This is a genomic window from Paraburkholderia sp. BL18I3N2 (assembly GCF_003001875.1).
GTDB lineage: Bacteria > Pseudomonadota > Gammaproteobacteria > Burkholderiales > Burkholderiaceae > Paraburkholderia > Paraburkholderia phytofirmans.
Genome location: NZ_PVNC01000030.1, coordinates 1 through 54,169, shown reverse-complemented (window position 1 = coordinate 54,169; position 54,169 = coordinate 1). Strand labels below are relative to the sequence as shown.

Here is a 54,169-nt window from a genome sequence, read left to right as displayed (position 1 = left end):
CAGCTTCACGTTACGGGTGTTGATGCCCATCGCCTTGGCGGCGATTTCGTCTTCGCGGATCGCGGCCCATGCACGGCCGATACGCGAGTGCTGCAAACGCGTACAGACCCAGATCACCAGCAGCGCGGCAAGCACGAACAGGTAGTAGTACGAGTACACCGACGGGAACTGGAAGCCGAACAGCGAGTGCGTCTGCGCGAGACTGAAGTCGCCCAGGTGCACCGAATCGATCCCGGTAATGCCCTTCGGGCCGTTGGTGATGTTCACCGGACGGTCGAGGTTGTTAAGGAAGATCCGGACGATTTCCCCGAAGCCCAACGTCACGATGGCGAGGTAATCGCCTCGCAGACGCAGCGTCGGCGCCCCGAGTATCACGCCGAAAAACGCCGCCACCGCCATCGCGCACGGCACGATGATGAGGAACGGCACGTGCAGCCCGTTCGGTGCGAGATGCGCGATCCACTCGAACTGCGAGGTCAGATGCGGCGAGGACAGCAGCGCCGCGGTATAGGCGCCCACAGCGTAGAACGCGATATAACCCAGGTCGAGCAGGCCGGCAAAGCCGACCACGACATTGAGACCGAGTGCCAGCATCACGTACAGCATCGCGAAGTCGAGCACGCGAACCCAGTAGTTGCCGCCGGCGGTGCCGATGATCATCGGCGCAGCGATCACGAAGAACGCAGTGATGATGCCGACGGTCAGCGTCTTCGCCAGGTTCTTCTCGGGAATGAGCGTCGTGGACGGCTCGATCGATTGAATTGAGGTCATTTGATTTACTCCTTGGCCTGGATCAAGCGCGATCCGCAACGCGTTCGCCGAGCAGACCCGACGGACGGAACACCAGCACGATGATCAGCACGATGAACGCAAACACGTCCTGATAGTTACTGCCGAACACGCCACCGGTCAGGTTGCCGATATAGCCGGCGCCCAACTGTTCGATCAGCCCCAGAATCACGCCGCCGACCATCGCGCCGCCGAGATTGCCGATACCGCCGAGCACCGCCGCGGTAAAGGCCTTCAGGCCGGGGATGAAGCCCATGTAGAAGTGAGCGTTGCCGTATTCGGACGCGATCATCACGCCAGCGAGCGCAGCAAGCGCGGAGCCGATCATGAAGGTGGCCGAGATCACGAAGTTCGGGTTCACGCCCATCAGCGAGGCATTGGCCGGGTTTTCAGCGATGGCTCGCATGGCGCGGCCGAGTTTGGTCTTGTGGACCAGCAGCAGCAGGCCGCCCATCACGAGGAACGCCACCACGATGATCACGACTTCAGTCATCGAGATCACGGCGCCAGGCGTCGTGTCGGTGGCCTTGATCACGTTCAGCGGATCGGTGGGCAGAAGCTGCGGGAAGGGCAGCGGGTTGCGCGACCAGATCATCATCGCGAGCGTTTGCAGCAGGATCGACACGCCGATCGCGGTGATCAGCGGAGCAAGACGCGGCGCCTTGCGCAGCGGCCGGTAAGCCACGCGCTCGATCGTATAGCCGACCGCCGCGCACACGATGGCCGCGATAATCAACGCGATGATGAGCGTCGGCACATTGCCAAGACCGGGGAAGTGGTTCTGAAGCACGCCTATGGCCGAAAGCGCAACCATCGCGCCCACCATCAACACATCGCCGTGAGCGAAGTTGATGATGCCCAGAATGCCGTAAACCATCGTATAGCCCAGTGCGATGATGGCATAAACGCTGCCAAGCACCAATCCGTTGAGGATCTGCTGGATGAGGATATCCATTGCGATTAAGATTGCGAAAATTTGCGGCAGTACCGCGATAAAAGAAACACAGCCGCTGATTTGCGAACAGGAGCTGCACACACCAACGCGAATCCCGAGGAAAAACATTCCTTCGCTTAACGTACAGGAACTTGACGTTTCCGAACCATTCGCTTCGTGGCTTTTAGCGTGCGCCTTCAAACTGCTTATTAACGCGCTAATAGCACCCATCGAGTTATATCGAAATAGGTAATCCTTTAAGTCCATTAACTTATTGCTAATTTCAATAGATAATGAACTTCAGGCTATCGTCAGATACCCCTCTGATTCGCTCTCCTTCACTTTTCAGGGGCAGGGAAACTTCGTAGAGCGCACGCCTGTGGATGGTTACGCAACGGCACAAACCGCTGCGTCGAATTGTCGAGAGCATCAATGTCTCCTGTTGGTATGTCATATACCCATCCGTGAAGGTTCAAACGGCACTGTGCGATTGCCAGTGCTACAGATGGGTGGGTTCGGATATTCGCGAGCTGCGCTACGACGTTATCTTGTACCAATGCGTGAAGTTGCGTGGCCGGTGACTCGTAGGTCCGCGATGCATTGACTAAACGCGCGGCGTCCGCGTATCGCAACCAGCTCCCGACAGCAGGAATATGGTCCAGACATTTGCAGGACGCGATTGCATTCATGGCGCCGCAGTCTGAATGTCCGCAAATTACAATATCGCTTACATTCAGCACCTGGACGGCATATTCAACTGTCGCTGACACCCCACCTGGTTCAGGCCCGTAAGACGGTACGATGTTTCCGGCATTGCGTATAACGAACATATCACCTGGCTCGCGCTGTGTTAGCAGTTCAGGAACAACGCGGCTGTCCGAGCAGGTAATGAAAAGCACGTTCGGACTTTGTTTTTTGGCTAGCTCTTTAAAAAGCGCCGAGCGCTTTGGAAAAATGTTCTTCTGAAACTCAGCAATTCCATCGATGATGTCTTGCACCGTACTACTCCTATCTTCGATAAGGGGATAGAGCGATGCGCCTCGCGGGGATTCGCGAGGTCAGCAAGTCCTAGGTCCTGACGACTCTCGCTTATGAAGCGATCTGCTTGCACATGACCGGCACGGCGCGATCCGCTGAAGAACTTCTGGACGAGATGTTCAAGCGCGACTACATAAATCTACCGCAGGTCTTTGGAACAACGGTCGGCTCGTCAATGCGATACTGCGCCGGTCAACTCAGGTACGATGTCAAACAGATCGCCGACAACACCGTAATCGGCGACGCTGAAAATCGGCGCTTCCGGGTCCTTGTTGATGGCGACGATGACCTTCGAGTCCTTCATGCCGGCCAGATGCTGGATCGCGCCCGAGATGCCGACGGCCACATACAGTTGCGGCGCGACGATCTTGCCGGTCTGGCCGACCTGATAGTCGTTCGGCACGAAGCCGGCATCCACCGCCGCACGCGATGCGCCCAGCGCTGCATTCAGCTTGTCGGCCAGTGGCTCCAGAACCTTCGTGTAGTTCTCACCGCTGCCCAGCCCGCGGCCACCCGAGACGATGATCTTCGCCGAGGTCAGTTCCGGACGATCCAGCTTCGTCACTTCACGGCTCACGAATTGCGACAGACCGGTATCGGCTGCGGCTTCGATCTTCTCGACCGTTGCGCTGCCGCCTTCTGCTGCAACCGGGTCGAAACCGGTCGAGCGGACCGTGATGACCTTGATCGGGTCCTGAGATTGAACCATTGCGATCGCGTTGCCCGCGTAGATCGGACGCTCGAACGTGTCGGCGCTATCCACTGCGGTGATGTCGCTGATCTGCGCGACGTCGAGCTTCGCAGCGATACGCGGCGCGATGTTCTTGCCGTATGCGGTCGCCGGCGCGAGGATGTGCGAGTAGTTCTTCGCAATGTCCAGCACGGTCGCTTCGACGTTTTCAGCGAGGCCTGCTTCGAGTTGCGGCGCGTCGGCCAGCAGCACTTTCGAAACGTCTGCGATCTTCGCGGCCGCATCTGCTGCGGCTTGCGCGTTGTGACCGGCCACCAGCACGTGAATGTCACCACCGATCTTCTGCGCCGCTGCAATCGTGTTCAGCGTCGCGGCCCTGATCGACGCGTTGTCGTGTTCTGCAATTACCAGATTCGTCATTTGCTCTGTCTCCGCGTTCTACTTAAAGCACCTTGGCTTCGGTCTTCAGCTTCTCGACCAGCGTCTTCACATCCGGCACCTTCACACCGGCGGAGCGCCTGGGCGGCTCGACGACTTTTAGCGTCTTCAGGCGCGGCGTGACATCGACGCCGAGGTCTTCCGGCTTGATCGTTTCCAGCGGCTTCTTCTTTGCCTTCATGATGTTCGGCAGCGTCACGTAGCGCGGCTCGTTCAGGCGCAAATCGGTCGTGACCACGGCGGGCAGCGTCAGCGACAGCGTTTCCGCGCCGCCGTCGACTTCGCGTGACACCGTCGCCTTGCCGTCTGCCACGACAACCTTCGAGGCGAACGTGGCCTGCGGCAGGTTCGCCAGCGCGGCCAGCATCTGGCCGGTCTGGTTCGAATCGTCGTCGATCGCCTGCTTGCCGAGGATCACCAGCGACGGCTGCTCCCTGTCGACCAGCGCCTTGAGCAGCTTGGCGACAGCCAGCGGCTGCAGCTCTTCATTCGACTCGATCAGGATCGCGCGGTCCGCGCCGATCGCCAGCGCGGTACGCAGCGTTTCCTGCGCTTGCGCCACACCCGCCGACACGGCGATCACTTCCGTGGCTACGCCTGCTTCGCGCAGACGCACTGCTTCTTCAACCGCGATTTCGTCGAACGGATTCATCGACATCTTCACGTTCGCGAGGTCAAGGCCACTGCCGTCCGACCTGACCCGGACCTTCACGTTGTAATCGACCACTCGCTTAACCGGCACAACAATCTTCATCTCAACTTCCTCTTCCATTAGCCGTAGCTACCCTCAAGCATGACAACGCGATGGACAACCCCAACGTATCTTTGGCAACCAACGTCCAGTCATTCCAAGCACCGCAACGCCTTGACGATCGTCATATCTCTCTGGCCACGTCGCTCGTCGCCTCATCCGTGATCAATTGTCGACATCGAAATCATTCGATCCCACTGTATATTGACGCGGCTCCGTCGAGCTTCGCTTCATGCAAGGCAACGAGTCCCGTTGGAAAGATCCCCTCATCCAAGATGATGGTTCCAGATCTTTCGAATCACGGCCCCACTTTCTGACGGTCAAAAACAAAAGAAAAGCGACTTTTTTCCATCGTAAAACATGCGTAAAAGTGATCGTCCCAAGATCATCGTCCAACCAGCACGGGGAAGTAGCATCTACTCAATGGGATAGAGAGGGAATGAACATCTTCCCGTGCCCAAGCCCACCTCGTCATGCGTCGCGAAGTTGCGAAGTGGAAGTAAAATGGAAAGAATTTCGAGCACCGCCAAATCATGAAAGAAAGTCGGTCTACGGAACCACTATGAGGCGTCGCAAACGCGGTATGAGAATCAGTTCGCCCTTTGAACACACGACTCGTAATGACGTAGCGAATCGAGCAGCCCCCCAATGGCTGAGTCGTGCGACTGCAAGATTCGACAGTAGGTGCGATGAACGCTAGCCGCCTACAGACATGTGCGCTTTTGAATTCGATTGAATTTTCACCCGACGTGAGCGTTGCTTTTTCAGCTCCGTCACCACGGATACCTGAGACTTAGCCGCGCGAATCGCCGAATCGAAATCGGGTTCAGTCGCAACGTGTTTATGGTCAACACTTACCAACCAGCCGCTACTCGAGCGACACCACCGCAAACGTCCTTCGTCAATTAAGGCCGAAAACCATCGCCAAAGAACAGCGTCCTCTTCATTCGCCGCCTTTGCCGCTTCGATCCGTGGCGAGTGGTGAAATTCGTCTTTGATATTTATCGACCCCATAGCGTCGTTACGGCATCCGGGTTATGACCGTGCGTGACGGAGAAATAGCATTCAGGTTGCCGGAGCGCAGAGCGTCAATCTCAGCGACGCATTGCGCTCCTGCTGTCGTTCAGGCCAGTTGACTCTTCGCCGCAAACTTGTCGATATTGTCGATGAGTTGAGCAGCCAGTCCCTGTTGTCCTTCGATCGATGCCCTTCCGCAAAACGACGTCCGATTAATAGACGCCTTTTTCCACGATCTCCTCACCCCGTTCGAATCGATAAGGATCGAGCGCAGACAAATCGAGAGAGCGATATTCACCGTACGTGATGAGTTCCGCCAATCCTCTACCCACACCAGGGCTGTGCATAAGGCCATGCCCGCTGAAACCCGTTGCGAGATAGAGGTTTTGATAACCCATCTGACCAACCAGACCGTTATGGTCGATGGTGTTGAATTCGTAATACCCGGCCCACGCGCGCTCGATGCGCAACGCCTCAAATGCGGGGATACGCTCAGCAAGGGTCGGCCAGATGAATTCCTCGAACGCGCCGAAATCCGGATCCAACGGCAGATCGTCGAAGTCCAACTCAGGCTTCGGCGAAAGATTCAGGATGAAGTGATTTTGCTCGGGCCGCACGTAGATGCCGGTTGTATCCATCAGAATAGGAAAATCAGTGAATCTCGTCGGGCACGACACCATGTACACGGTGCGCCGACGCGGTCTAACCGAAATTTCCAGGCCCATCGTGGCGGCCAACTCGCCCGACCACGGGCCCGCTGCATTAACGAAGATTTCGCCCTCGACGCGGGTGCCATCGGCGAAACGGGCTGCCAGCACCCGGTCCCCCTCGATATCGAAGCCCGTCACATCATTGGTGACGAATTTGACGCCGGCCTCCCGCGCGCGGGACTTAAAGAGCTGCATCAGACTGTAGCCGTCGAACCAGCCTTCACCCGACAAGCCGCGCACCGCATACGACAGGTCGTCAACCTGCAGCCACGGGCATTCTTTCTTCAGTTCTTCTGGCTCATACTCTTTGACCTGCGCACCATAAGAGCGGGCAATTTCGCTTCGTTCGCGAAGCCCTGCTTCCTGATTGGCTTTCGCCAGAAATAGATAGCCTCTGGGGGTCAGGGAAACCTGTTGTGCCACATCCGCTTCACCAGCCATGAACTGGTATCCGAATTGCGAAAGCTGGATGTTAATGGGAGTCGAAAACTGCTGACGCAGAGAACTCGTAGACAAAGCCGACGAAGCGCGTTCATATGTCTGATCGCGCTCGATCACGATGATCGGGCGTTTCGAGTCGTGACTGGAAAGAAAATAGGCAAGCGAACAACCCATCACGCCACCGCCAACAATGATAATCGGCTTCACGGGTACGACTCCAATCTGGATTCAGTTAAAAAATCCTGCTGCGGCAATACGCGCTCTGTCGCGTCAGGGAGCGCTGGCATGCAGTTTCGACTCGAGATAATGGATGGTGACACCCCCTTTCTCGAATTCCGCATCATTCATCAAATCGCGGTGCAAAGGAATATTGGTTTTGATTCCCTCTACCGAGAATTCACGCAGCGCGACGCGCATCCGCTGCATTGCATGCGCGCGGGTCTGCCCATATGCAATCAGCTTTCCGATCATCGAGTCATAGTACGGCGGGACCTCATATCCTGCGTACGCATGCGAATCGACGCGGATACCTGGTCCCCCCGGGATATGCCATTGCTCGATCTTTCCCGGCGTAGGCATGAAGGACACAGGATCCTCTGCGTTTATCCGACACTCGATGGCATGGCCGCGAATGCCGATGTCGCCTTGGCTAAACGAAAGCCGCTCGCCCGCCGCAACAAGGATCTGCTCGCGTACAATATCGATGCCCGTCACCATCTCGGTGACCGGATGCTCTACCTGCACTCGCGTATTCATTTCGATAAAGTAGAAAGCGCCATCTTCATAGAGGAACTCGAATGTTCCCGCGCCGATATATCCCATCTGTCGACAGGCTTCGGCACACTGCTCGCCCACCTTCGAAATCTGGTTACGGTCAATATGCGGCGCCGGGGACTCCTCGATCACCTTCTGATGCCGGCGCTGCAGCGAACAATCACGCTCGCCGAGCCACACTGCCTGCCCGTGCGAATCGGCAAGCACCTGGATCTCGACGTGGCGCGGCTTCTCCAGAAACTTCTCCATGTACACTTCCGGATTGCCAAACGCCCTGCCAGCCTCTTCGCGCGTCATCGTGACGGCGGGCAAAAGTTCGTCCCGCTCGCGGACGATTCTCATCCCCCGTCCGCCGCCACCGCCAGCGGCCTTGATGATGACCGGATAGCCGATACGATCCGCCTCCGCCAACGTCTCGTCCGAATTTTGCGTCAGCGCGCCGCGCGAGCCGGGTACACAAGGCACGCCTGCTTTCAGCATCTCTGCTTTCGCCGATACCTTGTCGCCCATCAGCCGGATCGTTTCGGCGCGGGGCCCGATGAAACCCAGGCCCGACTCGGTGACCCGCTGCGCGAAGAGAGCGTTTTCCGACAGGAATCCGTACCCCGGGTGGACCGCGTCGCTCTTCGTGGCCTCGGCGGCACCGATCACCGCCGCCATATCCAGATAGCTCCTCGACGACTGCGCCGGGCCAATGCAGATCGCCTGATCCGCCAGCTCTACGGATCGCGCATTGCGATCGCCCTCGGAGAACACGCTGACAGAACGGATCCCCAATTCGCGGCACGCACGCTGAATCCGGAGCGCGATCTCACCGCGATTTGCAATCAGGATCTTTTGAAACATTCTTTGGGCTCCGAATCTCAGTTCAATGCAAACAGCGGTTGCCCGGCCGTCACGACGTCGCCGTTCTTGACGAGTATGGCGGCGATCGTGCCTTCGACATCGGCTTCGATCTCGTTCAGCATCTTCATGGCTTCAATGATGCAAAGCGGCTTGCCCGGACGGATGGGGGTGCCTACTTCGACGAATGGCGGATCCTCTGGCGATGCACACGCGTAGAACACGCCTGTCACCGGCGAACAGAACACGCGAGCGGCCTCGTCGGCAGCAGCCGCTACCGACGTCGAGGCTTTCTCGACACTCTCCGGATTGATCCGGAGCAGGATCGCGGGGTCTGATTTGCGTCCGTCCGATTTCAACGTAATCGTCGAATCTCCCTCTCTCAACTTCAGATAGGAAATGTCGGTTTCCGACATCAGTTGAATTAACTGCAGTACTTTTTCAGAGTCCACACTGACGCTCGCTTAGATATTTCTTCGTTTCGTCTCGCGTCGCAAGACGAAGCTTCCGCAACGGCTCACCGCGCAAAGGTTCTGGACACCGGCTGCACGACGATGCCGTTCTCGACCAGTCGCGAGCGCACGATCTTCGCCATCGTCACCGCGCCCTCGGTGTCACCATGTACGGTCACGGTGTCGAGCTTGACGGCAACCTTCTTTCCCGAAATCGACGCAACGCATTTGTGGTCGATCATGTCGATTACCCGCTGGGCGGCCAGCTCCGCGTCGTGGATCACTGCACCCGGGAGCCTGCGTGATACGAGATGCCCCTCGTCGGTGTACGCACGATCTGCGAATACTTCCCGAACCAGATTCAGACCGCCACGCTCCGCTGCGGATTCGCCTTCCGTGTTAGGTGGCACCACAAACAGGAGTTCTCGATCGACTGCCTTGACCGCTCGAACAACAGCGTCGGATATCTCACGGTCCGTGAACATCAGGTTACCGAGCGCACCATGCACTTTGAAGTGGCTCACATTTGCGCCCGCAGCGCGTGCGATGGCCTGCAATGCGCCGATCTGATACGCAATCAGATTCTCAATCGTCCGCATCGAATCGCCAACGATGGTGCGGCGCCCGAAACCCCAGATGTCGTTGAAACCCGGATGTGCTCCAATATCGACGCCGCGCTTCATTGCCGCGACGACCGTCTTGTGCATCACGTCGGGATCGCCGGCGTGGAAGCCACATGCGATGTTCGCCGACGAAACGATATCGAGCATTGCCTCGTCGTCGCCCAGCTTATAGACGCCGAAACCCTCGCCGAGATCGGAATTCAGATCGATTTGGTTCACGCCCCCTCTCCTTGCAATTCATATACGTCGGTGCCGTAACCAACGAGCGAGCCATCCGGCCAGATCTGCTCGCCGATGACCCCATCCCGCGGCGATGAGACCGGCAGAAGGACGACGCCGTTTGCAACGAAGCCCACAATATCGCTGGCCCTGACGCTCGAACGCTCAACGTTCACTTCGCGAAAGGCCGGGTGTTGACCGTAAAAAATGCCCGCGTGAGGTGACTGCACGAAGTCGCCTTTGCTACGGCCGGACCCAGCACGATCGTGAGTCAACACGCTGAGGGGTTCGGGCGACCTGCCGGCCTGATCCGATCCACGCCGCACCTCCAGCGAGAAGCCGGGTTTCCTGAGCCGCAACTCGCGCACGCCGGATTGAGACAAGCTGCCGATAATCTTCTCGAGATCTGGAATATTCATCTCACTCTCCAGAGTGAATTCTCGATCTGCGACACGTATCGATTAACACTCGTTGAGGCAAGCACGGCGTCCTGCACCGAGACCTCTTCAAAACGAACCTGTGAACCAATCGGAGTCTGCGCAAGCCGCCATAGATCCGCCTCGATCACGGTTCCGATCTTCGGGTATCCGCCCGACGTCTGACCATCACTCATGATGACAATAGGTCGTCCGGAAGGCGGCACCTGGATGACCCCGGGAAGGATGCCGTGCGACAGCATCTCCACCGGTTGCTTGAACTCCACTTCGGGGCCTTCGAGTCGATAACCGATCCGGTTGCTGTCCGGCGTCACATTCCAGCCGGTATTCCAGAAGGTCTCGAGTCCGGCTTCACTAAACCGGTCGAATTCAGCGCCGGGCATCACGCGCACGCTCCTGTTACTCGTGGGTACGAGGTCAGTCAATGCGACGTCGGGAGGCATCACGCCGAAGCCGCTCTCGCTTGCCGCCAGCGGTGAGTTCGTCGGCTCGCCCACGCGCAACACGTCGCCGCGTTTCAGACAACGACCTTCGTGTCCACCGAGGCCACTTTTGATATCGGTGCTGCGGGAACCCAGCACGTCCGGGACTGCGAGTCCACCGTGTACGGACAAATAAGCACGCGCTCCCGATAACGGCGCACTCACCGTGAGCGTTTGTCCCGCCTCGACAACAAACGACCACCATGGCGGGATCTTTTTCTCATCGACAGTGATCGGGCAAGCAGCGCCAGTCAGCGCAACACGTACGCGCTTGCCAAAACGTAGCTTCACCGGGAAAACGGTCATTTCGAGCGATGCGACGCCAGCATCGTTTCCGCACAGAACATTGCCGACCCGGTACGCAAGTTGATCCATGGCGCCCGCAAGGCCGAGCCCGAGGTTGCGATACCCTCGCCTGCCTTCGTCCTGTATCGAGCATAGAGGGCCGACTGTCAGTATTTCTATCACGTTTCAACTCTCTCGATCTGGAACCGGACGGTATCTCCCGGGGCGAGTAGTGCCGGCGGCTGCCGATCGGCCTGGAAGAAGTTCAGGTCTGTCTTGCCGATCAAACGCCAGCCGCTCGGGGACGTTTGCGCTATGACGCCAGTTTGCATTCCTCCGATAGCGACCGTTCCAGATGGTGCGCTCAGACGAGGCTTCGCCAATCGAGGTGAGTGCAGTTGCTGGTCGAGCCCCCCGAGATACCCGAAACCTGCGTGCGCACCCAGGAAGAACACCTTGTACTCACCCGACGCATGGAGCGCTGCCGTATCCGTCAAACTCTTCCCGGCCCGCCCGGCCACATATTTGAGGTCAGGTCCATACTCGCCGCCGTACGCGACCGGAACGTCGACGACCTTGCCGGTCACGGACAAAGGCATAGTGCGGGGCCATTCGGCACGAATCTGCTCCGCCACTTCCCACGGTTCGTCGACACGGCGTTCCAAGATCACGAGGAGATTATTCATTCCTGGAATGACCTCTTCCACGGAGGGCCATTTGCTCACCGACATTGCCAACGCCCAGAACAGCGTTTGCTGGCTCAGACTGAGCGGCTCAGTGCTTTCGCAAAGGATCGCCGAGCTTCCCATGTAGCTCAGCTTCAGCGATCCTGGAGTACAACTTCCCGCCACGACATTGTCCTTTTTAGATTTGATCCTGCTGCGCGAAGGCGCTATCGGAGATCAGCGCACGCGCGAACGATGCGATTGCAGCCTTCGACAATTGCGTCGTTCGACGTCGCGAATGACAGACGCAGATACGGAGACAAGCCGTAAGCGGTACCATCCAACGTCGCCACGCCAGCGTGTTCGACAAGAAATTGGACCACATCGAGATCTGTCCGGATCGCTTTTCCGTCAGGCGTTTTCTTACCGATCAAGTCACGAACAGAAGGAAACAGATAGAACGCACCTTGTGGCACGCTAACGGTGAGCCCTTTCGCGTCCCGAAGAAGAAAGGCCACTAGTTCGGCACGCTCCGCGAAGATTCGCGAAATTTCGTCGGGCCGCGGGCCTGCAAACGCCGCGACCGCTGCAGCCTGACTGATCGAACTGGGACATGTCGTGCTCTGCGTGATCAGCTTTCCGATCGCATCGATCAGCGGACGCGGACCTGCGCCATAGCCGATTCGCCAGCCGGTCATCGCGTACCCCTTCGATACACCGCTCACGAGAAGATGTCGCTCAGCAACGCAGGGAATCGCAGCGATCGGCGAAACGTGCGTTCTGCCGCCGAACACAAAGTGCTCGTAAATCTCGTCAGACAATAGCCACACATGTGGATGACGCTCTAGCACCGCACCGATCCGCTCGAGTTCTTCCCGCGTATAAACCACGCCGGTCGGGTTATTCGGCGTGTTGAGGAAGAGCCATTTCGTTTTCGGTGTGATCGCGGCTTCGAGCGCTTCAGGTTGCAGCTTGAAACCGTCGGCCTCTTCGCACGTAACGATCACGGGCACACCATCGTTCAACGCGACCATGTCGGGGTAAGAAACCCAGAACGGAGCGGGAATGATGACTTCGTCGCCCGGGTTCAGCGTCACCGTCAGCGCATTGAACAATACATGCTTGCCGCCGCCGCCAACGACGACGTTTTCGGGGCGGTATTCAAGCGAGCTGTCTCGCCGCAGACTGTCAGCGATCGCCTGACGCAAAGGTGCGATCCCGCTTGATGCCGTGTACTTGGTTTCACCACGGTCAAGCGCTTTGATCGCCGCATCCACGATATACGCAGGCGTCGGAAGGTCCGGTTCCCCGATCGTGAAATCGATAATATCTCGACCTTCCGCACGAAGCCGGTCGACGAGCGCCTTGGCGGCAATACTCGGGGACGGTTTGACACGATTGATACGATTCGAAAGCATTGCTTGATTCATTGGGCTTTGTTCCCACCGTTAAACCATTGTGCCGGATCGCGTTTCAATTGGGGTCGCATGCGGCCCCGTGGAAACGATCGATGTGGATGCAAAACACGCGGCAGGCGACCAGATCGCATGCGGTGCCACAGCCTTTAGGCTCGGCTTAGTTGCCTTCCATCGAGCGTCAACGAAACGATAAGGCTCCGTAAAAAATGAAAAAAGCGATTTTTTTTGATCGTATAATATTTCTTTTTTTCATACTGGACGCCGTCATGCTTACCTTCAAACAGCTGGAGGCTCTTTACTGGATAGTGCAGCTTGGCTCATTCGAGGCAGCGGCTGCCAAGTTGAACGCGGGCCAGTCGGCCATCTCCAAACGTATTCAGGAACTCGAGAGCACCTTCGACATCGAGTTGTTCGATCGCACACGCCGCAGCGCCAAACTCACCGAACGAGGCGAAGAACTTTTCTACCACGCCAAAGATCTCCTCGATCGGCGAGACGCAGCAATCGAGCGCGTGAGCACGAAAGATCTGCTGGTGCGCAAGCTCAGTATTGGCGTCACCGAACTTACCGCTCTGACTTGGCTTCCCCAGCTGGTCGAAGCCATTCGCCGCGCGTACCCTCGCGTCACCGTCGAGGCAGAAGTGGATCTAGGCTCTCCTTTGCGCGACCGGCTCGCCGCCGGCACGATCGATCTCATCGTTGTCCCTGATGCGCCGATCTCCGATCGCTTCGTTTCGATTCCTCTTGCTGCCGTTGAGAATGCCTGGATGTGTGTCCCCACGCTGGTCCCTGAGAGCAGAGTGGTGCCTCTCGCCGAGATATCGCAATTCCCCCTGCTGACTCAAGGCATGTCATCGGGTACCGGAGCAACTTACACGCGCTTTCTTCAAGATAATGGTGTGAGGGTCACGAAAGCGCTCTCGAGCAACAATCTCGTTGCGCAAATTGGCCTGACGCTTTCAGGCCTCGGCGTCAGCTACCTTCCCAAAGAATGTCTCAGCTACCTCATCGAAAATGGCTTGCTCGGGACCATTGAGACGGAGCCGCCGTTACCTCCGGTCAGGTACGTTGCGATGTACCGAAGCGATCATCCGAACTCGCTTAATCACGAGGTTGCACAGCTGGCGTCCGAATGCTGCGATTTCGGCAGAATCCTGCTCAAGGCATAACGAGGGGGCTTTTTTCCAAATCAATCACGCCTCCTGTCCCGGCAGAAAAAAAGCAATACATGACATTAGAAAAGTTCGCTTTTTTTTGCTTGATCAGTGACATATCGTGCGTTGGTCAAACAGCCCGAGCCGATTTTCTCGGCATGCGACATCCATCCATGTCTCATGGATTAGCGATCTCGTCCGGGCGTTTTCTCGACTAACGACAAACCGGTTCTTGGGAGTTCGAATGATTGGCTTTAAGATTCACGCACGAGCGCGTAAGGCAGACAGTCGCATTGTGGAGCAGTTTCGCAATCTGCCGGTGGCTAATGTCAGCGACGTCATGTCGCGTATGACGGCCGGCGGCGCGGCACTGCGCCCAATGCATGACGGCACTCCAATGGTAGGTCCTGCATTGACCGTCAAGTGCCGCCCGGGCGACAACCTGATGGTGCACAAAGCGCTCGATCTGGCTGAACCGGGTGACGTGGTGGTGGTAGACGCCGGCGGAGATTTGACGAATGCCCTGATTGGCGAACTGATGACTTGGTATGCTGCCAGCAGGAAGCTGGGCGGGATCGTGATCAATGGTGCGATCCGCGACGCGGCTACTATTAAAAAGAACCCGTTTCCCGTCTACGCTGCGGGTGTCACGCATCGCGGCCCCTACAAGGACGGTCCGGGTGAAATTAACGTGACGGTTGCTCTTGACGGCATGTGCATCGAGCCCGGCGATCTGGTTATCGCCGACGCGGACGGCATTCTGTGCGTCCCGTTCGACTATATGGAACAGGTCTACCAGGAAGCGTCGGAAAAACATCACGCCGAAGAAAAGACCATCGTGGAAATTGAGGAAGGCCGACTCGACACGAGCTGGGTTGATGCACGGCTTCGCAATCTCGGATGCGAAGGTCTATAGGTTCTTTTCGTCTCCGGTCTGCGGTTGGAGAGCTAGCAGTAGGACTGCCGACCGGACAAAGCGATAGAAAGCACCAATCCATCTGACCAGACCGGTCAATTCAATCTTATTCAATCGATGCCTGGCACCCCTCCGACGGGCGATCGCACTACTTCGCGCCCTTCAATCCTCCAAACTAATCCGCTCTACAAAGCGCATTTAGTCAGATCACTTGTCGATACACCTCTGGATTGCCGCTGCTTCCCCACTGAACGGGTATCGAGCGACCAATAGCAATGAGCGAACCGGGCATAGCCCGTTCGCTCATGCGATAAATGCGAGATCCATTTGCAATGCACATTTCCCCAGGGCCACGGATCGATCACGACCGGTGGCCCCGCGCCACAGATCACTACGAATGTTGCATCAGTTGGCGACTTGCAGTTTGCTGCCGGCAAACTTGTAGATCGTCACGGTAGGACTTTTCAGCTCACCTGAAGACGTGAACGAGTACTGGCCGACGATGCCGGTGTAGTCGGTGTCGCGCAGTTGTTTCACTACCACATCGCTCTTGGTGCTACCCGCCTTCTGCATCGCAGCGGCCACCATGTTCATCGCGTCGTAAAACACTGCGCTATAGATTTGGGGCTGCGCTTTGAACTTGGCTACGTAGGCGTCGTGAAACTTGCCTGTCAAGCTGGTGCCCGCCAAGGGGGATCCGCCGATGGGGCAGCGGACGCTCGCGCTTTGCTCCCCGCCGATCGAGCCGGTGTCCGGATTGCAGATAGCATCGCCTCCCAGCAGCAACGCCTTGATCCCCAAACCGTGCATCTGCTTGACCAGCAGGCCGGCCTGCTGCGAGTAGCCGCCGAAGAAGACTACATCCGGCATGGTGGCGCGGATTTTGGTCAAGATCGCCTTGAAGTCGGTGGCCTTGTCGTTGGTGTATTCCCGATCGACGATGTCGACCCCCGACTGGCGTACCACTTTCTCGAACTCGTCGGCCACGCCACCGCCATAGGCCGTCCGGTCATCGATGATCGCTGCTTTTTTCGCTTTAAGCGAAGCCACCGCATAGCGCGCCATCTCGCCACCGAGCCTCGAATCACTCGGTAAGACCTGAAAGAGGTTGGTCATGCCTTGGCGCGTCACAGCGGGGTTCGTCGCACTGGTGATAACCGGGATTTTCGATGGGCCATACACTGTCGCGGCCGCAAGCGTCACGCCGGAATAGAATGGTCCCATGACCGCATCCACGTGATCGTCAACGAGCTTTTGCGCAACCTGTACGCCAACACGGGGATCGCCCTGATCGTCCTGTGAGTCGAGAATGAAGTTAGCCTTCTTCCCTCCAATCGTCACTCCTTTGGCATTCAACTCGTCGATCGCGAGACGCAAACCATTTTCGGCATCCTTACCAGCGACCGCACCGTTCCCGGTTAGTGGCCCGGAATTCCCGATCTTGACATCGATCGTATCTGCGTGCGCGAGGCCCACGTTCGAGATAGCCAATGCGGCGGCGATAACAGCAAACTTTTTCATTAGTTGCTCTCCAGATTCGCAAGCGTCGGCTTGCCAGCGGACAATGTTTGACATCGACAGTGTTCGCACATGGTGATTACGTGTGCGACCTATCGCCACTCTTAGGTAAACGAAATAGTAGGAAAAGCGATTTTTTTGGATATATTAACATTCCACTTTGGAATGGAAAGCAAGGCCGCTCTGAGACGACGACTCATGAAATAAACGAATGAATCAGTACCGAAAAAAATCGCCACTTCGACAAATTCAACGCTGCATAATGATCCGGTAGTCGCGGCGAATGGCTGCGGTTGAACGATCACCACTACGACGGAGCTTTATCGATGGAGATTCAACGTGTAGATGCGGGAGCCCGACTCAGTCAGGCAGTTAAAGCCGGCGGTCTGGTATTTACCGTTGGTCAGGTTGCCACGAGGACGCCCGGCGCGGATGTTGTGACGCAGGTCAAGGACATCCTGGACCAGATCGACGGCTTGTTGGGGAAAACCGGTAGCAGCAAGGAACTGCTCGTATCCGCGACCGTGTATCTCGCGGATCTGGCGCACTTCAACGATCTCAACTCGGTGTGGGACAAGTGGGTCGTCCCCGGTTCAACGCCAGCCCGCACGACGATTCACGCACAGCTTCTGTCGCCCGACTACGCGGTCGAAATTGCGGTCGTCGCCGCGGCGCTATAAGCGCCTCCTACAGATCTGGACGATGCCTCGACACGGTATAGGACGATCGCATCTTGGCAAACCGATCGCATCTTGGCAAACCTAGACTCATGGAAATTGCGATTGCAAGAGCCTGTGGTCAGAGAACGTCCACGATGGTACGTTTTCCATCAGTGGGTCATCACAGGCACCCGCAAGACCGCTCTGTGTTGACCCAGCGCTATAAACAGGAGTTCAGGATGAAAGTATTGCTTTTAGGATCCGCCGGCAACATTGGTAAGGAGCTTCGTGCGGGCCTCTATGGCCAGTACAACCTGCTGCGAGTTGCAGATATCGCGCCTCAAGAAGCAGCGCGCGAAGGCGAAGAAGTTGTCACTCTGGATATTCGCGATTTCTCGCAAGTTCAGGCGGCGATGGAAGGCATCGACTGCGTCGTGCATTTCGCAGGTGCGCCTGACGAGGATACTTGGGAGCGCATCCTCACATTGAATATTTCGGGATGCTTTAATGTCTTCGAGGCCGCCCGCCTCGCGGGTGTCAAGCGCGTGGTGTTTGCAAGCTCGCATCATGCCGTGGGTTTCTCCGATCGCTCGAAGCGAATCGATGCAAATGCTTTACCGCGTCCTGATAGCCGCTACGGAGTTTCCAAGGTGTTCGGAGAAGGCCTGGGTCGACTGTATGCGGACAAGCACGGAATGTCCGTCGCGTCGCTGCGTATCGGGTCCTATCGTCCCGACGACGTACCATCGCACCCGCGCCAGCTGATGACGTTCATCAGCAAGCGTGACATGGTGCAACTGGTCAAACGATGCATTGACCATCCAGACTTTCACTACGTCGATGTCTACGGGATTTCCGCGAACACCGATGCCCGTTGGGATAACTCCCATGCCAATTTCCTGGGCTATAAACCGCAGGACAACGCAAACGATCATGCTGAGGCAGTGCGAGCACTGAACATAATCGAAAGTGACGTGGAAAAGAGATTCCACGGAGGCTTCCTGACCGCGATCGAGTTCGATGGCGATCTCGACAGGATAGACTAAGCATCCTTTCTCCGAGCACCATGACCAGCGAACTCTGCATGCTCAGGCGTGGCCAATTTGTCGGTTCAGGTCTCGGTTTGGCTTTGCTGATTGTCTTTCGTTCTTCCTGCAGGTCATTTTGGGCTGCATCGTCAAAATTAATTAGCGTAAAGCGGCCAGGCAACGCAGGGGCCGCTGATCGCCGGAGCTCTTATCGGCGAACTATCGCAATCGATCGGTCTCGCATGGCACACGTCAAACTCGAGGCAATTCTGAGACGTCCATCGTCAATCGTCTCGTGTCTGGCGGAAACACGCACCACGAGCCGTCTTCGTGTCGAAAAAAGATAAGTTCAAGCGTGCCGACAGAACGCGTTGCCTCGACACGGACGCATCTCCACTGTTTGCATCGGATGTGCCTGGATCGCGTGACTCGTGCGCGTGCATCTGACCCAGCACCAAACCATTTCTCCACCACTGATCTCAAGGATCCTTCACGTAAACTCATCGCCCACCTCCATGCGTCATGATTGACTAACTCTGACCCGGAATCAGTAACCGCTGCGGAGTCAGGAGCGTCTTGCGTCTACAACGGTACGTGTGCGAAAAAAGCCCGGGAATACCGGGCAAAGGCTTGCGCTCTCACACGCGAACCTCGGAGATGCATGCGCGCTCTCAAAACTTTCGCGGCTCTATGCCCCGCTTCGTCGTGGTAACTCGCGATTTGCCTTTTCGTCCCATCGTCTACTGATCAGCCGGGCGGCTCGTATCGCGTGATCAAAATTTTCGTCCGTCGCAACGTGCCTGTGATCGACACTCACCAACCAGTTGCCGTCAGCAAGACACCAACGGATACGACGCTCCTCGACCAGGCCTGCAAACCATCGCCAAATGTCTGCGTCCTCTGCATTGACCGCGTTCGCGGCGTTTTGCCGGATCTGAGTCGAGATATACACAGGCACCTCCTTCAGTAAAAGGACTCAAATCTCAAGGAGCCCAGATGCCGGCTACCAGTTCTGGCACGACCGCGAACAGATCGCCGACAACACCGTAATCGGCGACGCTGAAAATCGGCGCTTCCGGGTCCTTGTTGATGGCGACGATGACCTTCGAGTCCTTCATGCCGGCCAGATGCTGGATCGCGCCCGAGATGCCGACGGCCACATACAGTTGCGGCGCGACGATCTTGCCGGTCTGGCCGACCTGATAGTCGTTCGGCACGAAGCCGGCATCCACCGCCGCACGCGATGCGCCCAGCGCTGCATTCAGCTTGTCGGCCAGTGGCTCCAGAACCTTCGTGTAGTTCTCACCGCTGCCCAGCCCGCGGCCACCCGAGACGATGATCTTCGCCGAGGTCAGTTCCGGACGATCCAGCTTCGTCACTTCACGGCTCACGAATTGCGACAGACCGGTATCGGCTGCGGCTTCGATCTTCTCGACCGTTGCGCTGCCGCCTTCTGCTGCAACCGGGTCGAAACCGGTCGAGCGGACCGTGATGACCTTGATCGGGTCCTGAGATTGAACCATTGCGATCGCGTTGCCCGCGTAGATCGGACGCTCGAACGTGTCGGCGCTATCCACTGCGGTGATGTCGCTGATCTGCGCGACGTCGAGCTTCGCAGCGATACGCGGCGCGATGTTCTTGCCGTATGCGGTCGCCGGCGCGAGGATGTGCGAGTAGTTCTTCGCAATGTCCAGCACGGTCGCTTCGACGTTTTCAGCGAGGCCTGCTTCGAGTTGCGGCGCGTCGGCCAGCAGCACTTTCGAAACGTCTGCGATCTTCGCGGCCGCATCTGCTGCGGCTTGCGCGTTGTGACCGGCCACCAGCACGTGAATGTCACCACCGATCTTCTGCGCCGCTGCAATCGTGTTCAGCGTCGCGGCCCTGATCGACGCGTTGTCGTGTTCTGCAATTACCAGATTCGTCATTTGCTCTGTCTCCGCGTTCTACTTAAAGCACCTTGGCTTCGGTCTTCAGCTTCTCGACCAGCGTCTTCACATCCGGCACCTTCACACCGGCGGAGCGCCTGGGCGGCTCGACGACTTTTAGCGTCTTCAGGCGCGGCGTGACATCGACGCCGAGGTCTTCCGGCTTGATCGTTTCCAGCGGCTTCTTCTTTGCCTTCATGATGTTCGGCAGCGTCACGTAGCGCGGCTCGTTCAGGCGCAAATCGGTCGTGACCACGGCGGGCAGCGTCAGCGACAGCGTTTCCGCGCCGCCGTCGACTTCGCGTGACACCGTCGCCTTGCCGTCTGCCACGACAACCTTCGAGGCGAACGTGGCCTGCGGCAGGTTCGCCAGCGCGGCCAGCATCTGGCCGGTCTGGTTCGAATCGTCGTCGATCGCCTGCTTGCCGAGGATCACCAGCGACGGCTGCTCCCTGTCGACCAGCGCCTTGAGCAGCTTGGCGACAGCCAGCGGCTGCAGCTCTTCATTCGACTCGATCAGGATCGCGCGGTCCGCGCCGATCGCCAGCGCGGTACGCAGCGTTTCCTGCGCTTGCGCCACACCCGCCGACACGGCGATCACTTCCGTGGCTACGCCTGCTTCGCGCAGACGCACTGCTTCTTCAACCGCGATTTCGTCGAACGGATTCATCGACATCTTCACGTTCGCGAGGTCAAGGCCACTGCCGTCCGACCTGACCCGGACCTTCACGTTGTAATCGACCACTCGCTTAACCGGCACAACAATCTTCATGGTTCCTTCTCCAATCATTTGAACACTAGTGTGCTTACACAAACCAAGGGTTGGAATTCGGCATTCTGGAAGGCCGCATTCCAGACGCTCGAACGCACACGCAAGCCAACACGGAAAAGCCGTTAACCCCAGCCTAAATGTGTCTTCCGAAATCAGTAATTGAGCGACGACTTTTGCTGATGCACGCTGTCACTCATCAAAGCAAGGTAACTGATCCGCCCTGCTTGCCGCGACGGCTATCCGTTTTCATCAACCTACCAAAACTCGTCACCATGTCAGTCAACTGGCCGGAAACAATCTTCGAGCACTTCAAAGCCGCTGACGTGCGGCAAGTGGCATACGTGCCTGATGCGGGGCACAAACGTCTTATCGAACTCTGTGAAGCTGACGCTGAAATCCATGCCGTCTCGCTGACCACCGAAGAAGAAGGGGTGGCCATGATGGGCGGCGCATGGGCTGGCGGCCAGCGCGGCGTACTGCTGCTGCAGTCGAGCGGCGTGGGCAACTGTATTAACATGCTCTCGCTGCAACACGAATGCCGCATGCCCATCGTGATGCTGGTCACCATGCGCGGAGAGTGGGGCGAATTCAATCCCTGGCAAGTCGCGATGGGCAAATCGACCCAGGAGGCGCTCGAATCGGGCGGCGTTTATGTCTACCGCGCGGATGATCCCGCCGACGTCCCTGAGACCGTACGCGCCGCGCTGAATTTTGCCTACAACACCTCCCGGATGGTCGCCGTCCTGATCGGACAGCGCGTCATCGGCACCAAGAACTTTAATAAGTGAGCACGAATATGACTCAGCAGACGACGCCCCTGAACCGTCGACTGGCGGTAAACCGGATTCTCCGCGATCGGCAGCAGGACGTTCTGGCAGTGACCAGCCTTGGCAATCCGACCTTCGATGTGGCCGCCGCCGGGGACACGTCACAGAACTTCTATCTTTGGGGTGCGATGGGCGGAGCTGTTTCCTTTGGGCTCGGCATTGCGCTTGCACAACCCGAGAAGCGCGTGATCGTGTTCGTTGGCGACGGTGAAATGATGATGGGCCTTGGGTCGCTCGCAACCGTTGGCGTCGATCGGCCGGCCAATCTCTCTGTCGTCGTTATCGACAACGAACACTACGCGGAAACGGGCATGCAATTGGCCCACGCAGGCCGAGGTGTCGACATTACGGCAATCGCCAGGGCAGCCGGATTCGAGAAAGCGACAACTATTTACGCCGAGGGCGAGCTCGAAGAGTATGTCGACGTCATTCTCAAGGCCAAGGGTCCTGTGCTCGCCACGGTGAAGGTCGGAACCGATCCCGAACCGACCGCCCTCCCCCCACGTGACGGTCCGTACCTGCGAAGCCGTTTCCGTGAAGCATTGCTTGGCGCGAAGGCCCACGCGAGTCAATAAGCACCAGTGCGCGGAAGCGGTGGAGCGGCCAGTTGCCGCCTCACCGCTTTCTTCGCTCCCGCCCCGGATTACACCCCCTGTACAATCGGGATTACTGTGACTTCACACTGATCCCCTTATGCCCGCCAAGGCCTATTCCGATATGTTGGTGGAGGTCTTTCGACAGCTGGACCGGCAACCCGAGATGCTCGAGCGCGTCTTCGATTGCTTTCCGGACGTGCTGTACTACATCAAGGATGCCCAGGCGCGCTATCTTTCCGTTAATCAAACGCTCATCAACCGAAGCGGGATGGCGCGCGACGACGTGATTGGCCAGACGGCCGACCAGCTATTTCCGGTGACCGGTGCAAGCACCAACGCGCAAGATCTGAACGTTATCGAAAGCCAGTCTCCGATTGTCGATCGCCTGCGCCTCTACTCGTCCGGATCGGGGCATCGATACTGGTGCCTCAGCTCCAAGTTTCCAGTTCTCAACGAAGACGGGCAAGCGATCGGACTGATCGGCATCTCGCGCGATCTGCCTCGCCCCGACGAACGGCACCACGGCTACCGCCGCTTACTGGACTATCTGGACTATCTGGAACAGAACCTCGGACAGAACATCCTGGTCACTGAGGCGGCGGAACGCGCCTCCATCTCTGTAGACACACTGGAACGTCTGACCCGTGAAGTGTTTCATCTGACGCCCAAGCAACTGCTCATGAAATTGCGGATCGACCACGCGTGCAAGTTGCTCGAAACGACTGACAACAGCATTACCGATATCGCGACGGACTGCGGTTACGCGGACCACAGCGCCTTTGCGCGGCAATTCAAATCCGCCACGCACCTCACGCCCCGACAGTATCGAAACGCGCGAGGGCGTGGCCTGCATCCACATTGATCAACCGATTGCCGGGCGCTAGTAAACGCCCTCTTCGATCACCAGTTGGCCCGAAGTGAGCCGCGCCGGCGATAGCGGCGAGAGGTCCAACGTTCTGAACTCACCGAAGGTCAGCAATTCAGCCATTGCACGGCCGACACCGGGACTGTGCATCATGCCGTGACCGCTGAAACCGGCCGCCACGAACGAGTTTTCCGGGCCCGACTGACCGACGATACCGTTCTGGTCGAGGATGTTGTATTCGTAGTAGCCAGCCCAGGCGTGCTCCACGCGTAGCGCCTCAAACGCGGGGATCCGCTCTGCCAGCGTCGGCCAGATGATCTCGTCAAATTCGGAAAACTGCACGTCGAGCGGCAGGTTATCCAGATCCATCTCCACTGAAGGCGAGATGATGCACAGGAAATGGTTCTGCTCCCTGCGCAGGTATATGCCGGACGAATCGATCAATATCGGCATATCCGGTATCGCCGTCGGGCATGACACGACGAAGGCGGAACGTCGTCTGGGCCGAACCGGCAGATCGACACCCACGCTTTTTGCAACAGACGCGCACCACGCTCCGCTTGCATTCACGAACGTATCCCCGGAAATTTCCCGCCCATCGGTCAGTTCAACGTGGGTAATCCGGTCTGCGCGTGTACGGTAGCCCGCCGCTTCGCCCGTAGTGAAATGAACGCCCGCCTCCCTCGCACGGTTTCTGAACCATTGCATCACGCTGTAGCCATCGAACCAGCCTTCGCCTGCAAGGCCTTCAACGGCATAAGTCAGATCGCCGACGTTCATCCACGGGTAGCGCTGCTGCAACGCTGCAGCGGAATACTCCCGCAGTTCGACGCCTAACGATCTGGCCAGTGCGCTCCGCCGACGTAGCACGCTCTCCTGCTGCGCATTGCCCACGAACAGATAGCCGCAATCCACCAGATCGACACCGGCGCCATACTGTGCCTTATGCCGCTCGCACGCCGAGAAGAAGTCGTAACCGAACTGCGATAGCTGAATGCAAATGGGCGTTGAGAACTGCTGCCGGATCGAACTGGCCGAAAGCGACGATGACGCGATTCTGTAGGTTGGATCTTTTTCGATCACCCAGATCTCACGTCTGGGCGTCTTCTGGACGCTCAGGAAATACGCGATTGAACAACCAATTGCACCACCACCTGTGATGACAATCCTTTCGCTCATGATTTACCTTCGAGGGCTCGTTGGGCTCCTGAGAGCCGAGCGGTATGTGGATAACGGACGATCAGACCGATACAGTTTCGAGGTTTTGACATGCAGTGCGAATCCGGCTCAGCGCTTCGTTCAGGTCGTCGAGCGATGCGGCATAAGAGAGTCTGAAGTACGGCGAGAGCAGAAAACCGGAACCTGAAACGACTGCCACGTTCGCCTCTTCCAACAGGTACATGACGAAGTCCTGGTCGTTCTTCAGAAGCCTTCCCCTCGGCGCACGGCTCCCAATAACGCCATGGCAGCCGACAAATGCATAAAACGCGCCTTCGGGCTCGTTACTGTGGAGTCCCGGAATGTCGCTCAGCGTTTTGACTACAAGCTTCCGGCGTTCGTCGAAAGCCGATCGCGATCTCTCTACGAATGACTGATCGCCATTGAGTGCTTCGATCGCAGCGTATTGCGACACCGACGATGCACTGGTGACAATCTGGCCTTGCACGAGATTCATAGCGCGGATGAGCGCAGCCGGTCCGGCGGAATAGCCGATCCGCCAGCCGGTCATCGAGTACACTTTCGACACGCCGTTGATGATGAGCGTGCGCTCCTGCAACTCCGGCGCCACGTTCAGGATATTGACGAACGGGCTTCCGGTATAGATGAGCTTTTCATAGATGTCGTCCGACAGGACCCAGACATGAGGATGTCGACGCAGTACTTCCGCGATGATGCGGAGTTCCTCCGCCGAGTAAACCGCTCCGGTCGGATTCGATGGTGAATTCAGCATCAGCCACTTGGTGCGCGGCGTGATCGATGCCTCCAGCTGCGCAGCCGTCAGTTTGAACCCTGCCGCTTCGTCGCACGCCACGACGATGGGCATGCCGGTCGCCATTTTGACGATTTCCGGATAGGAGACCCAGCACGGCGCGGGCACGATCACTTCGTCTCCCGGATTGAGAGTCGCGAAAAACGCCGCGAAGATCGCCTGTTTCGCACCAACCGACACGCTGACGCCATCCATTGGGTAGTCGACACCGTTGTCGCGCTTCAGTTTGGCGACGATCGCCTCGCGCAACTCCCGAATACCCGCGGCCTCCGTGTAGCGCGTCTTGCCTTCGCGCATCGCACGAATCGCTGCTGCCTGGATGTTCTCGGGTGTGTGAAAGTCTGGTTCGCCTTGCGACAGGGAGATCACATTCTTTCCGGCACGACGCAGTTCTGCCGCTTTTGCTGACATTGCCATCGTTTGCGCAGGGGCGATCTGGCCAATGCGGTCTGCAATGAAGCCCATTATGTTCGTTCCGTTTGTATGGAGAGCCTGGTACGTGAACCGGGGCCGCCCTTCTGTGGCGCCCCCGAACATACGCTTACAGACGTTCAGCCACTGCCTTCATTTGCAGGAACTGCAGAAGGTAGTCGGGACCACCTGTCTTGGTATCAGTGCCCGTCAGGTTAAAACCGCCAAACGGCTGAACACCGACCAACGCGCCCGTACACTTGCGGTTGAAATACAGATTGCCGACGTGGAAATCGCGGCGTGCTCGTTCGATGCGGCTGCGGTCGTTCGAGAAGAGCGCGCCGGTCAGCCCGTAGACCGTGTCATTAACCACAGCCAGACCTTCGTCGAAGTCCTTGACACGGATCGCGGCGACGAACGGCCCGAATACTTCCTCTTGTGCAATGCGCGCGCGAGGCGACACGTCGCCGAAGATGGTCGGCTCAATCAGATAGCCCGCTGCATTTTCCACGGCCTTGCCGCCTGTCAGAAGCTTGCCCTCGGTGTGACCGATATCGATGTACGACAGCACCTTCTTGTACTGCAGTTCATTGCACACCGGACCGAAACTAGGATTGTCCTTCGCCTCACTGACAACGAGTTCCTTCGTCTTCGCAACGACCTTCTCGAGCAATGCGTCGTAGACCGAATCCACCACGATCAGACGCGAGCAGGCCGAACACTTCTGGCCGGAATAGCCGAAGGCCGCCTGAATAACTGCAGTCGCTGCGTCATCGAGATTGGCCGTTTCATCGACCAGAATCGCGTCCTTGCCGCCGAGTTCAAGAAACACCCGCTTGAACCATTTCTGGCCTTCAGCCAGCTTCGCAGCGGACTCGTTGATCTGGGCACCGGTTGCGAGTGAGCCCGTGAAGTTGATGAAGCGCGTCTTCGGATGAGCGACGAGGTACGACCCGATCTCGCGTCCGGTACCCGGCAGATAATTCACCACGCCGGGCGGCAGACCTGCTTCGGCGAAGATGTCGAAAATCTTGGCCAGTGACACCACCGTATCTTCCGCTGGCTTGCAAACGACCGTATTACCCACCACGATCGCGCCGACCGTCATGCCGGTCATCAATGCCATCGGAAAATTCCACGGCGAAATCGTCACGCCCACGCCCAGCGGAACGTAGAAGCTCTCGTTCTCCTCACCCGAATAGTCAATCAGCGAACCGACGCCGCCGACGTGTTTAATCGCCTGACGTGCGTAGTACTCGGTGAAGTCGATCATTTCCGCGACTTCGGCGCTCGCTTCGACATAGTTTTTGCCGATTTCATAGACCAGCCATGCCTCGAGTTCGCGCTTGCGCCGACGCATGATAGCCGCGGCCTTCAACATGACGCGCGACCGGTCTTCCTGGCTCCAACGCTTCCATGATTCGAAGGCCGCCCAGGCTGCTTCCAGCGCGGCGTCCGCGTGCCGCGTCGTCGCCTTGGCGGTATAGCCGACAATCTCGTCCGGCTTCGACGGATTCGTCGAAACGAGTGTCGCTTCGGTCTGCACGCGCTCGCCATTGATCACCAGCGGATAAGTCTTGCCAAACTCGGCACGCACCTTTTTCAGTGCCTGCTGCATGTCCGCTTTGGCACTTTCGGTGTCGAACAAATCGAACGGCTCGTTCCTGAACGGCGCAATCAACATCGCTTTCTCCAGATTGAATGGTTTGGGCTGCTCTGCCGCTCTGACGAACGCGGCACGCTACCGTGAACCGATTGTCCGGCGCGAAATTATTCCGGTCTTGATCTAGTCACCCTGAATTTTGCGGAGTTTTGCATAATTATTAAAATGCGAATCATGCAAACCGTCTCCAGTAGCGCACTGTTATAGGCAGTCCGGAAAATATGATGGAAAACATCGTAAATACCGATTTGCGGATTTCTGCTATTTGCTACACTGGATCAACGGGGCATCTCTTCATTCGGAGCACGTATCATGGCCATGCATTTCGATCTGGTTGATCTTCGTCTCATCACATGTATTGCTGAGACGGATAGCTTGACGCGTGGTGCCGAGCGGTTTCATATGTCGGTACCCGCGGCAAGCACCAGGATCAAAAATCTGGAAGAAAGCATGGGGGCAAAACTGCTGTATCGGACTAGCCAGGGCGTCACGCTTACGCCACCGGGCCAGGCGTTCCTTCACCATGCCCGGCTCGTCCTGTCGCAACTCGAGCAGTTGCGTGGCGACATGCAGGAGTACGCACGCGGCATCAAAGGTCATGTGCGGATCTTTGCGAACACTACCGCTACGACCGAATTCCTACCGAACGACCTGCGTGACTTTCTCGCCAATCATCCCGACGTGAATGTCGAGCTTCGCGAACGGCTGAGCCATGACGTGGTGCGTGCGGTGAGTGAAGGCACCGCGGACGTCGGCATAGTCGCTGGTAATGTCAGGCCCGAATCCCTGCAAGTCCTGCCATACCGCTCAGACCGGCTCATATTGGCGGTCTCGAATTCGCACCCCCTCGCCGGAAAGACATCCATTCCATTTGAAGAGGCAAGCGGGTTTGACTTCGTCGGCATGCCCGAAGCTAGCGCGATTCATACCTTTTTGAACCGCGTAGCAAGTGACATGCACAAGAAACTTCAGGTGCGAATTGAAGTAGGTAACTTCGAAGCGCTGTGCCGAATGATCGAGGCTAACGTCGGGATCGGCGTGTTGCCTTGCTCGTCAGCGGTACGCTACGTCAAAACCATGAACATCCGGCTCGTTGAAATCGAGAACGACTGGGCGACGCGCAATCTGCTGATCTGCGTGCGCAACCTCGACCTGCTGCCGTCTTTCGCGCGGGAACTGGTCGACCTCCTCACGCAGAAGTGCAAAACCGATCATGAGCCCCAGCTAGCGTGAACGTCAGCAGTTAGTCTGCGTTTAAAGCCCTCTTCTCCAGACACAAATTGTAGTCAGCAGGCCGGTGCGTCAATCTAGCGTGAACGACGCTACCCGACGCCCCATGACTGCTGAACTCAACTACCTGCGCACCTGGATCGGCCGCACACAGGCCGAACGCGAATTCGTCTCGCCACGTCTCGCGCAACAACTCGCTGCGACGCTGAACTATGAGGACGTCCCGCGGGCCGGCTCTCCGTTGCCTGCGCTGTGGCACTGGGCGTTGTTTCCTCACATTGTTTCGCAGTCACAGGTCGGCGCGGACGGACATCCGACACGCGGGGGTTTCCTGCCGCCGGTGCCACTGCCCAGACGCATGTGGGCGGGCAGCCGCGTCCAGTTCGAGCGTCCACTCGTGGTTGGCAGCGAAGTCACAAGGACGTCGCAAATTCTTGACGTAGCCGCCAAAGAAGGACGCACCGGAAAGCTCGTTTTTGTACGTCTGCGTCACGAACTGGAAGACCTCGAAGGTCCACTGATTTCCGAAGAACAGGACGTTGTGTACCGCGAGTCCGCGACGACGGCGTACACCGCGGCAACCGGCCCGAGCGCGCCGACGGATTTCACCTGGAAACGGGAGATCGTGCCGGATCCGGTGCTGCTCTTTCGCTACTCCGCCGACACGTTCAACGGACACCGCATTCACTATGACCGCACCTATGCTCAGGAGCAGGAAGGCTATCCGGCGCTAGTCGTCCACGGGCCGCTGACTGCGACATTGTTGATCGATCTCGTCCGGCGCAGCCTTCCCGGTGAATCGATAGCTTCGTTCTCGTTCAAAGCGGTCAACCCGCTGTTTGACCAGGTCCCGTTTCATCTCTACGCGGCTCGCGCCCGCGGATCGGCCGAAGTGAAGCTCTGGGCAGCCAATTCCGATGGCGTGCTATGCGTCGATGCCGAGGCGACGCTCACGGCACCCGCGTATGTTTTTCAAAAATGAACTCTGAGGAGTAGAGACAAGTGCTGGCTAACGTTGACCCCTATCAGGACATTCGCGAAGCCGTTCGCGATTTGTGCTCCAACTTCCCCGCCGAGTATTTCCGCAAGATCGACGAGGAGCGAGCCTATCCGGAGACCTTTGTGCAAGCCCTGACCGACGCCGGTTGGCTGGCTGCCCTTATTCCACAGGAATTTGGCGGTTCAGGGCTCGGACTGACCGAAGCTTCGGTGATCATGGAAGAGATCAACCGCAGCGGTGGCAATTCCGGCGTGTGTCACGGCCAGATGTACAACATGGGGACACTGCTGAGGCACGGCTCGGCGGAACAGAAGGCCAGGTACCTTCCGGAAATCGCCAGCGGAAAGTTGCGGCTTCAGTCGATGGGTGTGACCGAGCCGACGACCGGTACCGACACGACCAAGCTCAAGACGACCGCGGTTCGCAAGGGCGACCGGTATGTTGTCAACGGACAGAAGGTCTGGATCTCGCGGGTTCAACACTCCGACCTGATGATTCTGCTCGCGCGAACCACATCAATCGATCAGGTCGCAAAGAAATCCGAGGGCATGTCGATCTTTCTGGTCGACTTGCATGAGGCAATCCGCAAGGGTATGACGGTTCGCCCTATCCCGAACATGGTGAACCACGAGACGAACGAACTTTTCTTCGACAACCTCGAAATTCCAGCCGAAAACCTGATCGGTGAGGAAGGCAAAGGCTTCAAATACATCCTTGATGGTCTGAATGCCGAGCGGACACTGATTGCCGCTGAATGTATCGGCGACGGGTACTGGTTTCTCGACAAGGTCTGCAAGTACGTCAAGGAACGCGTTGTCTTCGGTCGCCCGATTGGACAGAACCAGGGCGTGCAGTTTCCGATCGCTCGCGCACACGTCAACGTCGAAGCGGCAAGCTTGATGCGCTATAAGGCTTGCGAGCTCTTCGACGCCAAACTACAGGCCGGCGCGCAAGCCAACATGGCCAAGCTGCTTGCCGCGGACGCTTCGTGGGAAGCGGCGAACGCTTGCCTGCAGTTCCACGGTGGCTTCGGGTTTGCGAACGAATACGACGTCGAACGCAAATTCCGCGAGACACGGCTCTATCAGGTCGCGCCGATCTCGACCAATCTCATTCTTTCGTATGTAGCCGAGCATTTGCTCGGACTGCCGCGCTCTTTCTGAGGAGACGGACATGAAACCGCTGGACGGCGTGAAGGTCATCACCCTCGAACACGCGATTGCAGCACCGTTTTGCACCCGTCAACTTGCGGATCTTGGCGCCCGCGTGATCAAGATCGAGCGCCCAGGTGTCGGCGACTTCGCGCGTGCCTATGATGAACGCGTGCACGGCATGGCCTCGCACTTTGTATGGTGCAACCGCTCCAAGGAAAGTCTCACGCTGGACGTCAAGGCCCGCCAAGCGCAGGATATTTTTGAGCGCCTCCTTGAGGACACCGACGTGCTGGTGCAGAACCTTGCTCCCGGTGCCGCGGCGCGATTGGGGCTCTCGTATGAAGCGTTGCATGACAAGTATCCCCGCCTGATCGTCTGCAACATCTCCGGTTACGGATCCGATGGTCCCTATCGGGACAAGAAGGCCTACGACCTGCTGATCCAGAGTGAGTCCGGATTCCTGTCGATTACCGGCGGCCCAGACTCACCGGCCAAGGCCGGCTGTTCTATCGCTGATATCGCTGCCGGGATGTACGCCTATACGAACATCCTCTCCGCGCTTCTGCAACGATCAAAGACCGGCTTGGGACGGGAGATCGATGTGTCGATGCTCGAGAGCATGGTGGAGTGGATGACCTATCCCCTTTACTACGCGTTCGATGGCGCATCGCCGCCGCCTCGCGCAGGAGCCGCTCACGCGACCATCTACCCCTACGGCCCCTTCCTCGCCGGCGATGCAAAGACAGTCATGCTGGGATTGCAGAACGAGCGTGAATGGGGTGTCTTCTGCGCGCAGGTTCTGCTGGAACCTGAACTCGCCATCGATCCTCGCTTCAGTTCCAACTCGAAGCGGGTGGCAGCACGCGAGGAACTACGCGAAATCATTGTCGCCGCATTCAGCAAACTGACGTCGGAAGAAGTCATCGGCCGGCTGGATAGCGCGCAGATCGCCAACGCGCGAATGAATGATATGCCCGACGTGTGGTCGCATCCGCAGCTTAAGGAACGCAATCGCTGGGTGAGCATCGACTCACCTGCCGGCTCCATTCCCACCCTGCTGCCGCCAGGCGTCAGTACGGCATCCGATGTTCGACTGGACGCTGTACCCGCGTTAGGCCAACACACCGAAGCCCTTTTGAATGAACTGGGCTTTTCGACCCATGCCATCCGCGAGCTTCGTGAAGCGGCCGTAATCTGACTCCCGAGTTAAGGTAAGCCTGTTATGAGCAACACCCAGATTCTCGCTTCGTTTGCGGCCAATCTCAAGTTTGAACAGATCCCAAAGAACGTGGTGGCACGCACGGAAGACCTCTTCCTTGACTGGTTCGGATCAGCACTGGCTGGCCGCGAAGCACGCCCCGTCGAGACGATCCAGAAGCACGCATTCGCTTTCGGGCCGCAGTCCGGTCCGTGCGAAGTACTGATTTCCCGCCGAACAACCAGCCCGCTCTTCGCGGCAATGATCAACGCCGCCGCATCGCACTTCGCCGAACAGGACGACCTCCACAACAGTTCGGTCCTGCATCCGGCAACTGTCGTCTTCCCCGCGGCGTGGGCCGCCGCGCAAGCGCTTGGCAGAACTGGCAAAGAATTCATCGCTGCATCTGTTGCAGGCTATGAAGTGGGCATCCGTGTCGGTGAATTCCTCGGCCGCTCGCACTACAAGATCTTTCATACCACCGGTACAGTCGGGACGATCGCAGCCGCAGCCGCCGTCGGTAATCTCTTGCGATTAAGCGACGAGCAGATGGTAAATGCGTTTGGCTCCGCCGGCACCCAGGCAGCCGGACTCTGGGAATTCCTGAAAGACGCTGCTGACTCCAAGCAACTGCATACGGCCAAGGCCGCGGCGAACGGTCTTCTCGCAGCCTACCTGGCGGCCGACGGCTTCACCGGTGCGAAAGACATCTTCGAGGGAGCGAAAGGCATGGCCGCGGGCATGTCCACGCAAACGCATCCCGACAAACTCGCCGAAGCGCTCGGCGAGCGATGGGCGCTGATCGAAACGTCCTTCAAGTATCACGCTTCGTGCCGGCACACTCATCCGGCCGCCGACGCCCTGTTGCAGGTTATTCAGCGCGAGAAGCTCGTGCCGAATGACATCGAGACGGTCGTGACTCATGTTCACCAGGCAGCAATTGATGTCCTCGGCCCGGTAACCGATCCGAGGACCGTCCATCAGGCGAAGTTCTCCATGGGCACCGTGCTCGCTCTGGTTGCGGAATTCGGCCACGCAGGCGTACGTGAGTTCGACGGTCATTACAAGGAAAGCCGGATCGCGCATTTCTGCAAGAGAGTCTCGATGGTGCTCGACCCTGAAGTCGATACCGCCTATCCGTCACGCTGGATCGGGAAGGTCGTCGTTCAGACGAAGGATGGCCGAACCTTCGAGGGCCGCGTGGATGATCCCAAGGGTGATCCGGGCAACACGCTCACGCGCGCCGAACTCGAACACAAGACGATCACGCTGGGTTTGTATGGCAATGCGGCCACTGAAGACGAACTCAAGCACTCCATCGCATCGGTGTGGACGATTACCGATGCAAGCGTCGTACCCAAACTGCTCCCTGAATCGAAACCGGAGGCCCAACATGGCTGACCTTGCACCCCGCTCCTATCTCTTCGTTCCCGGCAACCGGCCGGACAGGTTTGCCAAGGCGGCTGCATCGGGTGTCGATGTGGTCGTTATCGATCTGGAAGATGCAGTGCCTCCCCCCGAGAAGAAGATCGCGCGGGCGGCCCTCGCCGAGTGGCTGTCGACAAACAGCACGCCGGTGGCAGTCCGTGTGAATGATGTGAACAGCGAATGGTTTCGCGACGACATCGCCGTATGTCGTGCGCCATCCGTCTCTGCCGTCATGCTACCCAAGACGGAACGCATCGACGATATCTTCCTCTGCGAGTTCGCCGGCAAGCCGACCGACATCCTGCCGATGATCGAGACCGCTCAGGGTTTTCGGAATGTAGTCGCTATCGCCCAGCACCGACTGACCACCCGACTCGTATTCGGTAACGTGGATTTCCAGCTCGACCTCGGCATTGACGGCGACGATGAGCAGCTTCTGTACTTCCGCTCACAGATCGTCTTCGCCTCTCGCATCGGCAACCTGCTGCCGCCGGTGGACGGGGTCAGCACCACACTCGACGATCCCGAGCAGATCACGCGCGACACGATCCGTGCAAAGCGGCTCGGCTTTGGCGCCAAGCTCTGTATTCATCCAAGGCAAGTCGCTGCGGTCAATGCTGCATTCGTCCCTAGCGAGAAAGATGTCGAATGGGCGCACCGGGTTGTCGAAGGCGCAGCTGCATCCCACGGCGCGGCCGTTGCTGTGGACGGCCGCATGGTAGACCGGCCGGTCATTCTGAAGGCGCAGGAAATCCTGGCTGAGTCCCAGCGACGTCTGCCCGTTGGCGCCTGATTCAATATCAATTGGAGACGCGAGTCATGCAACGATTTGAGATGTATATCAACGGTGAATCTTGCCAGTCCACTTCAGGCGAATGGTTCGATACGGAAAATCCGTTCACGGGCGAAACCTGGGCGCAGATTGCAAAAGGCAACGGCACCGACGTCGATCGGGCGGTGCTTGCGGCGCATACCGCATTCAGTACAGGACCATGGTCACAGATGTCCCCGAGCCAGCGAGGCCTGCTGCTTCATCGGGTCGGCGACCTGATCGCGCGAGACGCAAAGCGGCTTGCCGAACTCGAAGTACGGGACAATGGCAAGCTCATGGCGGAGATGCTCGGCCAATGCCAGTACTTGCCCCAGTGGTATTACTACTTTGGCGGCCTGGCGGACAAGATTCAGGGTGCCGTCATTCCACTCGACAAGAAGGGATACTTCAACTTCACACGTAATGAACCGTTGGGCGTCGTCGCCGCGATCACGCCGTGGAATTCGCCCCTGCTACTGGCCACATGGAAGATTGCGCCCGCCTTGGCCGCAGGTTGTACGGTTGTGATCAAACCGTCCGAGTTCACGTCGGCGTCCACGATCGAGTTTGCGAAACTCTTTACCGAAGCAGGATTTCCACCGGGCGTAGTGAACGTCGTGACCGGATTCGGTGCGGACGTCGGTTCGCCTTTGGTAGAACACCCCATGGTCAAGAAAGTCACCTTCACCGGCGCAGATTCCACGGGGCGCGCGATCAACGAGGCAGCAGCACGTCAGTTCAAACACGTTAGTCTCGAACTTGGTGGAAAGTCACCCAACATCGTGTTCGAGGATGCCGATCTGGAAGACGCAGTGAATGGCGCGGTTTCCGGCATCTTCGCCGCGACCGGGCAGACCTGTATTGCCGGTTCGCGGCTGTTGTTGCAGGAGAGCATCTACGACACGTTCGTCGACAAACTCCTGACGCTGGCACGCACCGCGAAAATGGGCGATCCGTTGAGTATGGATACACAGGTCGGCCCGGTAACGACGCGTCCTCAATACCAGAAAGTCCTGTCTTACATTGAAACTGCGAAGCTGGAGGGCGCGACGTTGCTGCTCGGCGGAAAGCCAGGCAGTGCGCCGGAATGCGGCAATGGCTGGTTCGTCGAGCCGACCATATTCGGTGACGTCAACAACAGAATGCGGATCGCACAGGAAGAAGTCTTTGGTCCTGTCCTGTCTATCATCAAGTTCAAGGACGAAGACGAGGCCGTTGCACTGGCCAATGATGTGCGCTTCGGTCTGGGCTCAGGGGTCTGGACGAAAGATATCGGCCGGTCCATTCGTGTCGCTGAAAAGCTACAGGCTGGCATGGTCTGGGTGAACAGCTATCGCGCGGTAAGCTATATGTCGCCGTTCGGCGGCTACAAGGATTCAGGACTCGGCCGCGAGAATGGTATCGACGCCATTCGGGAGTATCTGCAAACGAAAAGCGTCTGGATCAATACGGGGGTCAAGACTGCAAACCCGTTCGTCATGAGATAAAACAACGATGCCCCGAAGCATGCCGCGGGGCAGTTCTGAGTTCGGTCAGGCTTAGGGCGACCGGGATAACAAAAGGAACACGCGCTGCGTTGCACAACGCTTCACGTTCACGGCCTCGGCTCGGCCGCAGACTTGCTTGCGGGGGTCACCTCGATGGTGAATAGCAGGAACTGGCCGCCGGGCAATGATCGCCCGGCTCTGTTAGAACTGTCTTGTCGGGTGCGAAGGAGAATTCTGGGAAGTTCTTCGCAAGTGTGCGTCAGGACTTGATGCCTTGAGCTGCCTTGGTACTCGGTGCCCGAACCTCCAACGTGACTCCAGCACCTTCGTTGACCGTCTTGAAGTACGTGAAGCCGCTTCGATCATCGAGACGCCCGCGTGCCAGGACATCCAGTCCGGCGCTCGCTGCCTGTTCCTCCGCCTTGTCACAGCTCTCGACAGAAAAGCCGAGATGAAAAACACCCTCGCCGCGCGACTCCAAGAAACGTCGTTGCGGCGTGTCTCCGTCTCCTGGCTGGCAAAGCTGCAGTTGGGCGTTGTCGATGTTCGCGAACTTATAACGCATCTTCAGAAAGGCTGGACGATCGTAACCGTCCAGTTCGTACGCATGCATCGGCGGAAAGTCTGTCCACGGACCGACTCCGATCGACTCATAATACTTCACCGCCTTCTCAATGTCGCGAACCACGATGCAGACATGGTGCAGCTTTTGAAACATGGGCAGCTTTTCCATCGTATGTTTCACTCCTGGTCAGTTTCGATGCTGGGCCGCAGAAGCTTTCGAAAGCTTCTGCGGCGCGACGTCACACCGGATCATCCCGCCTTCGCAATTCTCTTGGGCGTGTACGTTTCTGCCGCTTCGTCATGCGACTGGCCGACGCCCGGGTTCCATTGGAAGCCGGAACGGGCCACGACTCCCGGCTTCAGACGCTGGTCCGGACCAAAGTCTGCAAAGGGATGAAAGAACAAGGGCTCCGTGCTCTCGAGCGCACGCAACCGCTCTGCGTAGGAGTCGAGGTACGCTTGCCGCTGCTCCGCGCTCACGCGGCCAGGCATCCATGACACATGCGGCGGCAGCACATCGAAGCCAAGGTAATTGAAGATCCCGTTGTGGATCGGCCAGAGAATGTGATTGATATCACCGTCGACACCGTCCGGCTCGTAAAGGCTCGCGGCCGTTCCCGTCGTGGTCGAAACCATTGCCTTGCGGCCCTTGAACATACCGGTCTCGTATTTCCGCCCGGTCGCGTAGGCGAATCCGCGAGTCATCACGCGATCCACCCAGCCCTTCAGAATCGCCGGCATCCCGAACCACCACATCGGATACTGGAAGATGATCAGATCGGACCAGAGCACCTTCTGCTGCTCGGCGTAGACATCAGGCGTCGGTTTCGTGGACGTCCCGAACATATGTTCCTGTTCCGCCGAAAGATCGAGGAAGTCAGGATTGAGACGCTCACCCACGAAGTCTTCGACGCCGAGTTCGGGCCGCCACTTCAGTTGATACAGGTCGGTTACCTGAACCTCGTGCCCCTGCGCTTTCAGGGTCGAGACAGCCGTGTCTTTCAGCGCACCGTTGAACGACTTGGGCTCGGGGTGAGCGAAAACGATGAGCACTTTCATGCGAAAACTCCATAAAAACCAGTTTATTGAGCGTGCCGCGCCGGTGGCCTACGCTTGAATTCGTTCGGTATATGCCGCCATCACCCCGTGGAATCCCAGCAGGCAGGCTCAGGGATCGCATCCCATTCTGGAACGCAATCCCCGTTGCAGCGATCGATTCGGTTTACAGCATTCTGGATCTTTGCGGAGTTCCGGTCTTGAGAGGGCTCGGCTAGTTTTCGCGGAATTTTGCACATTTCTCGAGGGCACGCACCCCGCAGGCCGGATAACCCGTTCTGCAATGGTGTTCAACTCATCTATAGGGCACCATCGCTCTGCGGAGAATTACAGCAACCTGCCTCGAGCTTCGTAAGCGGGGCGAGCACCCGCCCCCTCCAGATCACCATTCAGGCCGCATCCAGTTGAGCGGTGTCGCCCTCTAGATACGCCGCCCGCACAGCAGGGTTCGCCAGCAACTCAGCACCGCTCCCCTCGAGGGCAATCTGCCCGTGCTGGAGAACATACCCTCGGTGCGCCACACGCAGCGCGTGATGAGCGTTCTGTTCGACAAGCAGCATCGTCATCCCGAGCTGCTCGTTCAACTCCTTGATAACCGAAACAATCTTCTTGATGAAGATCGGCGCGAGACCGAGCGACGGCTCATCGAGCAGGAGCAATCGCGGCCGCGACATTAGTGCGCGCCCTATCGCGAGCATCTGCTGCTCCCCTCCCGACAGCGTGCCGGCACGCTGCGACGCTCTATTTCTCAGGATCGGGAACATCTCGTACATGCGCTCGAGATCATCCGCGGTCCTGCGGTTGCCCGACGTATCGCCCATCAGGAGATTCTCGAGCACGGTCATCCGCTGAAAGATACGGCGCCCTTCGGGTACAACCGCAATATCGAGTTTGCCGATCGCATGCGATGGCAGTTTCGAAATATTCTGTCCGTCGAATTCGACCTTGCCGCCACTGGCCCGTGGAAAGCCGAAAATGGTATTCATCAGCGTCGACTTGCCTGCACCGTTCGCGCCGATCAACGTGACGATCTCACCGGTCTTCACACTCAGACTGACCCCGCGTAGTGCCTGGACACTACCATAGTGGGCACTGAGTTCGGTAATCTTAAGCATGAGCTGATTTCTCCTGCGATGCTTCATCGTGTGACGACTCGTCGTCCTCGCCGAGGTATGCGCTGATCACCTCAGGATTCACTCTGATGTGAGCAGGCAAGCCTTCTGCAATTTTCTTCCCGTGATTGAGCACGACAATATGGTCTGAAACCTTCATGACGACGCTCATATCGTGCTCGATCAACAATATCCCGATGCCCTGCTCCCTCGCGAGCGAGGTCAGCAACGTGGTGAGTTCTGCCGACTCGCGCGGATTGAGACCGGCAGCCGGCTCATCCAGGCACAGCAGAATGGGGTCCGCGCACATCGCGCGCGCGATCTCGACGCGACGCTGCACCCCATATGGCATGTCGCCCGCTGGTTTGTTTGCTATATCCCGAACGCTTAAGCGCTCGAGCCACGACAAAGCGTTGTCTATCGCCTTGTCGTTCGCGCGTCGAAACGACCGCGCGTTGAGTGCGCCAGCAATCGAGAACCTGGACGCGTCCTGCAACACATTGTGCTGGGCGATCATCAAGTTTTCGAGCACGGTCATACGCGGGAACAGCCGTATGTTCTGGAACGTTCTGACGACCTGACCAATCCGCGCCACGTCGACATTCTTCATCGCATCCAGCCGAATTTGCCCATGACTGGGATGCCCTAACGTGATCGCGCCCTCAGTCGGCTTGTAAAAGCCCGTCAGGCAGTTAAAAAATGTCGTTTTTCCGGCTCCGTTCGGCCCGATCACCGACGTCACCTCTCCTGCGCGCGCCGTCATGGACAGATGTTCGATCGCGCGAAGCCCGCCAAACTGCATTGTGAGATTCTCAACGGCGAGCAGCGAAGTGGATACGTTCATGGCTTTGCCTCCACGCCGGGCGCGCTGACAGTTGTACGGCGATGGCTGATCAAGCCGCCAGGCCGCACGACCATGATAAAGACCATTGCAACACCGAAAAGGAGCATTCTGTACTCAGAGAAATCACGCCCTAACTCGGGCAAAATCACCAGCAAGGCTGCCGCAAGGACGACGCCGAGCTGGCTTCCCATACCGCCGAGCACCACGATCGCGAGAATCGTGGCGGACTCCGAAAAGGTGAAGCTCTCTGGTGAAATGAACCCCTGCCGTGCAGCGAAGAACACGCCTGCGAATCCTGCCAGCATTGCACCGGTTGCAAAGGCGGACAGTTTCACATTCGTTACGTTGATCCCCATTGCCTTGCAGGCGATCTCGTCTTCGCGCACCGCTTCCCACGCACGCCCAACGGGTAGCCTTCTGAGCCGCGAGACGAGCAGGTTCGTCAACAGCGAGAGTGCGAGGATCAGGTAGTACAGAAAGACGACGCGCTGGCCAGGCGAGTAATCAAGGCCAAACACGGTCGCGAACGTAGGACCATCGCCAGATGCCTGCATGGGGAGCCCGAAAAAGGTCGGCTTCGGAATGGACGAGACGCCGTTGGGTCCGCCTGTCACGTCTCCCCAATTCACGAGTATCAACCGTATGATTTCTCCGAATCCGAGCGTGACGATCGCCAGATAATCGCCTCTCAGCCGGAGTGTCGGGTAACCGAGCAACATGCCGAACGCCGCCGCGAGGCCGCCGGCGATCGGCAAACACTGCCAGAAACCAAAGCCGAAATGCGTCGACAACAGGCCGTATGTGTACGCGCCTACCGCATAGAACGCGACATAACCCAGGTCGAGCAACCCCGCCAGACCGACAACGACATTCAGGCCCCAGCCAAGCATGACGTAAATCAGTACGGTCGTTGCCGTATCGACGACGTAGCGGTTTCCAGCGAACAACGCAGGCAACAGCACGGCGAATGCGACGCATCCCGCGCCGGCCCAAACAAGGGAGCCATTACCGGTGATTTGAGGAGCGGGTCTGGCGCGCGACCGACGCTTTGAAAAAAGACTAAAACGCTGCAGCAAAAGCTGCATGACAATGCGCCCGGCAAATGCGATCGCGATGAAAAGCGCCAGCAGCGCCCATCGTGTATGAACCTCGAGACCATTGCTGCCATCTCGCGTCGTCAAACCCAGCATGGGCAAGCCGACGAGGCCCGCGACCAGGGCCGCGCCGAGCGCATCCTTGACGCGAAAATGTAGATTCGTTTCCTGCATGACTGTCGAACTCATCACACTTTCTCCACTTCGGGACGGCCAAGAAGCCCGGATGGACGAAACATCAAGACCACAATCAGGATGACGAACGTGGCCACATCCTTGTATTCGGGCGAGAGGTAGGCAGCCCAGAATGCTTCGATTAAACCGATGATCACACCGCCCAGCATTGCCCCGGGAATCGAGCCAATGCCGCCGAGCACGGCTGCGGTAAACGCCTTGATACCCGCTTCAAACCCGATCGAGAAATCGATCACACCGTAGTAGAGCGTCACCATGACACCTGCGACCGCCGCCAGTGCGGCGCCAATCATGAATGTCAGGGCGATGATCCGATCGACGTTGTAGCCGAGGAACTGCATCATCCGTTGATCCTGTTCACAAGCTCGCTGCTGTCTGCCGAAAGGTGTTTTATTGATGAATAGCGTGAAGGCGCACATCAGCAGAATCGTCACAACGACGATGAGAATTTGCACGTACGACACGTGTGGCCCGTGAAACTGTTCGCCGGAGAAAAGGTTCACGCCTCCAGTCACAAGCGGCTGGATAGACTTGACTCGCGCACCCTGAGTCAGCTGAACCATGTTTTGCAGGAAGATGGAAATCCCGATTGACGAGATCAGCGGCGCGAGTCGATTGGATCCGCGAAGGGGCCGATAACCCACACGTTCGACGGTCCAGCCGAATACGGACGTCAGTGCGATCGATACGATCAGCGTAATTGCAATGCTCGCCACGACCGACGAGACCCCGCTGCCTGCAAGCAGCGTGAAACAGGTCACGGCGATGAACGCGCTCACCATGTAAATATCGCCATGAGCGAAATTGATCATGCCGATAATGCCGTAGACCATTGTGTAGCCGATCGCGATCAGGCCGTAGACGGCGCCCAAGGTCAGCCCATTGATGAGTTGTTGCAGTGCCTGGCTCATGTCCTCTCCGGTGAATCTGCTGCAGAGGCGGCGCAATAGAGCGCGCGCCGCCTCTTTCCTTGCTACAAAAACTGGACAGGACGCGTCACTTCACATAGTCGTAGTTGTTGCCTTTCCACCGGTAGACCACATAGCCGGGGCTCTTCAGATCGCCTTTTGCGTCGAAGTCCACCTGGCCGACTACCGTACTGAACGATGCGTTGTGAAGCTGCTTCAGAATCGCTGCATAGTCCGTGGAGTTGGCCTTTTTCGCGGCCTCTGCGAAAACCTGCATGGCGGCGTACGAGTACAGCATGTAGCCTTCCGGCTCGATCTTCTGCGCGCGAAACGCCGCCACCACCTTTGCCGCTGCCGCGCTCTTGCGCGGGTCGGGCGGGAAGGTGAACAGAACCTTGCTGATCTCCGGTCCAGCCGCGGTAACCAGTTCATTGTTTGTGAGGGTGTCGCCGCCGAGGACCGTCAGATCCAGCCCGGCCTGCGCAGCCTGGCGAAGAATCAGCGCCACCTCCTGGTAGTAGCCGCCGTATGCCAAGATCTGAATGCCGTTTGCCTTCAGCTTGCTGATCAGGCCGGAGTAGTCCTTCTCACCCGCCGTGATCGACTGGCGCAGCGTCACGGGGGTCTGCTTCGCGGCAAGATCTTTTGCAATCTCGTCCGCCAGACCGCCGCCATACGCCGTCTTGTCGTCAATGACGGCGATTTTCTTGCCCTTGAAGTTTGCGGCGATGTAGTCGGCCGCGACCTGTCCCTGCTGATCGTCTCTGCCGGTGATACGGAAGATTCCCTTGATACCGCGTTCCGTGATTTTGGGGTTGGTCGACACAGTGACCTGGGGGATCTGCGCATCGTTGTACACGTCGGACGCCGGTAGCGTGGAACTCGAGCACCAGTGGCCATCGACGAACGCGACCTTCTTGTTGACGAAACTGTTGGCAACGGAAACCGCCTGCTTGGGATCGCAGACGTCGTCACCGACGACCAGGTCGAGTTGCTGTCCAAGCAAACCGCCTGCCGCATTGATGTCCTTCACCGCCTGTTCTGCGCCCTTGCGAAACTGATCCCCTCCCGACGCGTACTCTCCCGTCATCGGACCCGCCACTCCCACCACAACGCTTGCGTCCGCTGTGGCCGAGCAGGCCAAGGCCGTCCCGCCCATGCTGAGTACTACACCAAAACTAACCAATCCTTTCCGGCCGTTCATAACCATCTCCAAGAGCAGGCTTCGATGCAGGAACGAACAGGACTCAGCTATCGTTCCCTTGTATTGCCTCGCCTTCAATCGCGAGGTAGACCGAAGGTTGCCGACATCAAAAATTGGCTGGAATTTGATTGTGCGAAAGCAGGGATTAGTTGCAGCTTAAAGATGCATAATGCCGAGATTAGTCTGCGGAGAATCGCACAATTCAGACTCTCCGTCCTTCATGCAACCGCGTAAACGACAATGTTTCGCCCTTATCGCGTCGTTAAACGCCTGCGGAATTTGACGTACTTATATACGGGAACACAGCAAGGACTCGCCCCACCGTCGACAGGCTGCGTTGTCCGCCGCAGCGGTTGGCCCAGATCGGGCCACACGCGTCTCCGAAGGCCGTGCTTCAGCCGAATGACGAACGACTATACGAATTACGACAACTTGCCAATTACCATTCTCTCGCGCTAAACGCTGGAGAATGGTCCATCCAGTCGTAACTGGTCTTGCAATGAGATGGCGAGGCTTCCCGGTTTACGACATCGGAAACTGATTCCGCGTTAACCGACACCTTTATCCTCTGTGTGCCCCGCCCACGGGGATTGACATCATCTTCCGCCCGGGATTGATCGTGAATCGTTGGCTTAACTCTATCAGTCATTACGTACCCCTAAATATATAGAATACTTTTCAAAAGTGTGCGCACGAGATCATACGGCGAGGTCAATTGAAGCCAGCCCAGGCCAACCGTAAGATTGCAGAAATTATCGAGAAGACGCAATTCAAAACGTTGAAACACCACGTTAGCGCGCCGCAAAGGACGGCACTTCGCTATCCGGACGGTTAAGGCTCGAGATCCAGCGCCATACTTTCGCATCTTAGGCATTGGCAGCGACCGCAGCCTCGGATCTTCTGCAATGGATTTCACGAACAAAATCCCTCTCACTCACCCGTTGGCCGGGCGTGCTCTATTGTCGGCTTTCCGCTTGCGGCTCTTTCCGAACCTTTCCGTTCTGGATAACCCACTCGAAGAATTCCGAATTTGCAAGTACAGATATGTCGCGAAGAGGGTTTCCATTGACAACCAGGATGTCGGCGATGGCTCCGGTGCGAAGCGTCCCCAGCTGTCCGCTCATGTTGACGATATCTGCAGCTACTGTCGTTGCAGAACGTATTGCTTCAAGATTACCCAGCACACCCGCTCTGATTGCAAACTCGCCGCTTTGCAGCGAATGCATTTCCCCAAGAAGGTCCGAACCGTAGCCCATCGGAACACCGTGTCTGGCAAAAATCTCAAGCGACTTTTTGCCGGCGGTTTGCGTCAGGCTGACCTTTGACAGGGCCTCAGGCGGCACCCCGTACTGCGCACCAAACTGCACCGTCGCGTCATAAGTAACGAGCGTAGGTACCGCGAAAGCCCCATACTCTGCCATGACCTGCGCCGCAGCGTCGTCGACGAGGTTGCCGTGTTCAATCGTCCGAGCGCCACACTTGACGGCGCGAGTAATAGCGCGGCCCGTGTACGCATGCGCCATGACGTACGTATTGGCTGCATGTGCTTCCGCGACGATCGCACGAATTTCGTCCTCGGAATATTGGGTGTTGCTGATGGGATCAGTTGGCGACGCGACACCCGATCCCGCAGGGTCGAGATACCCAATGGCCTCAGCTTGCCGTTGGCCTTCGGGATAAACACTCTTCTGATAGGGTCCGGCCGGTAAGTCTCCTGCCTGAGCGCAAGCGCCAGTTCGCCGAGCCACTTCTGCACCCCGTACGCTTCGACCTCCGCGAAGTCCTGTCGATCGACACCCGGTGCGCCCTTGTTCGATCGACACTGTGCGTACGCATGCGCCAGCACATCCTCGCGATAGATCTTGTCGTACAGCGCGTAAAAGCGATACCCGGCTTCTGCCTTCGCTTTCGCGTGTAACGCCATCTGCAGCTTCTGAACACGAATCGGAGTTGATAGGTTGCCCAATCTCCACGTCCTCACTACGTATTGCGTCTGTCTTGAACTGAGGCCCCTTCCCTCCACCGGCATTACCCGGCTTCACCGGTACTACGGGCCTCTCCGTCATCCCAAGGCGCCCGGCCTGTCCCTCGCGGGCGTCCGGTTGGTCATCCCTGACCACGCCGAGGGACTTCCCGTGTTGCGTACGCTTTCCTTGTGTACATGCTGTCGCCACTACCCCGGCGCAGCGACTGGGCTTCCAGCCTGCTCATTCACCCAGTCGTATCAGCCTTCCCCGATAGGGTTGCCGGGTCGGCCTGCGCATCGTCCTTTTCGAGGTTTGCTCGGCGTTCACTCGCGTTACGGCCTGCACACTCGCGCTGTCACCTATTCGTGACACGCATTACCAGAGGCTTCAGCCACTTCGTTACCTCCATGACTGCTCCAGTTGCTTCCGGCTGGAGCGGTTGCCGGGCGGGGCTTGCACCCGCTGGAAAACGCCGCCTTTTCACGGCGCACACCCTAAGCGTACCTTGAGTTCTTCGGGCTGAGCGTCTGCTGTCAGAGCGCTACCGGACGGTCGCCTCTGCCGTCGCGCTCGACGCCTCATATCCTTCATTATTTCGGTCGGATTTCGCCGGCGCCATCAGCCAATCCGGAATACGGCAAACCATGCCGATCGGGTATCTGACGAAACGATCTCGTGACAAGCTGCTCTCTGTCTATTGTTAGGTCCTGTTAGCTTGGCGATTAGCGACTTTGAATGCGACCATCTTGTTGATAATGTCTTGCTGAAGCCTCTGCGCTGCCAGTGGCAGTTCCCGTCCTCGACGGGTGGCAAGCTGCGCTTGTACCCTTTTTGTCAATTCGTGCTCCACCGGCACCGCCTTTAGCACGCCTTTTGTCAGATCGTCATGAATCGCAAATGCAGGAAGCAACGTTACCCCCATTCCGCAACGGACAAAGCTGGTCAGGCCGATGAGGTGATCGGTTTCCAGAGCCACGTTCAAGCGTCGCTGTTGAAGCGTCTCGATTTGCTCAACAATCTTGCGGGTACCGAAACCCGCGCTAGCCAGTGCAAAAGGATAAGAAAACAAAGTTTCGACGGTCAGTGCGCTCGCGGCAGCCAAGGGGTGATCGCACGGGACGACTACGCAAAGCGGCTGCTGGCTTGACTGCACTTCCTTGAGTCGAGCCTTGTGCAGGTCGAGTCCCGGTCCGTAGATTAGGCCGAGGTGAACCTCATCCTCCTCGAGCCACCCGAGAACATCGTTGACACCACCTAGCTTCAGATTGATGGCGACGTCTGGATAGGCGGCCTTGAACTGATGCAACACGTGAAACATCAGGTCATCAGTGAAACCGTGGATGGCACCGATTTTCACGGTACCACCTGTGAGTCCCGCCAGCGCATCGAGTTTTGAGCCCACAGCCTCCTCCCGCGCGAGGTGGTCCCGATAGTACTGGATGAGCAGGTGCCCGGCCTCCGTAGGCTTCGCTCCACGGCGGTTGGTTTCTAGCAGAGGCGTGCGCGCCACTTTCTCGAGAGCCGCGATTTGCCTGCTAACGACGGACGGCGCAACGTCCAGGAAGTCGGCTGCCGCACGCATGCCACCCAGCCTTACCGCCTCGAACAAATATTCTAATCTCCCTATCGTCAGACCATACATTCTGCCTCCTCCGATTCTCAACACTCGCAAGTATTATCGTTGCCTTCATGTCAACGAAATTTTCATTTCGATGTCATTGTTGTCAAAAAAAACTGAAACCACAATGTGTTGAAACAGACCGGAGAAGGAGCAAATGATGGGACGAATGACATTTCGGAATGCAACCGTGTTCGATAGCGCCAAAGGCAGACTCATTCCACGTGCTTCGGTGTGTGTCGAGAACGACGTGATCGTCGCCGTCGTGGATGGTGAGCTGCCAGGCGGTAACGGTCAAACCGTCGACCTGCGGGGCCGCACATTGCTACCGGGGCTAATCGACGCTCATGTGCATGTCACCGCGACCGTTCCAGACTTCTTCAAGCTATCGCTGATGCCGCAGTCGCTGATTACAGCGCAAAGCAAGACCATTCTGGAAGCAATGCTGCATCGCGGGTATACGACGGTGCGTGATGCGGGCGGTGCCGATTCGGGGCTTGTACAAGCAATCGAAGAAGGTCACCTTGTAGGCCCACGCCTCTACATCGCCGGACGAGCGATCACGCAAACGGGCGGACACGGAGATCCGCGTCCGGCTTTCTTCAGCAACATGAACTGCGTATGTTGCGGGTCGGTCGGCCTGCTCGGCTGTATAGCCGATGGCGTACCGGAAGTACGGCGCGCAGTGCGAGAGCAGCTCCGCAACGGCGCTCACCACATCAAGGTGATGGCCGGTGGTGGCATCTCGACGCCGAATGATCCATTGGACGGCACGCAATTCTCCATCGAAGAACTCACGGCGATCGTGGAGGAAGCCGCCGCGGCCAGGACTTATGTGATGGCCCACGCGTATTCTCCGGAAGCGATCATGCGAGCCGTGCGATGCGGCGTGCGCTCGATCGAGCATGGCAACCTGCTGGACGCGGAGAGCGCCCGGTTAATGGCGGAACACGGTGTTTATCTCGTGCCAACGCTCGCGACTTACGCTGCGGTGGCGAAGGTCGGGAAGAATCTCGGCTGGTCACCTGCAATGCTCGAGAAAGCAGAGCGCGTCATGGATCGTGGCATCGAGGCTTTGAGAATAGCTCGCGATGCAGGGGTGAAGATCGCCCTCGGCTCCGACCTGCTCGGCCAAATGCACGAGTCACAGTACAACGAACTGGTATTGCGACAGGCCGCCATGCCCCCTTCCGAAGTGCTTCGTAGCGCAACGTACGTAAATGCCGAATTGATGAATCAATCCAGCCGGTTGGGAATCATTGCCGAGGGCGCTCAGGCCGATCTGCTCGTCATGGACGGCAATCCAGTGGAAGACCTCTCCGCGTTTCTCGACGAGCGCAACCTCTTGATGGTGATGAAAGCAGGCAAGCTGGTTCTCAACCGCGTCGAAGCAAGCCTGAACGATTGACCCAGTCATTGTCTTGCGGCGCGTCGAAGAAACTCACCTGACGCACAAACGCCATCAACGCCGGTCATAGCGCGCCCGAACACACACAAAATTCACACATCAGGAGATCATCGTGTCATTCGTATCGTCGAGAATTGAAAATTGGCCGTACACCAAATATCACCGCCGTCTCCTTGTCATCGGTGGATTGGGATATACGTTCGATGCGATGGATGCCGCCGTGTTGGCGTTTATCCTGCCAGTACTTCGGGCGCAATGGGCCCTGACGAGCGTCCAGACCGGAGTGCTCGCCAGTGCAACATACATCGGCTTCTTCTTCGGCGCCCTGTCGGCCGGCGCGTTGGGCGATCTATGCGGACGACGGCGCGTGATGATGTACGCACTTGCCATATACGCGGTCGCATCCTTGGTCAGTGCAACGACGACGTCCTGGACTGGATTCCTCGCAGCGCGGATCATTGCCGGCATAGGCACAGGCGCTGAAAGCGCGATCATTGCACCGTACCTCACTGAATTCGTCGCAAAGCGCTATCGTGGGGCGTTCGTCGGCGCGCTTACGGGTTTCTTCTCGTTCGGGTTCGTCGCTGCAGCAGGCCTCGGATACTTCATCATCCCGTCAATTGCACAAGGCTGGCGGGTCGTGGTCATCATCACGGCGTTGCCGGTCGTCATGCTCCTCTGGTGGCGCCGCGTGCTGGACGAATCGCCTCGATGGTTGGAAAGCCGCGGTCGGCATAATGAAGCGAGAGAGATTGTCATGAAGATCGAAGCTGAACTTGCACTGGATTGCCAACGATCATTCGTCGAGTGCGAACCCATCGCACGCCAAATCGATGAGCACGTCGGAAAACCGACCTTCGTATCGAACTTCAAGGCATTGTGGTCAGGCAAACAGGCACGCGTGACAGCGATGACATGGGCCATGTGGCTGTCGATCACGTTCAGCTATTACTTGTTCTTCACCTGGATTCCGGGCTTGCTGGTCCAGAACGGGATGAGCATTACGAAGAGCTTCGGCTATTCGTTTGTCATTTACCTTGCGCAAGTGCCTGGCCTGTTCTCGGCGGCCTATCTTAATGAGAAGATAGGCCGCAAGGCGACGATCGTGTTGTACATGGCACTGGGCGCAGTTTCTGCGCTGGCGCTGTCGGCTATGCGCACCAACGAGGCCGTCATGATCGCAGGCGCCTGCCTGTCTTTCGCGATGAACGGGACATACGCGGGCGTCTATGCTTACACTGCAGAAATTTTTCCGACTGCAATTCGCACGACCGGTGCGGGATTCGCATCAGCCGTCGGCCGCGTCGGTGCTATCGCGTCACCAATCATCGTCGGCTATCTGTTCCCGATATTTGGATTTGCAGGCGTCTTCGGCCTGACTACCGTCGCACTGGGAGCCGGTGCACTCGCCGTCATGATTCTAGGGCCGAGGACGAAAGGGCTTTCACTCGAAGCCATCGTTGCAGAGGAATTCCAATGATGAACGCAAATCTGCTGCCGGAACTTGACTCGATCGCAACTGCCTGCAGTAACGCGCGGCAACCTGTGGCCGTCTTCCGCGCACTCGACTTGGCCTTGCAACGAATTGCGTCGCACAAGCTTATGACAATCCTCACCTATGACGAAGCGCTGACCCGATCCACTCGGTTGTACTCCAGCGACCCCGATGCGTATCCGGCGGGGACGAGCACCAAGATAGCGTCGAAATCCTGGGCGCAGTCCGTGATTCGGGATGGCATACCCTATGTGGGACATCGGGTGCAGGACCTCGAATCCGTATTCAATCATCATCGAAAAATGGCTGCGCTGGGTCTTGGGAGCGTCATCAACATGCCGATACGCTGGTGCGGGAGGACCGCAGGCACGTTGAACATGCTTCACGAAGAAGGTCGTTATATTGGCGTCGATCTCCGTATCGTGAAGGTGTTTGCCCAGTACGCGTTGCCGCCGCTTCTCGCTTCGATCGCTTGTGCGCCGGTCGCAACGTGAGAGTGAGGCGAGCGGTCCGCAGCGAATATCCTGACAGTGGTCCAGGTCAATTACGCCTATAAACAATCAACAAGCGCGCGGTGACACGGCTACGCTGAAGCAGCGTGGCCGACATAGCTCGTCCTGCGCGAATCGGGCGGCGGGCTCCATGGGGGCAAACGCCGCCGTACTGTCCGTACTACGCCACATAGCGGTCAGCTGACCAGCGTGTCCGTTTGGCGGCTCATGGCCGGATCGAGGCAGTGTCACCCGTGATTCGCTCGCCGCAAAGCGGTCGTTGAGCAAGGGGCTATGAGACCCCGGGCATATAAACTGGACGACGACCTCGAACGGCCGTTAATGGCCGACACTTGCCCGTCGCCCAGCAAGACCGCAAGATAATCGCTCCATCTTTCACGCGGCACAAAGTTCGATCCGTCGACGTGATGGTTTTGACGTGTAGACAGCCCCTAGCCTCGCGCGGACCGTCAGGCCAAGCCATTTCCCCAAACATCGATTGAAGCGTGCGGGTAATTGGGCGCCATGCTGAATCCCATGCCGTCTCATCCGGCATGGGTAGCCCGCTGCGCTAGTCCGAGCCCGCCCCGTTTCCACGCAGGTATCAGCTAAGTTCCAATCTCTTCCAGATTTTTTGCGTATACGCTGACGTATACTTGAAAAACTACAAATAATAAATGTCTTTTAAATCAATACGTTATATTACCAATTCGAGTCCTCTCCTGGGTACCATAAAAATAGATCCGGATTAGTTGCTGGACGATGTCCGTGAAAAAGCCCGCTTTCGCGGGCTTTTTGTTTTTGGAGGTCCCTGGAAGATGTTCGTGTCCCACCATAAGGCGACGTCGAATGAGTACGTTTTCGAGTACATGAAAGTTCGAGCCCCTGGAAACGTACTCACCACACGCCTGGCATCTTTCCCTTCCCGATAGACTGGCACCACACACGGGCCAAGTTTGTCCTTTTGACCTCCACCACTATGCCGCACGGCCCACACCGTGCGTCGCAAGGGATCGCTGACGAGCTGCTGCATCGGCTTGGCGATCTCGGCAACGCGTGCCTTTATCTCGTCACGACCGCAGTCTCATAGCACTCCGGACATTTCGATCAACGTCGGCGACTATCTTACAGCTCGGCCCTTAAGCTTCATCGTGAAATGCTGCGACATGTTCTGTGCGAAATGCCACGGGCCCATCAGCATCACAAACAGACTCTCCCCTCCCCCGCGGCCGCTCGATGAACGCGGACAAACGAGCCCAACTCGGCTGGACCCGACGTTCGCCCATTCACCTCGCTATGGCCGTTCACCGTGCTCTTTCGGCCGTTCGCATAGCAGAGTCGCCTGCTGCGTACACCGACCCCTGTCGGCCTCGAAGCCGGTCATGTCGCGCTACTGCCGGAGAGCCGCTGTGCATCAACTCACGTTAAAGTGCACGCGAATGTCTTGCCGGGTTTCAACCGGGTGTCCGTCTTGCATTGCCGGAAAAAAACGCCAGCTTCGCAAGGTCTCGAGAACAATCTGATTGAGACGCGGGTACTGCGTAGGCTTGATAAGTTCGACAGCGACGGATCCGTCCGTATGGATGACGAGGCGGGCTGTGGCGACCGTCTGGTAGGCCTGCTCCCGCAATTCGTCGGGAACCGGGGGCAGCGGCTGCGCGATTGCCCGCGCGGGTGAGTTGCCGGTAGAAGATCCCGCAGATATCTCCTGAGTGCCTGGCGCACCGATGGCTGGCACCGGCGCTGATAGCGCCGCCGTCCCCGTCTGCGCCGGCGAACCGGTCTCGGGCTTCGCAACCGGTGCGAACTCCGGGGCGTGCGCACTCGGGGGGGACTTCACAGCAGGCAGTGGTGTGCGAACTGGCAGCGTGGGGGTATGCGCTGGTTTGAGTGACGGTTGTTTCGGTGGGGCGACCGTATGCGGCTCAGTAGTCGCCTGTGGTGAGCGTGTTCTGACCATGGGCGGCGTTGGAGCGGGTTCTGGTACGTCAACGACGCTCACCTCCAACGGCTGCTGCAGCACCCGCTCGCGTGCCGGTCCCGGATCCAGGCTGCGTCCGAGCACTACAAGAAAAATTCCCCATGCAAATGCACCCAGCGCCGCGGCCATCGTGAGCCTGACTTTCCGGTTGTCACACGCCTCGATGCGGAGTCGCGAAAGTCTACTCACGATGAACTGCAACAAGAAAATGTTCCGCGCCGGCGCGTCGGGCCGCCAGCATTGCCCGCACGACAACGCCGTGCCCCGCTGCATCATCGGCGGCGACAATGACGTCATGATCTGGGTGCAGTGCGCGCCTCATGGCAGGCTCCACCTGATCGAGCCGAACCGGTTCGCGATTGACAAAAATCCCGTTGCTGCGGTCGACCGTCAAAGTGGGTGGCCCCTCCACCGACATCTGTTGCGCATGACCCGATGGCAGGTTGACCTTCACGGCGTCCAGCCGTTGCATGGCGAGCGATGCCAGCATGAACGTAGCGAGCAGGAAGAACATCACATCGATCATCGGAATGATTTCGATGCGGCCGCGCTTCGCGGCACGGGAGCGACGAAACTTCACGGCGCATTACCGCCCGTTTCGGAAGCGAGGCGGATCCCGCTAAGGCGTTCATTTGCGAACGCTTCGAGTTCGTCCATCAGCCGCTCGAGGCGCCGGGAAAAGTAGTTGAAGGCGAACAGCGAGAACAATGCGACGACCAGGCCAACCGCTGTCGCCACCAGTGATTGGGCGACGCCGCCGGTGACGCCGCCCGGATTGACCAGACCGCTTGCGCCGAAGAGCTGGAACGAATGCATCATGCCCACGATCGTACCCAGCAACCCAAGCAGTGGCGCAGCGGTCACGATCGTTTCGAGTACCCAGAAGCCCCTGCTCATATCCCGCTCGATCGCTGAGGCGATCACTTCGGTCTTCGCCTCGCGATACCAGACAGGCACAGACGGCTGGCGCGCAAGCGGCTCGCTCAGGCGTCGGAAAACATGCTCCGCCGGCAGCGAATCAAATGCCTCAACGATTGCGCCGGGCGACGCGTCGGCGGTAACCGGGGCGCACAGACTTGCGCCGGGCCGGCGGGCGAAACGCGTAAAGACATATGATCGGTCAACCACGATCGCGATCGCCACGATCGCAAGCAGGCTGAGCGGGTAGATGACCCACCCGCCAAGCTGCACGGCGTCCATAAGATTCATCCAGTCTTTCATTCCGGCATCCTTTGGTCAGGCGTCAAAACTTTTTGGAAATACCCGCGTACAGCGCGATGTGAGGTCCGTATTGCGGAGCGCCCACTCCGATGCCAGAGCCGTCGCGCAGCTCGTACACGCGGTTGAACGCATTCACGAGAAGCAGTCGCGCGTCGAATTTGCCAATCAGGGGATTGTTGACGTTGAAGTGCTGGATCACGCCAAGGTTGACCTGTGCGTAAACCGGCAGACGATCGGTATTGGCAAAGCCGCTGCGCAGGCCACTTCCAACCAGTCCGTCAAACGTGAATGTGGTACGGCCGAGTTCGTACGTGCCGCCAAATGACGCGGTCACGCGTTGATCGTGATCGAGAAATACGTAGTGGTCACTGATGAACGCGAGTTCGTCGGCGCCGAAATTGAACTGCGCGGAATTGATATTCTTGCCCTGTGCGCGGCTGAACGCGAGATTCAGATAGGCGGAAACGTTATCCTGCTTGTAATTGGCCGTGAACTCGACACCATAGGTCCGGCCGTACTGATAGTTGAAGGGGGTAAAGATTAGCGCGGTGCCAAACTGGCCTTCGTCGAGCAGATTGGTCGACTTCTTGTAGTAGGCGTCAAGCCCGACGGTCAGCGACGGCGTCAGCCGCTGGATGACGCCCAGGTCGAAGTAGTGGCTGCGCTCGGGTTGAACCGGATCGTTCTGTCCGGACACCTGGGCTGTGGTCCCCGCAAACCGCGCGATGTCGGAGTCGGCTACGAGTTCGAACGCGGGCGGCGTGAAGTAGCGCGCGTAACCCGCGTGAACGGTGGTGGACGGCGTTAGCGCGTACACCAACCCGACGCGCGGGCTCACCTGGCTCGCGCTGACGTACTGGTCCATCTTGTCGTAGCGCAAGCCATAGTTAATGGTGAGCCTGTCGGTGAGCTTCCACTCATCCTGCACATAGGCGCTATACAGGTAGCCGGTTTTGCTGCTGGAGTCAGGAATGGTAACCGGCTGATCGGACGACTGGTTGCCCTCGGCGTCAACCGGAAAGACAGCGAGACTGTTGTCAAAGATTGCGTGTTCCTGCTGGAAAAAGATGCCCGCGCGGATCGTATGCTTTTCGTTTAGCCGGTAGGTTGTGTCCAGTTGAACCCCATTCGCCCGATCGCTGTGAAAATCGCTTGCCGCGACACCGTTAAACAGCAGGTCGCCGACCGGGTCGGGGTTGAACTGGGTGCGTGAATAGCGGGTGAAAACAGCAAGTTGATAGTCCAGTGCCGCCCCGTTGGTTCCCTGCAGCGCTACTACGGCAAACTGGTTGAGTTCTGACTGGGTTTCATTGAGCTGGCTCGAATCGAAGCTCGTGTTGCCGTTCAGCGTAAATGCAGTGGGCAGGCCTGG

48 protein-coding genes and 1 pseudogene are annotated in these 54,169 nt (G+C 57.9%); 17 read left to right on the top strand and 32 right to left on the bottom strand.

All coding sequences use genetic code 11. The features are described 5' to 3' along the window. The 13 genes from B0G75_RS37350 to B0G75_RS37285 form a co-directional block, all read right to left on the bottom strand. On the bottom strand, positions 1-771 hold a 771-nt coding region (locus B0G75_RS37350; RefSeq protein ID WP_106314674.1), incomplete at its 3' end, for an ABC transporter ATP-binding protein. A gap of 22 nt (positions 772-793) precedes the next feature. Further along, a complete protein-coding gene (locus tag B0G75_RS37345; protein ID WP_106314673.1) occupies positions 794-1,744 on the bottom strand; it encodes a branched-chain amino acid ABC transporter permease in 951 nt (316 codons plus the stop codon). Positions 1,745-2,061: 317 nt separating this feature from the next. Beyond that, positions 2,062-2,721, bottom strand: coding sequence for a carbonic anhydrase (locus B0G75_RS37340; RefSeq protein ID WP_106314672.1), 660 nt, complete (start codon positions 2,719-2,721; stop codon positions 2,062-2,064). Between the two features lie 212 nt (positions 2,722-2,933). Next, complete coding sequence (locus B0G75_RS37335; protein WP_106314671.1) at positions 2,934-3,872, bottom strand: electron transfer flavoprotein subunit alpha/FixB family protein; 939 nt, start codon at positions 3,870-3,872, stop codon at positions 2,934-2,936. Between the two features lie 22 nt (positions 3,873-3,894). Continuing rightward, positions 3,895-4,644 carry an electron transfer flavoprotein subunit beta/FixA family protein gene (locus B0G75_RS37330; protein ID WP_106314658.1) on the bottom strand — a complete coding sequence of 250 codons (750 nt, stop codon included), beginning with the start codon at positions 4,642-4,644 and terminating at the stop codon, positions 3,895-3,897. A gap of 1,226 nt (positions 4,645-5,870) precedes the next feature. Continuing rightward, the gene (locus tag B0G75_RS37320) at positions 5,871-7,016 is read right to left on the bottom strand and encodes an FAD-binding oxidoreductase (RefSeq protein WP_258194900.1); all 1,146 of its coding nucleotides are present in this window, start codon (positions 7,014-7,016) and stop codon (positions 5,871-5,873) included. Positions 7,017-7,079: 63 nt separating this feature from the next. Then, a complete protein-coding gene (accC, locus tag B0G75_RS37315) occupies positions 7,080-8,429 on the bottom strand; it encodes an acetyl-CoA carboxylase biotin carboxylase subunit (protein WP_106314670.1) in 1,350 nt (449 codons plus the stop codon). 17 nt (positions 8,430-8,446) lie between these two features. Next, positions 8,447-8,878: a biotin/lipoyl-containing protein gene (locus B0G75_RS37310; protein ID WP_146142586.1), complete on the bottom strand. Its 432-nt coding sequence runs from the start codon at positions 8,876-8,878 to the stop codon at positions 8,447-8,449. Positions 8,879-8,943: 65 nt separating this feature from the next. Continuing rightward, positions 8,944-9,720: a 5-oxoprolinase subunit PxpA gene (locus B0G75_RS37305; RefSeq protein WP_106314668.1), complete on the bottom strand. Its 777-nt coding sequence runs from the start codon at positions 9,718-9,720 to the stop codon at positions 8,944-8,946. After that, positions 9,717-10,139: a hypothetical protein gene (locus B0G75_RS37300; protein ID WP_106314667.1), complete on the bottom strand. Its 423-nt coding sequence runs from the start codon at positions 10,137-10,139 to the stop codon at positions 9,717-9,719. Before B0G75_RS37300 ends, B0G75_RS37305 begins: the two co-directional genes overlap by 4 nt. Next, positions 10,136-11,107 carry a biotin-dependent carboxyltransferase family protein gene (locus B0G75_RS37295; RefSeq protein WP_106314666.1) on the bottom strand — a complete coding sequence of 324 codons (972 nt, stop codon included), beginning with the start codon at positions 11,105-11,107 and terminating at the stop codon, positions 10,136-10,138. The genes B0G75_RS37300 and B0G75_RS37295 overlap by 4 nt, the downstream gene beginning before the upstream one ends. Then, positions 11,104-11,733, bottom strand: a complete 630-nt coding sequence (pxpB, locus tag B0G75_RS37290) for a 5-oxoprolinase subunit PxpB (protein ID WP_106314665.1) — start codon at positions 11,731-11,733, stop codon at positions 11,104-11,106. The genes B0G75_RS37295 and pxpB overlap by 4 nt, the downstream gene beginning before the upstream one ends. A gap of 83 nt (positions 11,734-11,816) precedes the next feature. Further along, complete coding sequence (locus tag B0G75_RS37285; RefSeq protein ID WP_258194899.1) at positions 11,817-13,007, bottom strand: pyridoxal phosphate-dependent aminotransferase; 1,191 nt, start codon at positions 13,005-13,007, stop codon at positions 11,817-11,819. A gap of 266 nt (positions 13,008-13,273) precedes the next feature. Here B0G75_RS37285 and B0G75_RS37280 point away from each other — a divergent pair, with 266 nt between their 5' ends. Further along, entirely contained in the window at positions 13,274-14,176 is a 903-nt protein-coding gene (locus B0G75_RS37280) for a LysR family transcriptional regulator (protein WP_106314677.1), read from the top strand. 229 nt (positions 14,177-14,405) lie between these two features. Beyond that, complete coding sequence (locus B0G75_RS37275) at positions 14,406-15,077, top strand: RraA family protein (protein ID WP_106314663.1); 672 nt, start codon at positions 14,406-14,408, stop codon at positions 15,075-15,077. 405 nt (positions 15,078-15,482) lie between these two features. Here B0G75_RS37275 and B0G75_RS37270 read toward each other — a convergent pair whose 3' ends face one another. Next, a complete protein-coding gene (locus B0G75_RS37270) occupies positions 15,483-16,598 on the bottom strand; it encodes a branched-chain amino acid ABC transporter substrate-binding protein (RefSeq protein WP_106314662.1) in 1,116 nt (371 codons plus the stop codon). 323 nt (positions 16,599-16,921) lie between these two features. Here B0G75_RS37270 and B0G75_RS37265 point away from each other — a divergent pair, with 323 nt between their 5' ends. Both B0G75_RS37265 and B0G75_RS37260 read left to right on the top strand, forming a co-directional pair. Further along, positions 16,922-17,275 carry a RidA family protein gene (locus B0G75_RS37265; protein ID WP_106314661.1) on the top strand — a complete coding sequence of 118 codons (354 nt, stop codon included), beginning with the start codon at positions 16,922-16,924 and terminating at the stop codon, positions 17,273-17,275. A gap of 218 nt (positions 17,276-17,493) precedes the next feature. Continuing rightward, positions 17,494-18,300, top strand: a complete 807-nt coding sequence (locus B0G75_RS37260; protein ID WP_106314660.1) for an NAD(P)-dependent oxidoreductase — start codon at positions 17,494-17,496, stop codon at positions 18,298-18,300. A 965-nt stretch (positions 18,301-19,265) separates the two neighbouring features. On the opposite strand, the gene B0G75_RS37245 is transcribed toward B0G75_RS37260, so the two are convergent. Both B0G75_RS37245 and B0G75_RS37240 read right to left on the bottom strand, forming a co-directional pair. After that, positions 19,266-20,207 (bottom strand): electron transfer flavoprotein subunit alpha/FixB family protein, encoded by a 942-nt coding sequence (locus B0G75_RS37245; protein ID WP_106314659.1) that lies wholly within the window; start codon positions 20,205-20,207, stop codon positions 19,266-19,268. 22 nt (positions 20,208-20,229) lie between these two features. Continuing rightward, positions 20,230-20,979 carry an electron transfer flavoprotein subunit beta/FixA family protein gene (locus tag B0G75_RS37240; protein WP_106314658.1) on the bottom strand — a complete coding sequence of 250 codons (750 nt, stop codon included), beginning with the start codon at positions 20,977-20,979 and terminating at the stop codon, positions 20,230-20,232. 272 nt (positions 20,980-21,251) lie between these two features. On the opposite strand from B0G75_RS37240, the gene B0G75_RS37235 reads away from it, so the two are divergent. The 3 genes from B0G75_RS37235 to B0G75_RS37225 all read left to right on the top strand — a co-directional run bounded on the left by B0G75_RS37235 (position 21,252) and on the right by B0G75_RS37225 (position 23,264). Beyond that, on the top strand, positions 21,252-21,767 hold the full coding sequence (locus B0G75_RS37235) for a thiamine pyrophosphate-binding protein (protein WP_106314657.1): 516 nt from the start codon (positions 21,252-21,254) through the stop codon (positions 21,765-21,767). 8 nt (positions 21,768-21,775) lie between these two features. Further along, positions 21,776-22,381, top strand: a complete 606-nt coding sequence (locus B0G75_RS37230) for a thiamine pyrophosphate-dependent enzyme (protein WP_106314656.1) — start codon at positions 21,776-21,778, stop codon at positions 22,379-22,381. 118 nt (positions 22,382-22,499) lie between these two features. Next, a complete protein-coding gene (locus B0G75_RS37225) occupies positions 22,500-23,264 on the top strand; it encodes a helix-turn-helix domain-containing protein (RefSeq protein ID WP_106314655.1) in 765 nt (254 codons plus the stop codon). A gap of 18 nt (positions 23,265-23,282) precedes the next feature. On the opposite strand, the gene B0G75_RS37220 is transcribed toward B0G75_RS37225, so the two are convergent. The 3 genes from B0G75_RS37220 to pruA all read right to left on the bottom strand — a co-directional run bounded on the left by B0G75_RS37220 (position 23,283) and on the right by pruA (position 27,352). Next, positions 23,283-24,446 carry an FAD-binding oxidoreductase gene (locus B0G75_RS37220; RefSeq protein WP_106314654.1) on the bottom strand — a complete coding sequence of 388 codons (1,164 nt, stop codon included), beginning with the start codon at positions 24,444-24,446 and terminating at the stop codon, positions 23,283-23,285. Between the two features lie 61 nt (positions 24,447-24,507). After that, a complete protein-coding gene (locus tag B0G75_RS37215) occupies positions 24,508-25,722 on the bottom strand; it encodes a pyridoxal phosphate-dependent aminotransferase (protein ID WP_106314653.1) in 1,215 nt (404 codons plus the stop codon). A gap of 76 nt (positions 25,723-25,798) precedes the next feature. Then, positions 25,799-27,352, bottom strand: a complete 1,554-nt coding sequence (gene pruA, locus B0G75_RS37210) for an L-glutamate gamma-semialdehyde dehydrogenase (RefSeq protein WP_106314652.1) — start codon at positions 27,350-27,352, stop codon at positions 25,799-25,801. A 297-nt stretch (positions 27,353-27,649) separates the two neighbouring features. On the opposite strand from pruA, the gene B0G75_RS37205 reads away from it, so the two are divergent. The 7 genes from B0G75_RS37205 to B0G75_RS37175 all read left to right on the top strand — a co-directional run bounded on the left by B0G75_RS37205 (position 27,650) and on the right by B0G75_RS37175 (position 35,639). Beyond that, entirely contained in the window at positions 27,650-28,564 is a 915-nt protein-coding gene (locus tag B0G75_RS37205; RefSeq protein WP_219908320.1) for a LysR substrate-binding domain-containing protein, read from the top strand. A gap of 79 nt (positions 28,565-28,643) precedes the next feature. Then, positions 28,644-29,543 carry a MaoC family dehydratase N-terminal domain-containing protein gene (locus B0G75_RS37200; RefSeq protein WP_308705951.1) on the top strand — a complete coding sequence of 300 codons (900 nt, stop codon included), beginning with the start codon at positions 28,644-28,646 and terminating at the stop codon, positions 29,541-29,543. 20 nt (positions 29,544-29,563) lie between these two features. Continuing rightward, the gene (locus tag B0G75_RS37195) at positions 29,564-30,724 is read left to right on the top strand and encodes an acyl-CoA dehydrogenase family protein (protein WP_106314649.1); all 1,161 of its coding nucleotides are present in this window, start codon (positions 29,564-29,566) and stop codon (positions 30,722-30,724) included. Positions 30,725-30,734: 10 nt separating this feature from the next. Next, complete coding sequence (locus B0G75_RS37190; RefSeq protein ID WP_106314648.1) at positions 30,735-31,913, top strand: CaiB/BaiF CoA-transferase family protein; 1,179 nt, start codon at positions 30,735-30,737, stop codon at positions 31,911-31,913. Positions 31,914-31,937: 24 nt separating this feature from the next. Next, positions 31,938-33,314 carry an MmgE/PrpD family protein gene (locus B0G75_RS37185; protein ID WP_106314647.1) on the top strand — a complete coding sequence of 459 codons (1,377 nt, stop codon included), beginning with the start codon at positions 31,938-31,940 and terminating at the stop codon, positions 33,312-33,314. Beyond that, the gene (locus tag B0G75_RS37180; protein WP_106314646.1) at positions 33,307-34,134 is read left to right on the top strand and encodes a CoA ester lyase; all 828 of its coding nucleotides are present in this window, start codon (positions 33,307-33,309) and stop codon (positions 34,132-34,134) included. Before B0G75_RS37185 ends, B0G75_RS37180 begins: the two co-directional genes overlap by 8 nt. 26 nt (positions 34,135-34,160) lie before the next feature. Further along, positions 34,161-35,639, top strand: a complete 1,479-nt coding sequence (locus B0G75_RS37175) for an aldehyde dehydrogenase (RefSeq protein ID WP_106314645.1) — start codon at positions 34,161-34,163, stop codon at positions 35,637-35,639. A gap of 259 nt (positions 35,640-35,898) precedes the next feature. Here B0G75_RS37175 and B0G75_RS37170 read toward each other — a convergent pair whose 3' ends face one another. From B0G75_RS37170 to B0G75_RS37130, 9 genes and pseudogenes are all read right to left on the bottom strand, one after another. Then, entirely contained in the window at positions 35,899-36,372 is a 474-nt protein-coding gene (locus B0G75_RS37170) for a VOC family protein (protein WP_106314644.1), read from the bottom strand. Positions 36,373-36,452: 80 nt separating this feature from the next. Then, positions 36,453-37,262: an NAD(P)H-dependent oxidoreductase gene (locus tag B0G75_RS37165; protein WP_106314643.1), complete on the bottom strand. Its 810-nt coding sequence runs from the start codon at positions 37,260-37,262 to the stop codon at positions 36,453-36,455. A gap of 386 nt (positions 37,263-37,648) precedes the next feature. After that, positions 37,649-38,374 carry an ABC transporter ATP-binding protein gene (locus B0G75_RS37160; RefSeq protein ID WP_106314642.1) on the bottom strand — a complete coding sequence of 242 codons (726 nt, stop codon included), beginning with the start codon at positions 38,372-38,374 and terminating at the stop codon, positions 37,649-37,651. Next, positions 38,367-39,215 (bottom strand): ABC transporter ATP-binding protein, encoded by an 849-nt coding sequence (locus B0G75_RS37155; protein ID WP_106314641.1) that lies wholly within the window; start codon positions 39,213-39,215, stop codon positions 38,367-38,369. Before B0G75_RS37155 ends, B0G75_RS37160 begins: the two co-directional genes overlap by 8 nt. Further along, the gene (gene livM / locus B0G75_RS37150; RefSeq protein ID WP_106314640.1) at positions 39,212-40,498 is read right to left on the bottom strand and encodes a high-affinity branched-chain amino acid ABC transporter permease LivM; all 1,287 of its coding nucleotides are present in this window, start codon (positions 40,496-40,498) and stop codon (positions 39,212-39,214) included. Before livM ends, B0G75_RS37155 begins: the two co-directional genes overlap by 4 nt. Continuing rightward, the gene (locus B0G75_RS37145) at positions 40,498-41,415 is read right to left on the bottom strand and encodes a branched-chain amino acid ABC transporter permease (RefSeq protein ID WP_106314639.1); all 918 of its coding nucleotides are present in this window, start codon (positions 41,413-41,415) and stop codon (positions 40,498-40,500) included. The genes livM and B0G75_RS37145 overlap by 1 nt, the downstream gene beginning before the upstream one ends. A gap of 85 nt (positions 41,416-41,500) precedes the next feature. Continuing rightward, positions 41,501-42,616: a branched-chain amino acid ABC transporter substrate-binding protein gene (locus B0G75_RS37140; protein WP_106314638.1), complete on the bottom strand. Its 1,116-nt coding sequence runs from the start codon at positions 42,614-42,616 to the stop codon at positions 41,501-41,503. Between the two features lie 956 nt (positions 42,617-43,572). Further along, positions 43,573-44,355, bottom strand: a pseudogene (locus B0G75_RS41720) (amidohydrolase family protein); the annotation flags it as partial. A gap of 928 nt (positions 44,356-45,283) precedes the next feature. After that, a complete protein-coding gene (locus B0G75_RS37130; RefSeq protein ID WP_106314637.1) occupies positions 45,284-46,225 on the bottom strand; it encodes a LysR family transcriptional regulator in 942 nt (313 codons plus the stop codon). 166 nt (positions 46,226-46,391) lie between these two features. Between B0G75_RS37130 and B0G75_RS37125 the strand changes: the two genes are divergently transcribed. The 3 genes from B0G75_RS37125 (at position 46,392) to B0G75_RS37115 (ending at position 49,598) form a co-directional block, all read left to right on the top strand. Beyond that, positions 46,392-47,609: an amidohydrolase family protein gene (locus tag B0G75_RS37125; protein WP_258194896.1), complete on the top strand. Its 1,218-nt coding sequence runs from the start codon at positions 46,392-46,394 to the stop codon at positions 47,607-47,609. Positions 47,610-47,721: 112 nt separating this feature from the next. Continuing rightward, positions 47,722-49,089, top strand: a complete 1,368-nt coding sequence (locus B0G75_RS37120) for an MFS transporter (RefSeq protein WP_106314635.1) — start codon at positions 47,722-47,724, stop codon at positions 49,087-49,089. Beyond that, complete coding sequence (locus B0G75_RS37115; RefSeq protein ID WP_106314634.1) at positions 49,086-49,598, top strand: GAF domain-containing protein; 513 nt, start codon at positions 49,086-49,088, stop codon at positions 49,596-49,598. Before B0G75_RS37120 ends, B0G75_RS37115 begins: the two co-directional genes overlap by 4 nt. 1,411 nt (positions 49,599-51,009) lie before the next feature. On the opposite strand, the gene B0G75_RS37110 is transcribed toward B0G75_RS37115, so the two are convergent. From B0G75_RS37110 to B0G75_RS37095, 4 genes are all read right to left on the bottom strand, one after another. Beyond that, on the bottom strand, positions 51,010-51,780 hold the full coding sequence (locus B0G75_RS37110; RefSeq protein ID WP_258194894.1) for an energy transducer TonB: 771 nt from the start codon (positions 51,778-51,780) through the stop codon (positions 51,010-51,012). Continuing rightward, positions 51,758-52,156: a biopolymer transporter ExbD gene (locus tag B0G75_RS37105; protein WP_106314633.1), complete on the bottom strand. Its 399-nt coding sequence runs from the start codon at positions 52,154-52,156 to the stop codon at positions 51,758-51,760. The genes B0G75_RS37110 and B0G75_RS37105 overlap by 23 nt, the downstream gene beginning before the upstream one ends. Next, entirely contained in the window at positions 52,153-52,797 is a 645-nt protein-coding gene (locus B0G75_RS37100) for a MotA/TolQ/ExbB proton channel family protein (RefSeq protein ID WP_106314632.1), read from the bottom strand. The genes B0G75_RS37105 and B0G75_RS37100 overlap by 4 nt, the downstream gene beginning before the upstream one ends. Before the next feature lie 22 nt (positions 52,798-52,819). Beyond that, positions 52,820-54,169 (bottom strand): TonB-dependent siderophore receptor (locus tag B0G75_RS37095; RefSeq protein WP_146142585.1); only part of this gene is annotated, 1,350 nt, incomplete at its 5' end.

What these genes read in the sequence shown, in the direction of transcription:
- B0G75_RS37235 (WP_106314657.1), top strand. Translation starts at nt 21,252, where the DNA reads ATGTCAGTCAACTGGCCGGAAACAATCTTCGAGCACTTCAAAGCCGCT.
- B0G75_RS37240 (WP_106314658.1), bottom strand. Translation starts at nt 20,979, where the DNA reads ATGAAGATTGTTGTGCCGGTTAAGCGAGTGGTCGATTACAACGTGAAG.
- B0G75_RS37225 (WP_106314655.1), top strand. Translation starts at nt 22,500, where the DNA reads ATGCCCGCCAAGGCCTATTCCGATATGTTGGTGGAGGTCTTTCGACAG.
- livM (WP_106314640.1), bottom strand. Translation starts at nt 40,498, where the DNA reads ATGAGTTCGACAGTCATGCAGGAAACGAATCTACATTTTCGCGTCAAG.
- B0G75_RS37175 (WP_106314645.1), top strand. Translation starts at nt 34,161, where the DNA reads ATGCAACGATTTGAGATGTATATCAACGGTGAATCTTGCCAGTCCACT.
- B0G75_RS37230 (WP_106314656.1), top strand. Translation starts at nt 21,776, where the DNA reads ATGACTCAGCAGACGACGCCCCTGAACCGTCGACTGGCGGTAAACCGG.
- B0G75_RS37275 (WP_106314663.1), top strand. Translation starts at nt 14,406, where the DNA reads ATGATTGGCTTTAAGATTCACGCACGAGCGCGTAAGGCAGACAGTCGC.
- B0G75_RS37185 (WP_106314647.1), top strand. Translation starts at nt 31,938, where the DNA reads ATGAGCAACACCCAGATTCTCGCTTCGTTTGCGGCCAATCTCAAGTTT.
- B0G75_RS37300 (WP_106314667.1), bottom strand. Translation starts at nt 10,139, where the DNA reads ATGAATATTCCAGATCTCGAGAAGATTATCGGCAGCTTGTCTCAATCC.
- B0G75_RS37270 (WP_106314662.1), bottom strand. Translation starts at nt 16,598, where the DNA reads ATGAAAAAGTTTGCTGTTATCGCCGCCGCATTGGCTATCTCGAACGTG.
- B0G75_RS37130 (WP_106314637.1), bottom strand. Translation starts at nt 46,225, where the DNA reads ATGTATGGTCTGACGATAGGGAGATTAGAATATTTGTTCGAGGCGGTA.
- pruA (WP_106314652.1), bottom strand. Translation starts at nt 27,352, where the DNA reads ATGTTGATTGCGCCGTTCAGGAACGAGCCGTTCGATTTGTTCGACACC.
- B0G75_RS37280 (WP_106314677.1), top strand. Translation starts at nt 13,274, where the DNA reads ATGCTTACCTTCAAACAGCTGGAGGCTCTTTACTGGATAGTGCAGCTT.
- pxpB (WP_106314665.1), bottom strand. Translation starts at nt 11,733, where the DNA reads ATGGGAAGCTCGGCGATCCTTTGCGAAAGCACTGAGCCGCTCAGTCTG.
- B0G75_RS37265 (WP_106314661.1), top strand. Translation starts at nt 16,922, where the DNA reads ATGGAGATTCAACGTGTAGATGCGGGAGCCCGACTCAGTCAGGCAGTT.
- B0G75_RS37170 (WP_106314644.1), bottom strand. Translation starts at nt 36,372, where the DNA reads ATGGAAAAGCTGCCCATGTTTCAAAAGCTGCACCATGTCTGCATCGTG.
- B0G75_RS37245 (WP_106314659.1), bottom strand. Translation starts at nt 20,207, where the DNA reads ATGACGAATCTGGTAATTGCAGAACACGACAACGCGTCGATCAGGGCC.
- B0G75_RS37285 (WP_258194899.1), bottom strand. Translation starts at nt 13,007, where the DNA reads ATGCTTTCGAATCGTATCAATCGTGTCAAACCGTCCCCGAGTATTGCC.
- B0G75_RS37190 (WP_106314648.1), top strand. Translation starts at nt 30,735, where the DNA reads ATGAAACCGCTGGACGGCGTGAAGGTCATCACCCTCGAACACGCGATT.
- B0G75_RS37205 (WP_219908320.1), top strand. Translation starts at nt 27,650, where the DNA reads ATGCATTTCGATCTGGTTGATCTTCGTCTCATCACATGTATTGCTGAG.
- B0G75_RS37335 (WP_106314671.1), bottom strand. Translation starts at nt 3,872, where the DNA reads ATGACGAATCTGGTAATTGCAGAACACGACAACGCGTCGATCAGGGCC.
- accC (WP_106314670.1), bottom strand. Translation starts at nt 8,429, where the DNA reads ATGTTTCAAAAGATCCTGATTGCAAATCGCGGTGAGATCGCGCTCCGG.
- B0G75_RS37100 (WP_106314632.1), bottom strand. Translation starts at nt 52,797, where the DNA reads ATGAAAGACTGGATGAATCTTATGGACGCCGTGCAGCTTGGCGGGTGG.
- B0G75_RS37260 (WP_106314660.1), top strand. Translation starts at nt 17,494, where the DNA reads ATGAAAGTATTGCTTTTAGGATCCGCCGGCAACATTGGTAAGGAGCTT.
- B0G75_RS37345 (WP_106314673.1), bottom strand. Translation starts at nt 1,744, where the DNA reads ATGGATATCCTCATCCAGCAGATCCTCAACGGATTGGTGCTTGGCAGC.
- B0G75_RS37140 (WP_106314638.1), bottom strand. Translation starts at nt 42,616, where the DNA reads ATGAACGGCCGGAAAGGATTGGTTAGTTTTGGTGTAGTACTCAGCATG.
- B0G75_RS37145 (WP_106314639.1), bottom strand. Translation starts at nt 41,415, where the DNA reads ATGAGCCAGGCACTGCAACAACTCATCAATGGGCTGACCTTGGGCGCC.
- B0G75_RS37160 (WP_106314642.1), bottom strand. Translation starts at nt 38,374, where the DNA reads ATGCTTAAGATTACCGAACTCAGTGCCCACTATGGTAGTGTCCAGGCA.
- B0G75_RS37330 (WP_106314658.1), bottom strand. Translation starts at nt 4,644, where the DNA reads ATGAAGATTGTTGTGCCGGTTAAGCGAGTGGTCGATTACAACGTGAAG.
- B0G75_RS37180 (WP_106314646.1), top strand. Translation starts at nt 33,307, where the DNA reads ATGGCTGACCTTGCACCCCGCTCCTATCTCTTCGTTCCCGGCAACCGG.
- B0G75_RS37220 (WP_106314654.1), bottom strand. Translation starts at nt 24,446, where the DNA reads ATGAGCGAAAGGATTGTCATCACAGGTGGTGGTGCAATTGGTTGTTCA.
- B0G75_RS37115 (WP_106314634.1), top strand. Translation starts at nt 49,086, where the DNA reads ATGATGAACGCAAATCTGCTGCCGGAACTTGACTCGATCGCAACTGCC.
- B0G75_RS37215 (WP_106314653.1), bottom strand. Translation starts at nt 25,722, where the DNA reads ATGGGCTTCATTGCAGACCGCATTGGCCAGATCGCCCCTGCGCAAACG.
- B0G75_RS37165 (WP_106314643.1), bottom strand. Translation starts at nt 37,262, where the DNA reads ATGAAAGTGCTCATCGTTTTCGCTCACCCCGAGCCCAAGTCGTTCAAC.
- B0G75_RS37155 (WP_106314641.1), bottom strand. Translation starts at nt 39,215, where the DNA reads ATGAACGTATCCACTTCGCTGCTCGCCGTTGAGAATCTCACAATGCAG.